We start from the raw sequence: 56,767 nt of genomic DNA on the forward strand, positions 1-56,767 counted from the left end.
GACCTGACGTTCCGCGGCGTCACCCAACCTGTGGAGTTCGATCTCTACCCGCTGGGTTCCGGCACCGACCACTTCGGGTCGTTCCGACTCGCATTCCACGCCACCACAAGGGTTTCCCGCAAGGCGTTCGGCGTGAACGGGAACGCTTCCCTGCCCGGTGGCCCCCTGCTGATCGGCGACGCGACCGACGTGACGCTGGAGATCCAGGCCGTTCCCGCCGCCTGATCACCGCGAGAACCAAGCCGGGCGCCCGGAAGGGCGCCCGGCTTTCTCGTTCGGTACTTCAGTCCAACCGGACGCGCACGACGGGCGCGACCTCTTCGCCGAACCGGTGCGCCTGGTCGGCGGCATCGGCTTCCGGCCACAGCACGAACCCGGTGAACGACTGCATCGCGAGCTTGGTCAGCACGTCCGCCCAGCCCTGCGCATCCGTGCGGATCGGCGCGGACCCTTGCAGGTCAACGGATCCGGGTGTGTCCGTGATCGTGCCGACGAGCTGAGCGATCCGGCGCACCTCCCCCGGTTCACGACCGGCCTCAAGAGCAGCCTGGTCGATCAGGGCGTTGCTCTCGGCCCACTTCTCGTAGGGCAGGTAGGACGGAATCGGTGCGGCCCAACCGTCTGCGGCCCGCCCGGTGAGCGCGAGGCTGCGCGGACCCTGCGCACCGACCCAGATCTCGACCCCGCCGGGACCGGGCGGCTGCGACGTCAGCCGCTCCACCGAGTACCAGTCGCCCTGTGTCGTCACGTGCTGGCGCGGCTGCCAGAGCGCACGCATGAGTTCGATCGCTTCCGCTTGCGCCGCAAGGGCTTCCTTGGGGCTGCGGCGCGGCACGCCGAGCTTGGTGATCGCGTCCCAGTAGCCACCCGCGCCGAGGCCGAGGTGGAACCGGCCACCCGACAGGCGGCTCAGCGCGCTCGCCTGGCGGGCGAGCATCGGCGCGGGCCGCAGCGGGAGGTTCGCGACGTCGGGGAAGAACGAGATCTTCCTGGTGTGGGCGATGAAGTCGCCGATGAGCGCGAACGCGTCGAGGTAGTCCGCCACGTACGGGTGGTCCTGGACGCCGACGAGGTCGAGCCCCGACCGTTCGGCCGCCGCGACGACCGCTCTGTTCTCGTCGATGTCGACGGACGGCGCGACCGAGATGCCGAAGCTGAGTGCCTGCAACACAGCTGTCTCCTTCTGAAATCGCACTCCCCTATTCGGAGAGCACGCCTTCTTCCGCACTGACGAGTGAGTCGATCGCGGCGAAGAACGCCTTGATGCCCGGCCGGTTCGGGCCCTTCCGGCTCGACGCGGCGTAGTCCTCGGACGAGCGCCATTCGACGATGTCGAGCCATTCGTCGTTCGGCAGCCGCACGAGCCGGGCGCCGAGGAAGCCCTCGCGGTCGGCCTCGAAGTCGGCGATCATGCCCGGACGGGCGGCGAGCAGCGCCTCGACGTTCTCCGGCGCCACCCGGAAGCGGGTCAGCTCCACTGAAGTAGTCATAGATTTATGATAGTCATGATTTGTGACTAAATCCAGGGATCGACCGCCACCCGATGGTGCCGATGAACACCGTGATGGCGGCCAGCAACACGCCCGTCATCCAGCGCCACCCCTCCGGCTGGGCGATGACGAGCCACTGCTCGGTGAGCGAGACCGCGGCGGCCAGCGGGAAGGTGAACGACCAGAAGCCCATCGAGAACTTCAGCCTGCGGTAGCGGGGCAGCATGCCGATCTGCATCAGCAGCAGCACCACGCCGACCCCGGCGATCGAGTCCGCGACCGGGTCGATCACGCGGCCGTTCAACGTGAACCAGGCGAGCCCACCGACGGCGGGCGGGGCGAGCAGGATCATCGCGGTGGGGGCCAGCGCGTCCGGCAGCGGGGCGCGGAACGAGTGCCGCTGCACCGCGAGGCCCGTCATCACGATGCCGAAGAACGTGCCGGTGGCGAACAGGCCCCAGGCGAGGCCGGTGTTGCCCATCTTCGCGGCCACGTCGGCGCCGATGAGGCCGGGCGCGACGGTCGGCAGCAGGTAGCCGGAGTGCAGTGCCTCGTGCTCCAGCCCGCCCTCGAACCAGCGGCCGAACACGACGACCACCAGCGCGGCCGATCCGGTCAGCGCCAGCAGGTAGAGCGCCCACCCGGCGGTGTGCGAGTACGTGTAGAGCTGTGCGGCCAGCAGCATCGCGGTGACCGGGGCGAGCGACGCGACCGGTCCCTGGGCGGGGTGCCTGATCTGGTCGATCAGCCGTTCCTCACCTCTGGCACCGCGCACGAGGTGGGCGACGATCAGCCACACCCACGCGATCGCCGCCACCGCGTAGAACACCTGCGACACGGCGGTCGGCAGGCCCAGCGCCGGGGTCGCCGACTTCCACGCGCCGGCGAGGCCCGCGAGACCGAAGCCGATGGCGAACGTGGTGAGCGGGATTCTCGTCACCGGCTGCGCAGGGGCGCCGGGCTGGACGAGCGTGCTGGTCATGATGTCCTCCGTGGACAGTCCGTTCCGATGACCTGAACACTGCTCCCCCAGGCGGTGTGCGTGCGTCTGTCAAATGACCGTCGTCAAAACGACCGTCGCGCCCACCGTCGGACGACAGTCATGTGACGGGCACTGTCCGCGTCCGGCGCGATCAGGATGGAAGGCATGAAACCCACCATCGTTCTGGTACACGGAGCTTTCGCGGAGTCCGGCGGCTGGGGTCCGGTCGCGGATCGCCTGCAGGCCGAGGGGCACCGCGTCGTCGCGGCGGCGAACCCGTTGCGCTCAGTCGCCTACGACGCCGCTGCCGTGCGCGCGCTCGTCGACTCGATCGAGGGACCTGTCGTCCTGGTCGGACACTCGTACGGCGGCATGGTCATCAGCAAGGCGGGTGCCGGTGCCGAGAACGTGACGGCACTGGTGTTCGTGGCGGCGTTCGCGCCCGAGGCCGGGGAGAGCGGCGCGAGCCTGTCCGGGAAGTTCCCCGGCAGCACGCTCGGGGAGACGCTGCGCACGGTCGACCTGCCCGACGGCGGGCAGGACGCCTACGTGGCGCAGGAGCTGTACCACCAGCAGTTCGTGGCGGACGTGCCCGCGGAACAGGCCGCGCTGATGGCGATCACGCAGCGGCCGATCACGATCGCCGCGCTGAACGAGGAGGCGGAGGGGCCGCAGGCGTGGCGCGGACTGCCCAGCTGGTTCGTCATCGCCGAGGCGGACCGGAACATCCCGGCGGCGTCCGTGCACTTCATGGCGGAACGGGCGGGCGCGGAGATCGTCAGCGTCGAGGGCGCCTCGCACGCGGTGTTCGCCTCACAGCCGGACCTCGTGGCCGACGTGATCCTGAAGGCCGCGAACGCCTAGGCGCTGTCCTGTAAGTCTCGTCGGGCGTCAGTGGCGGCCGAGGGACCCGGAGACGGCACCGCCGCAAAGCCCGAATACGCCCGGTATGAGGGCATTGCGGCGGCACCGTCTCCGGGTCGCTCGCCCGCACCTGCCACCTGACGAACTTGCAGGACAGCGCCTAGACGCACAAGGCGGAACGGCCGGTCAGTCCTGTGTGGACCGACCGGCCAGGCGCTGGTGCTCGGTGATGTCGACGAGCATCCGCTTGAAGCGGGTGTACTCGCCCTTGCCGACGCGTTCAGCGTGCCGTTCCTGCATCGTGGCCATGATGTGGTCCGCGGCCTTCATCTGCGCGAGGCCGCGACCGGTGGGGCAGATCAGCTTCGCCCGGCGGTCGCTCGGGTCCGGCCTGCGTTCGACGTAGCCGAGCGTCTCGAGCTCGTCGATCAGCGTGCCGACGATCTGCTTGTGCTGACCCGACAGGTGCGCGAGGTCGGTCGCGCGCACCCCGTCCGGGTCCAGGTAGGCGAGCACCGCGCCGTGGCGGTGCTTCAGGTCGCCGAACCCCAGCTCGGCGAGGGTCTTGAACAGTTCGCGCTGCACGGCGAACAGCAGGCGGCCCGACAGGACCCCCAGGTCGGGGTTCGAGGCGTTGCGTTCCGCGCGGGTGACCATCCGGCCACCCTAGCGGCGGACGAGTTCGCGCCCGAGGACCTCCCGCAGATGGACCTCGACGAACACCCGCAGGTAGGGGTCCTTCGCCATCTCGCCGAACGCCGCCGCGAGCTCGGGGTCGACCTCGTCGGTGAGGTTCACGATCTTCCACAGGTTGAGCGGGTCGGCCTCCGTGCCGCCGACCGAGTGCTCGACGTGGAAGATCGGCTGGCCGGTGCCCGCGGTGAACACGCGGCCGTCCGGCGCCTCGAACCGTTCGTCGCCCACGAAGAACGCGCGGCGGTGGTCGTGGTCGAGCCGCACGTGCTCGATGATCCGCGCGGTCTTCGCGCCGTCCGCCCACAGGCGCTGCTCGGACACCCGCGTGAACTCCTCGACCTGGCCGTGCCAGACGCTCGGGAACTTCTCGGCGCCCGGCATCACGACGGTCGGGATGAACACGTCGGGGGCCTTCGCCTTGCGGACCTCCATGTCCCAGAGCTGGGTGCCCGTGTACTCGAACGGCGGGGTGACCCGGTAGCGCTCGCGCAGCACGTCGTTGACCCGCACGGCGGGCAGGTCGACGGTCGTGGTGCCGGGCTTCGCCCAGGCCTGCTCGAAAACGGCCTCGTGGTCGAGCGTGGTGATCATGACGAACTCCCAACTAGTCATCCTTCGTGATAGTCACGATACCTGACTATATCGAGGGATGCCAGCCACTCCTTCGTCTGCTCGAGTCGTTCGGCGGCGCGCAGGGTCGCGGACGGGCCCTTGGAGGCCTCCTGGAACACCACGCGGGTGCCGCCAGTGGGATCGGGAAGCAGCAGCCACGACTGGTAGAAGCTCAGGCCGTCGCTCACGGCGATCCAGCCGAACCGTTCGGGACGATCGAGCTCGCCGACGATGCCGTCGAGCGCGTGCAGGGCCGTCACCACGAGGAACCCGCTGCCGACCGCCAGTTCGCCGTCGGCCTGGACCTCGGTGGTCCCGCGCTGCCACTTCGGCCACTCCCCCGCCGCCGTGAGGTGGTCGAAGAGGGCCTCCGGCGCCGCCGCGACGAGCCGTTCGTGGCTCACGAAGCTGTCGCACTGCTCCGGGCCCCAGCCGGGCGGCCAATGGACTTCAGTCATGCCCCTCAGCGTGTCGCGGGACCCGAGGGCACAACATCAGTCACATGACGGTCCGCTCGTCGTACGAGGTCAACGCGTCGCGCAACGCCGCCCGGGAGGTGATGCCGAGTTTGGGGAAGATCTTGTACAGGTGGTCGCCGACGGTCCGGTGCGACAGGAAGAGCTTCTCGCCGATCTGCTTGTTGGTCATGCCGCTGCCCGCGAGTTCGGCGATCTCGCGTTCCTGCGGGGTCAGCAGCGAGTCCGCCGCGGCCGACGCCTGCCGGGTGATGCCGGTCGCGCGCAGTTCGGCGGCCGCGCGGTCACGCCACGGCACGGCACCGAGGGCCGTCATCACGTCGTGCGCGAGCGTGAGTTGCTCACGGGCACCACTGGTGTCACGGGACCTGCGCAGCCGTTCGCCGTAAAGGAGCCGCACGCGTGCCGTGTCGAACGGCCACACGTCGAGGTCCGGACCGGACAGCGCGTCCTCGAACTCCTTGACGTCGGCCGAGACCAACGCGCCCGCGGCCGTCGCGAGCAGCCGCATCCGGGGCGAGACGTGCCGGACCGACGCCATCGCGGCGGCGTGCTGCTCGGCCTCGGCCCGCCGTCCGGTGTGCAGGGCGGCCTCGACCAGGTCCAGCCCGGACCACAGCGCGGTGGGCCGGAACCGCGCGAGCTGACCGGCCGGGCTCACCCGCGTCGCGTACTGGTAGGCGGCCTGGAAGTCACCGGCGCCGATCTCGGCGAGGGCGCGGGCCTGCTGGAGGAAGTACGTGACGCCGAGCGCCCGGTTCGCCTGCGCCCAGCGCACCGAGGTCTCGGTGATCTGCCGTGCGGCGGCGGCCTGGCCCCGGCCCGCCGCGATCAGCGCGTGCACCCAGTCGAAGTACCAGCGGAAGAACTTGAACCCGTGCTCGGCGCACATGGCGATGCCCTCGTCGCAGAGCTTCCACGCCTCGTCCCACCGTCCCGAGTGGAACTCGTCGATGGCGAGGTGGATGAGCGCGCCGATGTAGCGCCGCGCGGGACCGTTGCCCTCGCGGGCGTTCTGCACGAGGAGGCGTTCGGGGCCGCGCAGCAGGTGCAGGCGGTCGCCGAACAACGCGGCGGTGCCGATGCGCACGAGCCTGGTGGGGTCCTCGTCGTTGTCGACCGAGTCGATCAACTCGTCGAGCGCGGCGGTGTCGTCGTCCGTCGCCGTGGCGGGGTCCGCGAAGATCGCCGCGTTCACCTGCGTGACGGGCGACGGCGCGGGCACGAGCTTGTCCACCAGCGCGCGGTGATGGCGGCCCGCTTCTTCTGTGCCGACCCACCAGCTGATGAGCATCAGGCTGTGCATGGCCTCGGTCAGCACCGGGTCCTCGGCGTCGAAGCCGTGGTCACCGGCCTCGACGGCACCCGCGAGCAGCCGGTACGCGGTGGTGACGTCACCGTCGTTGTTGATCAGCAGGTGCGCGGCGGCCGCGGCGGCGTAGAGCGACTGGGTCTCGAGGACGCCGGTCTCCCGCGCGTCGCCGAGGAGTCTCGTCGCGGTGGCCATCTCGCCGCCGTTCTCGGCGCCGATGTACGCGGCCTCCGCGAGCCTTCTGCCGCGTGCCTGGGCGGCGGGGCTGAGTTCGGCGGCCCTGGTCAGCGCGCCGATCGCCCCGAGCGCGTCACCCCGCTTGGACAACGCGTGCGCGGCCTGTTCGAGCTGCGCGGCGATGTCCTCGTCGGGGTCCAGGGTGGACTCGGCGAGGTGGCGGACGCGGCGTTCCGGGGAGTCCACGGCGTTCGCGATCACGCCGTGCGCCCAGCGCCGTTCGGACTCCGACGACGCCTCGACGACGGCGGCCTTGATCAGCGGGTGCCGGAACGTGAGCCGGTTCGGGGCGGTGTGGACGAGCCGGGCCTCCTCGGCGGGGGCCAGGTCGTCGAGCACGCAGCCGTAGTTGTTGGCCGACCGCAACCGGGCGAAGTCGACGTTGCCGGCGAGCGCGCCCAGCAACAGCATCTGACGCGCCTTCTCCGGCAAGCTCCGGACGCGGTCGCCGAACATGCCCTGGAGGCGTTCCGGCAGCGGCAGCGCCTCGCTCAGGGTGGTGAAGTCGGACCGCTGCTCGCCGTCCAGCGCGGACGGGAGTTCGAGCAACGCCAGGGGGTTGCCGGCGGCGGTCTCCAGCAGGCGCCGGCGCACGGCCGGGGCCAGGTCGGGGAAGTTCGTGTTGACGAGTTCGCGGGCCGCCGGAACGGCCAGCGGTGACAACGTCGTCTCGTTCAGGCCGCTCTGCCCGAAGAACCCGCGTTCGCCCGTCCGGCACGCGCCGAGGAAGACGATCGGGCTGCCGACCAGGCGCCGCGCGACGAAGCTGAGGACCTCGGCGCTCGCCCGGTCCACCCAGTGCAGGTCGTCGACCATGATCAGCAACGGCTGTTCCTTGGCGACCGCGCGCAGCCAGATGAGGGCCGCGTTCGACACGACGAGCCGGTCCGGGACGGGGCCGACGTCGTACCCGAGCGCGCACCTCAGCGCCGTGCGGTGCGCCTCGCCGAGCGGGGGCATCTCGTCGCCGAGGGGGAAGAGCAACTGGTTGAGCGTCGAGTAGTTGATCTCGGACTCGAACTGCGCGCCTGCCGCCCGCAGCACGAGGGCGCCGTTCTCCTGCGCGGCCAGCTGGTCCAGGACTGCGGTCTTGCCGACACCGGCGTCCCCGCTCACGAGCAGGGCTCCACCCCGCACTCCGGCGGTGTCGAAGTACGCCCTGATGGCACTGATGTCCTGCTCGCGGCCGATCAGCGGCACAGGCCGGTCCTCCCGAGGTGGTGATGCTCCCGCGGGAGCATCACCCGGGCCAATCGAGATCTCCACACTCTGAAGGCTCAATTTTCGTCGGCATCGGATCAAGTCATGTTTTATGATTATATGTCGGCGTGACCAGCTTGAGCGGGCTCGTCCGGTTGGCGAGGCCCGAGGGCGAGATCGACGTGCGCTGCCTGCTGGCCGGGAGCGTGACGCTGGACAACCCGGCGTCCGGCCCCGGCGTGGTGCCGTTCCACCTGCTGCTCGACGGCGCCTGCACGCTCACCTCCGGCACGTACTCGATCGACCTCTCGCCCGGCGACATGGTGCTCCTGCCCCACGGCGACGCGCACGTCGTGACGTCCACCGGCGGCGAGATCGACCTGTTCTGCGGCCACTACCGCTTCGAGCAGGGCACCGGCGCGTTGCTGTTCCGGCTGATGCCCGCGGTCGTGCACGTGACCCTGGACCCACCCGCGCTCTCACTCGCCGAGGTGCTGCGCGCGGAGGCCGTGTTCGCGGGCGCCGGGTCGCAGGCGGTGATCTCCGCGCTGCTGGACGCGTTGCTGGTGATGACCCTCCGCAGCCGCCCCGACCAGCGGCTCGACACCCCGGGCCTGTGGACGGCGATGGGGGACGACGTGCTCGGCCGGGTGATCGCCGGGGTGCTGGAACAGCCCGGTGAGGCGTGGACGATCGAACGGCTGGCGGCCGAGGCCGCCATGTCGCGCGCAACCTTCCTGCGCCGCTTCAGCGCACGCACCGGCACGACCGTGGCGACGTTGCTGACGGCGATCCGCATGATGGCCGCCGCCGACCTGCTGACCCGCACCAACCACTCCGTGACGCGGGTGGCGCGCGAAGTGGGCTACCGCTCGGAATCGGCGTTCAGCCAGGCGTTCCGCGCGGCGCTCGGCACGTCGCCCGCCCGTTTCCGGCGCGCGTCCTCGTCGCGCTGACGCCCCTGCGATCACCGGCGGTCTGCACGAGACTGGCCCCGTCACCGTCACATGACGGTCGGCTCGCCGGTCCAGTCATGTGACAGACCCTGTGGCCGTGACGGTCGCAGCAGAGTTGCTCCCAACAGAAACGACCAGACAGGAGCACGGCGATGCCGACGATCACCACCAAGGACGGCGTGGACATCTTCTTCAAGGACTGGGGCACCGGTCAGCCGATCGTCTTCAGCCACGGCTGGCCGCTCTCGTCGGACGACTGGGACACCCAGATGCTGTTCTTCGTGCAGCAGGGCTACCGCGTCATCGCCCACGACCGCCGCGGCCACGGCCGTTCGGCGCAGGTCGGCACCGGCCACGACATGGACCACTACGCGTCCGACCTGGCCGCCGTCACCGAGCACCTCGACCTGCGCGACGCGATCCACATCGGACACTCGACCGGTGGCGGCGAGGTCATCCGCTACATCGCGAACCACGGCGAGTCCCGCGTCGCCAAGGCGGCGATCCTCGCGGCCATCCCGCCGCTGATGCTCAAGACCGAGGCCAACCCGGGCGGCCTGCCGGTCGAGGTCTTCGACGACCTGCGCGCCCAGCTCGCGGCCAACCGCTCCGAGTTCTACCGCGCACTGCCCACCGGCCCGTTCTACGGCTTCAACCGCGACGGCGTCGAGGTGCGCGAGGCCCTGGTCGCGAACTGGTGGCGGCAGGGCATGATGGGCTCGGCCCTGGCCCACTACGAGGGCATCAAGGTGTTCTCGGAGTCGGACTTCACCGAGGACCTCAAGAAGATCACCGTGCCGGTCCTGGTGATGCACGGCGACGACGACCAGATCGTGCCGATCGCCGACGCCGCGCTGCTTTCCGCGCCGTTGCTGAAGAACGGCACGCTGAAGGTCTACGAAGGCTTCCCGCACGGCATGCCGACCACGCACGCCGACGTGATCAACGCCGACCTGCTGGACTTCATCAAGTCCTGAGTGGACGGTTCGAGGGAACCGGTCGGGTCAGGCGCCGCGGCAGGGGCGGCGAGCTGACGACGGGACCGAGGGCCGGCGCTGCAGGGTCGCGCCGGACCCACGCACCGCCTGCCCCCGGAAGCAGGGTCGGCCGCACCGCGATCGGGGTCGCGGTGCGGCCGCGTGCCCACCTGCTTCCGGAGGCAGCACCAGGGCCGGACGCGACGGGGGTCGCGTCCGGCCCCACTTCTCTCACTCGTAGAAGTCCTGCACCCACTGCGCACGACGGGCCTTGTCCCTGGCGATCCAGTCGCTGCCCTCGGCCGCGACCGTCTCCAGGACCCGCAGTCCGGAGTCGATGCCCGAGGTCTGCAAGGCAACGAGGAACAGCTCCGTGTCGTCCTCGATCACCGCGTCGTCGGCGCTGCGGAAGTTCTCCGCGATGACGGTGATCTCCTGGCTGGTCACCAGGGTGAGGCAGAACTTGTGGCCGCGCAGCCGTTCCACCTCCCTGACGCCGTCACCTTCACCACGCGTCGCGCGGAACCCCGACTCCACCATCCGCGCGTGGGCGAGGGACTGGTACGGGAACACGGTGCGGCGTTCGTTGCGGGCGTCGCCCGTGAGGAAGTCCAGGTCCAGCCGGATCTCCCGCACACCGCTCTGCGTCAGCAGGAAGATCTGCACCTCGTACTTCGAGTACCTCGGCGGGCCGTGCAGCACGCGGGCGCGCTTGGCACCGTCGGCGCCCTCGTTCATGACCACGTCGGTCACGAGGTCGTGTGCGGTCAGGTGGTTGCGGCGCACGAGGTCGTTCTTGAGGTAGATCTTGTCCATCGCGAGCCAGCGCGCCATCTCGCTGTCGGACGGCCGATCGGCGAGCAGCCGGACCCACTCCTCGTAGCCCTGGTTCTCCTCGGCGAAGAGCTGGTCGTCGAAGGCACGGGCGTGCGTGCTCATCGCCTTCAGGCCGAGGATCCGCTTCGACCCCTTGGCGGCGAAGTAGCCGGCGATGGCGATCACGACCGCGGCCCCGCCCGCGCCCGCGGCGATCAGCACGACCAGGCCCGCGATCGCGAGTCCCACGCCCACGCGGAAGAGCAGCACGTCGCGCGCGGCAGGCCGGATGTCGATCCGGGTCAGGTCGGAGGTGTTCCAGCCCTTGGCCACCTGGCGGGCGTGCCACCAGGCGAGCCAGCTCACCTCGCTCGCCTGGACCCGTGCGTTGCCGTAGAGCTCGACGAGACGCCGCTTGAGGTACGCCCTGACACCCGACGTGTAGGTCGGCCAGTCGCCCGCGACGTGCGGGCGCGCGTCGCTGAACCGGCTGTCGACGATCCGGTGGACCTCCTTGACGAAGTCGCTCTGGACCCAGTGACCCGGCGACCGCGCCTCCGGCTGGTTCTGGCCCGGACTGATCTGGCTCGACCGCAACTGCGCCCACAGCGTTGCGCCGTCGCGCCGCCCGCCGTGGTGGATCAGCAGGATGCCACCGCCGAGCACCAGCGGCAGGGCGAGGAGGACGCCCGCCGGCGCACCCGAGAAGCTCCCGAACACGCCGAGCAGGACGACGAGCCAGCCGGCGACGGCGTGGTTCCAGGCCTTCTTCTCGGCCGGCGTGTCGGCCGCCTCGAACCTGCGCGGGCGGGCGGGTTCGGCCTCGAAGAACTTCCAGGCGCGGGCCACGCGGTTGCCCGACATCCGCTGACTGACGACGCGGTGCGCGTAGGCGGTGTTGAGCTTCGCCTGCATCACGCCGCGCTGGATCGAGCTCAGGTGCTGGTTGATCTCGTCCTGCCGTTCGGGGCGCAGCGCCCCGAACTCGGCGAGCACGTCCTCCAGGTCGTCGCGTGGAACAGGACGCGTGTCGTCACGGTGGTGTTCGCCCTCGACCTCGGTGCGCACGACCCGCATGAGACGCCACACCAGGGCGAGCGCCCGCTGCCATTCGTCGTGAGGCAGCGACTGCGCGATCTTGCGCGCCTCGTGAACCTTGCGGAAGAGATCGCTGTCCACGTCGCCGAACGAACGTCCGCTCAGGACGGAAAGCACGTAGTAGTAAGCACATTCCGTGGTGCGGTAGTCCTCGCGCAGCAGCGCCTCGAACAGCGGCTCCGCCATCCGCGAGACGCCCGCCTCGAGGAAGTTCCGCGCGACCTCGTAACGCCGTTGCGGCGGGTCTCCCTTGTTGACGTGGTAGGTCGACGTGTGGTGAATGGTGGTCTCGCCGTAGTTGACGGCGTTCTGCTGACCGACGGTCGAGCCGTCCTGCGCCACGTTGCCGGGGTTGGGTGACCAGCCGCCCTGCGGATTGTTCATCGGTTCTCCCGCGTCAGGTTCAGGGTGAAGGCGCCGTTGTTCACGGCGTTCTGCTGGCCGACGGTGGCGCCCGCCGACGCGATGTTCCGGTTGCGGATCGGCGGGGCGGGCCTCGGCGCCTTCCCCGCCGGGACCCAGGTCGTCTCGTCGGGGACCGCTGCGGCCAGCGCCACGGCGAACGCGGCCGCGTTGCGCGCGGCCAGTCGCTGACTGCCCCCGGCGTCCGTGGTGGCCTTGGTGCCGTCCGCGTGGTCGCTGATACCGCGCACGGTCGCTGTGCCGATCCGGCCCGCGAGGTGGGCGGCCGAGGCGAACCCCGCGCTCTCCATCTCTATCGCGACGGCGTCGTTGTAGTTGTGGTGCAACAGGTTCGCGATCGGCGAGATCCGGGAGTTCAGCACCACGTCGCCCGCCGCGATCGCCTCGAAGTGGACTTCGGGCGCCTCGGCCTCGCCGGGCGGGGCGAGCGGTTCGCACCACGTGCGGGTGCGGCGGACCCTGCGCGCGAGCTGCTCCAGTTCGTGCGAGATCTCCCAGGAACGCGGTCTCGCCAGGAAGTTCTCGTCCTCGCTCTTGCCGCCGTGGTAGGCGTGAACCTTGGTCGCCACCACCACGTCACCGATGCGCAGCTTGTCCCGCAGCGCCCCGGCGATCCCGGCGAACAGCACCGCGGCCGGCGAGAACTCGGCGATGGCCCGTTCGGTGAGCGTGGCGGCGGCGAGCGTCCCCTGCCCGGTCACCCCCAGCGCGACCTGCCGGTCCGGCCTTCCGACGAGCGTGCCGACGTCGAACAGCGTGCCCTGGACGTGCCGGTGCTCCCGCACGTCCACCAGGTGTTCCAGCACCGCTTCCTGCTCGACCGCGAGCGCGGTCAGAATCACGATCATCGTTTCACCCCAACGCGATCCCGCCAGCACGGGCCGCTTCTACGCACGACGAATAGGCGGTGGCGAGCCCGCGAACGGCCGGTTCGTTCTGGTGAAAACTGGTGCAGACAGCACCCACCGCAAGTGGGTGTGGTTCCAGGGATCGCGGGGCAACGGCCCGCGGCGCGGAGGAGACTAACGGTGCCGCGCGGCAGCCGTCAAACGTCCCCCTCATCTCAGCCGGTAGCTCCGAAGTGGACAGTCACTGACCGGAAAAGTGGACATCCTGCCCGGATTCCACGCGGTGACGAAAGCCGAATCGCTTGAAGACGGCGTCCGAGACGATGTCGCGGTGGTCGAACGCGACGGCGGTCTCCGCGTGGAAGAACTCCTCGAGTCCCACCCAGCGGGCGGCAGCGGCGTCGCCCCCACCGACCGGTTCCGGCGCACCCGCGAGGTAGGCGTGAAAGGCCACGCTCTCGATGGCGCCGCGCGGATCTCGGCCCGGCCTGTTGTAGCGCCCGAAGCGCTTCAGCCGGTCGAGCCCCACCACGAGCCCTGTCTCCTCCCTGACCTCGCGCACCGCCGCGTCGGCCACCCGCTCCCCCGCCTCGACGAACCCACCGGGCAACGCGAGCGCGTCGCGGAAGGGTTCTTTTCCACGCCGCACCAGGAGAATCGCCAGCACACCTCCCTGCTTCGTGAACAACACGACGTCCGCGGTGAGCCGACCGCGACCGGGTTCCGTGTCCTCAGCCATACCGCGAGACTAGGTTATTGTCAGATCGACATCAAGTGGATTGACGGCATGACTCCGTTATTACAAGCCAATTGTCAAACTGACATGAACAGGTGGGCTCAGGAGCCGGCCGGCCGCGGCCTCATCATCGGCGGCGACAGCGTCACCGCGCCACCGGCCCGGTACAGCGCGGCCGGCCTGCCGTTCGGGCTGGACCGCTTGCCTCCGCTAGCCTCGACGAACCCGGCGGACTCGGTGACCTTGCGGTGGAAGTTCGGCTTGTCGAGGTCCACACCCCAGACCGCCTCGTACACCTCGCGCAGCTCACCGATGGTGAACTCCTCGGCGCAGAACGCCGTCGCGATCGTGCTGAACTGCAACTCGGCCCGCGCGAGCTCGACGGCGTCACGCAGGATCTCGTCGTGGTCGAACGCCAGCCCAAGCCTCCGCACGTCGGCCACGGGCATCCAGTGGGCGGCACGCGCGTCGGTCCCGGCAGCGGGCAGCGGCAAGTTCGGCGCGATGGCCAGGTAGGCACAGGTGACGACACGGGGACGCCGGGGGTCGCGGCCCAGCGCCGAGTACACCCCGACCTGCTGGAGATGAAGATCTTTCGCATCCAGGCCGGTTTCCTCGGCCAGTTCACGCGCCGCGGTCTCGTCGAGACTCTCCTCGCCCCGGAGAAAGCCGCCGGGCAGCGCCAGCTGCCCGGCGAACGGATCGTTGCCGCGCTCCACGGTCAGCACGCACAGGACACCACCGCGGATCGTCAGGATGACGAGGTCGGCGGTGAGTGCGACTGTCTGCCGAGGACGGCGGGTCATGGCGCGAAGCGTACAAGGCGAGCGAGGGCGAATGCCGATCACTCGCCGACCTCCGGAGCAGGTCAGGTGTGCTGCAACGCCTTCGGGTACAGCCAGCTGCCGGGCGTGTCCTCCGCCGGGTTCGTGTAGTAGTCGCGCACCGCCGCGATGTACTCCTGCACGCTGATCGCGCCGTCACCGTCCGTGTCGAGGTGCGCGAACGCCAGGCCGCACTCCTCCTCGGACAGCCCGCGCGCCCGCAGCAGCACCCGGAACTCGTCCGCGTCCACCCGGCCGTCGCCGTTGGTGTCGACCAGGACGAGGAGCGAGGACACGATCTCCAGGAGGTCCGCGTCGAACGGGCCGTGGTCGACGAACGCCTCGATCATGGCGTCGCGGTACTCGTCCGGGCCGATCCGGCCGTCCCGGTCGGCGTCGCAGTGGTCCACCAGCAGTTCCCAGAACCTGTCGTAGGCTTCGATCAGGTCCCGGCCGCGCTCGGAGGAGGCCGGTTCGCCGAACGCCCGGAGCAGGCGGTTGGCCAGTGCGTAGAAGTCCGCCAGTTCGATGACGCCGTTGCGGTTGACGTCGTAGTGGGCGAAGGTCGAGTCGATCCTGTGCTGCAACACCTGCTTCATGTCCTGGCACTGTCGGTGACGAGCCGGGGTCCGGGCAAGGCGCGTCCCACTGTCGGGTGGTGTTGTTCAGCCGGTTTCGCGAAGCCGGTATAGTTATACCGGTAACCGCTGATGGAGGACCACGTTGATCGAGCTCAAGTCACCGGCCGAGATCGACCGCATGCACGTCACCGGCCAGTTCATCGGGGAGGTGCTGGACGCGCTCGCCGCACGGGCCGTGGCCGGGGTGAACCTGCTCGACCTCGAACACCACGCCCGCAAGATGCTCCAGGAGCGGGGCGCCGTCTCGTGCTACTGGGACTACTCGCCGTCGTTCGGGCGCGGGCCGTTCCGCAACGTGACGTGCCTGGCGGTCAACGACGCGGTCCTGCACGGGCTGCCGAAGGACTACGTGCTGCAGGACTCGGACGTGCTGACGATGGACATCGCCGTCCTGATCGACGGATGGGCCGCCGACTCGGCGATGACGGTCGTCGTCGGCAACGCGCGCGAGGAGGACCTGCGCCTCGTGAAGACCACCGAGATCGCCCTGGCCGCCGCGATCGAGCAGGCCCAGGTCGGCAACCGGATCGGCGACATCTCCGCCGCCATCGGCGAGGTGTGCGCGCAGTACGGCTACCAGCCCAACCTGGAGTTCGGCGGGCACGGCATCGGCCGCACGATGCACGAGGCCCCGCACATCTCCAACGACGGGCGGCGCCGGCACGGCATGAAGCTCAAGCCGGGGTTGACCATTGCCATCGAACCCTGGCTCGCGGCCACCACCGACAAGATCATCTATGACGACGACGGCTGGACGTTGCGGTCGGCGGACGGGTCGCGAACTGCGCATTCCGAGCACACGGTCGCGATCACCGAGGACGGGCCGTTGGTGTTGACGCGGAGGAAGAGCGAACTGAAGGACGCCGCGAATCCCGACACGAGCGAGGCGCGCACGCCGTAGTCGTAAAAGCTCAGTGGCGAAGACTCGTTCGCTCGGGTAACCATGCAGTGGGCTGCAGGAGAGGGAACGGAGCACCCACTACAGGGGAGTCTGGATGGCCACAGGGGGCAAGACGGAGCTCGGCATCGACCTGGACGAGCTGCGTCTGCTGGTCGGGATGTCCTACCGCGAACTGGCGCGCCGCACCGGGTGCGCCCGCAGCACGTTGCACGACGCGTTGACCGGACGCCGGTTTCCGCGGCTGGACACGGTTCTCGCGATCGCCCAGGCGTGCGGCGGGGACACGGCGCGGTGGCGGTTGCGGTGGGTGGCGGCGTGCAAACGCTCTCACGCGCCGCGCAGTGAGGCCACGATGTCCTTGCAGGCCACCAAACCCAGCTGACGGGAGTCCTGTGACCGCGGGTTGTCTCCCACCACCACGACGAATCCGTCCGGCACCTGCTCGACGCCGGGCAGCGGCAGCCACTCCGGAACCGGGTCGCCCGCGACCGCGGCCACCCTCTTGACCCGGTGCGGCAGGTCCGGGTCGGGCACCCGGAACACGATCACCTCACGGCGGCGCGGACGCCGGAAGAGCTTGCGCGCCAGGAGCTGCTGGCCGTCGAGCAACGTCGGCGCCATGCTGTTGCCGCACACCGTGACCCTGATCCACATCAGCTGACCCTCACGTCCTGGTAGCCGTCCGCCTGCAACCGGAACAGGCGCGCGTACTCGCCGCCCGCGTCCATCAACGCGTCGTGGTCACCCCGTTCGGCGATCCGGCCGCCGACCAGGGTGACGATGACGTCGGCACCGCGCAGCGCCGAAAGCCGGTGCGAGATCAGCAGTCTCGTGCGGCCTTCGGCGTGCCGGCGCACGGTCTCGTGCACCCGGTGCTCGCCCTCGGCGTCCAGCCCGGACGTCGGTTCGTCGAGGATCATCAACGCCGCGTCCGCGCGCATCAGGCAGCGGGCGAGCGCCACCCGTTGCCACTGGCCGCCGGACAACGTCACGCCCGTGCGTTCCTCGTCGGCGTGCGTGCGCGACAGCACCGTGTCGTACCCGTCCGGCAACGCCTCCAGCACGTCCGCCACCCCCGCACGTGCGGCCGCGTCGACGATCCGTGCCCGGTCACCCAGCGCGGACACCTGGCCCATGCCGACGTTCTCGGCCGCGCTCAGGTCGTAGGTCATGAACTCCTGGAACACCACGCCGATCCGCGCCCGCAACGCCGTGACGTCCAGGTCGCGGAGGTCCACGCCGTCCCAGGTGATCGAACCCCGCTGCGGGTCGTAGAACCGGCACAGCAGCTTCACCAGCGTGCTCTTGCCCGCCCCGTTGACGCCGACCAGCCCGACCGCCGCGCCCGCCGGGATCGTCAGGTCCACGCCCCGCAGCACCCACGGCCCGTCGTCGGCGTACCGGAACCACACGTCGCGCAGTTCGATCGCGCCCTCACCCGGCGGCGCGGTCCCGCACGACAGGTCGTCAGGCGTCGCGAGCACGTCCAGGTAGTGCCCGAAGAGCCGCACCGCCCGGCCGGCCTCGCCCAGTTGCAGCACCACCCCGGACAGCCCGGTCTGCACCGCCGCCACCGCACCGAGGAACAGCACCAGGTCGCCGACCGACGACCGCCCGGCCACGACGCTCAACGCCACCACGACCGTGCCCGCCCCGGCCACGACCGCCCCGAGCAACGCCAGGCCGCTCTGCACGAACGTCCCCCGCCGTTGCGCCGCCAGCCGCGCACCGCTGACCGAGACCAGCGACTCGACCATCCTGGTGTGCAACAACTCCCCGAGCCCGAACAGCCGGATCTCCTTGGCGGCCCGCACATCCGTGAGCAACGCGCGGTAGAACAACCGGCGCCGGTCCGTCGCCACCCAGGCCTCCTCGGTGGACGCCTCGCGCCGCGCCGTCGCCAGCCGTGCGAGGACCGCCGTCACCACGGAAGCCAGCAGCAGCACCGTCATCGGCGGCCACACCACCAGCAACGCGCCCGTGAAACTCGCCAGCAGCACGACCGACCGCACGGCCTCCTGGGTGAACTGCGAGATCGTCCCGGGAGCCTCCTGCGCGGCCTGCTCGGCGAGCCGCACCCGGTCGTGGAACACGGGATCCTCGATCCGGCGCAGCCCCGGCAACGTCGCGATCCGCTGGAACAGCGCGCTTTCCACCGTCACCGCGACCCGGTGCCGCACGACCTCCCCGAGGTAGCCGGTCAGGTACAGCAACGCGATCGCGGCCCCGCCGACCAACGCCGACGCGATCGCCAGGACCGCGGCCCGGTCCGTGCCGATCCCGGACGTCAGCCCGTCCACCAGCAGCATCGTCAGCCACGCCCCTGCGGCCGGCGCTGCCCCGGCCACGACGGTGAGCACGAGGGTTCCGGACGCGAGCACCGGCGCGGCCCGGAACGGCACCGCCAGCGCGGCCCCGGCGGCGCGGATCACGCCACCGGCGCCGGCGCACCGGCGAAGTCGTCGAGCTTGATCCCGGACGCCGTCACCACTCCCCCGTGCGTGTGCAGCAACGTCGGGTAGGCCTGCACCCCGAACGCGGACAGCACCGGGTCGTCCGTGCCGACCACCGCGACCCGGCCCAGCACGCTGACCTTCTCCGCCAACCTTGCCGTGCCTTCGGGATCGCTCACGTCACCGTCCACAACGGACACGAACCGCGCGGCGGGCGGCGCGGCGATCAGCGCGTCGGTGAGCGTCCGGCACGGCCCGCACCCGACGGAGAAGAACCCGACCTGCACCGGCCCGTCGAGGTCGGCCTCGGTGAACGGCAGCCCGTCGCTGTCGAGCACCGTGAACGGCCTGATCACCGCGCCCGGCTGCGGCAGGTTCGACGCGCGCTTAGGCACAGCGTTCTCCTGCAACTCGCGCACCCGCGCCACCAGACCGAACGTGAACAGGACGTGCAGCGCCACCACCACGGCGAGCAGCACGACGGCGATCGTGAGCAGGGTCAACGGTTCCTCCCAGGAAGCGGGCGACGGCACGAACGCGCCCAGAGCGGCGACAGCGAGCAGCATCCCGTTGCGCACCAGGTGTTTCGGCCCCAGCACGTCCCCACTCGCACCGAAACACCGGCACCGCACGGACTTCCGCCCGATCGTGGCCAGCAAGATCGCGCCGCAGAACGCCACCAGCAGCACCGCCGCGACGCAATACCCGAGCAGCGTGCCGGGAACGGCGAGCAGCACCACCGCCAGCGCCTCCCCTGCGAGCACCAGAACGGCGATCACGGTGGCGGGCAACGGAACGAGCGCGGCGATCGAGTCGCGGAACTCCGCGAACCCTTGCCTGGTGCGGACCTTGCCGGCGACCGCGGCCAGGAAGACGACGACGAGCAGCACGCGAGCGAACAAATCGAACACGCGAAACCCCCTGAAGCGAGGCGGGGGTGCCGGCGATCGAACGCCGGCACCCCGTTGGGTCACTTGCAGGTGCTGCTCACGGACGAGCAGATGCCGTTGCAGTTGAAGCGGTAGCCCTTCTTGCAACACTGCCCGTGCTCCGGCACGCAGGCACCGGCATCGATCTTCGGCAGCACGAGTCCGACGAGCCTCTCACCGGCCAGCTTCGCGAAACGCTTCACAGCACCGCTCCTCCCAGTCAGACCAACATCAACACGCCCACGCTCGCCCAGCACCCCCTGCCCGCCCAAGCGACTCGGACGGTGTCGGACGCTCTCGGACTCCCACTACCCCGCCCGCCGGAAAACCTTTCCGCCAAAAGGCTTCCAATTCCTGTCCAATTCCAGGCCACCCGCGCCTGGCACACACCAGTTGGTCGTTTCGGCGCAAGGAAACGCAAGGCATCGGGCTACCTGAACCCCGCATTGTTGCGTCATCATGGATTCGCCTGCACCGAACCTGCACTCGGCGTGAGGGGATTCGACACATGAGCTCATCGGGTTTGGAGCCGGACCTGGAGTCCGCGCTGATCGACCTCGAAGGCGTTCCCTTCACCAAGCTCCGCCACCTGAACAGCGAAGCCCTGCGCCGCTCCCTCACCCACGTCGTCGAACGAGCCTCGCTCGTGAGCGCGGGCTACAGAAGCTCTGACGAGTCGGGCGGTGAACGGATCGACTGATCATGCCGCAGCCCACCGCGTTCCACCGCATGTCCTGGAGCGACTTCGACTCCTTCGCGCGCCTGCACGGTGACGCGGCCATGGTCGACCGGTTGCGTGGAGCGGAACTCAGCAGACGGAAGCTGCTGGTGCACGCGCTGCTCGAAGCCGCGGCCAAAGCACCGGGGGCGTGCGGCCCGCTGCCACCGGTCGACGCGGTGTGGGACCTGCTCGCCCGAGTCGAGACCGTGTCACCCGCTGCCCTCGACCGGACGTTCGCGCATCCGTACACCGGGAGTTGGGCGGGGTATACGACCCGGCTGCTCAACGGTGCCGCGGACAGCATCAGTCCACTGTGGATGCACGTCGGTCACGTGCACGCGATCGCGGCGGCCGCGGCGATCACCGCGGACCTGGACTTCGCGATCTCCGTGCCGTTGTGGGACGGCAACGCGATCCTGCCCTCGCTCGGCACCGCTCGGCTGCCCGCGCCCGACCAGTTCTCCACCGCCGAGGTGCGCGGCGGTCGTGGCCACTACGTGGTCTCCACCGAGCACGGCGAGGTGCGGTTGCCGGCCAGACCCGATTCCGACGCACCTGGCTGGTGGGGCCTGCGCACGTGCCGCAGCGGCTCAGGGCCCGCGCGGCTCTCGGTGACCCTGGACGACCTGGATCCCTACCGCGGCCTGCACGAGCCGTTGTTGCCGGAACGCCTGGAGGTCACCGAAGCCGGCGCGTGGAGCCGCCTGCTCCGGGGCGCGCACGAACTGCTGCTGGACGTCACACCGGAACTCGCGGGCGTGGTCGCCGCGGGGCTGGACACGGTGGTGCCCAAACCCAACGTGCCGTTCCAGAACCCGAGCGCATCGACCGGTGAGGCCTTCGGCAGCGCCGTGATCGGGCTCCCCGTGGACCCCGCCGACCTCGCGGCCACGGTGGTGCACGAGTTCCAGCACATCGTGCTGGGCGGCATCCTCCACCTCGCGCGGCTCTACGAACCCGACCACGCGGAACGGATCTACGTGCCCTGGCGGGACGATCCACGCCCGCTCAGTGGCGCCCTCCAGGGCGTCTACGCGTTCTTCGGGGTCACCGCGTTCTGGCGGGGAATGGCCCGTTCCCGCGGATCGCGGCGGGCGAGTTTCGAGTTCGCGCACTGGCGCGGCCAGACCTGGCGCACGCTGGTCGCACTGCGCCAGGACGCGACGCTGACCGAAGCAGGCCAACGGTTTCTCGCCGGTGTCGCGGAGGTCCTCGGTCCCTGGCAACAGGAACCGGTGCCCCAGGACGTCCTGGTCCTCGCCGACCTGCTCGCCGCCGACCACCGCGCCGGCTGGCGGCTGCGCCACCTCCGTCCGGATCCCGCGATCGTCGCCGTGACCACCGACGCCTGGCTGGCCGGAAGAGCACGGCCACCCGTCGTCCTCGAACCGGCCGATCTGCCGCCGACCCCGGTGCCGGACGGGCCGTGGCCTCGCTGCCGGGCGACGCTGACGCGCCTGGGCACGAGCGAGGTGGGCCAGGAACTCCGGCACGCCGTCCCCGGAGCGACGGACGCCGACTTCGCCCTGACCGCCGGCCGCTGGACCGACGCCGCGCGCGGCTATCGCGCGGAACTGCGCGCTGATCCCGACAGGCCCGCCTCCCTGGTCGGGCTGGGGCTCGCGTTGAACGGCTCCGGTTCCAACCCGGCCGCGCGGGCGCTGCTGCACCGCCCCGAACTGGTGCGGGCGGTGCACCGCGAACTCCGGCGCACCGCCCGTGACGTACCCACTCCGGAGAAGCTCGCCTGGTGGCTCGGCCAACTCGTCTCCGGCTGAGACCGCGCTACATCAGCAGCGGGTCGATGTCGCAGTTCGCCCGCTCGCCCCTGGTCGCCGCGATGGTCCCGGGGTGCGCTTCGCCGAGCACCTTGCGATACCTGTCCAGCACCGGCTCGTGGTGCGGCGCGGCTTCCTCCTGGCGGCCCGCTGCCCGCAGGTCGTAGCCGAGATTCAGCGACACCGCGAGGACGGTGGGGTGGTCCACGCCCAGCACGCGGCGGCCCCGCTCCAGGGCGTCCTCGCCGAGCGCGATCGCCCGCTCGGTCTCTCCCAGGGCGGAGAGGTCACTCGCCAGGTTGATCGTGGTGATGATCGCGTGCGGGTGGTTCGGGCCGAGAACGCCGCGGAAGAGTTCCAGTGCCCGCTCGTCGAGTTCCCGTGCTTCGGCCACCTCTCCCCTCAGCCGCATCGTCACCGCGAGGTCCACGGTCGCCGAGATGGTGTGCGGGTGGTTTTCCCCGAGGCCGCTCCGGTACTGCTCGAACGTCTCCTCGCCCAGCTTCTTCGCGGCGTCGAGGTCTCCGGAGTGGCGGAGGTCGATCGAGTGCGCCAGGGCACACGCCATCCGGGTGGGGTTGCTCGGCTTGTACAGCAGCGAGTACTGGGCGAGTGCCGGAGCGGACAGTTCCAGCGCTCGCGCGTGGTCGCCGTCCTTGCGCCGCACGATGGAGAGCAGGAACGAGTAGGTCGCCTGGCCCGGGTGGTCCGCAGCGAACCGCGTCCGGAACACCTCGGCGAACTTCTCCATCTCGATCCGGGACCGCATGTAGTCACCGGCCTCGCGCCGGTCGACGATCTCCGAGGCGTAGGTGCTGAGCGTCCTGCGGTGGTCGGGTCCCAGCAACTCGCTGCGACGGCGGGCGGTGTCGTGGTCGAGTTCGGCTGCCGCCAGGTACTCACCGGCCAGCCGGAGGCTGATGCCGTGTTGGTAGGCGGCCTGCAGAGTTTCCGGTTCCTCGTCGCCGAACAACCGCTTGTACTTCTGGTAGATCTCCTCGCTCAGCTTCGCGGCCGCGGCGAAGTCACCCTTCCAGCGGAGGTCGACCACGATGTTGAGCTGGAGCTTCAACACCTCCTCGCTGTCCTCGCCCGTCACCGTCAGCTGGCGCTGCAGAGCGCGCTGGTTGACGAGTGAGCCCTCTTCGTGGCGATCGGCGGCCAGCAGGTAGAAACCGAGGCGCTGGGCCACTTCCAGCGTCTGCGGATGCGTCGGCCCGAGCCTGCGCTCGAAGCTCTCGTACGCGCGCTCCGCCAGGCGCGCGGCCTCCTCGTGGTCGCCCCAGGCGGAGAGGAAGCGCATCAGGTTGACGATGAGCTGACGAGGCCAGTCGTCGTCGCAGTCGAGGATCTCGGAGGCGTAGGCGTGCGGCAGCAGCTCGCGGTACCGCGGCCAGTGCCTGTTCGACTCGGGGTCGTTGGGGTCGAGACTCGCCAGGAGTTGGTGCGCGCCGTGCATCATCTGGGCGTGCAGCTGGGGTGCCATGGTCCTGTTGCGCAGCACCAACTGAACCAGTCGGTGCAGCTGCAGGGTGTTGTTGGCGTGATCGATCTTCGCGAGGCCGTAGCGGTTGATGTCGCGGATCGCGCGGGCGAGCTTGATCGGGTCCTTCAGCGCGGCGTCGAGTTCCGGGGAGATCGACACCCTGCTGACGCCGGTGAAGAGGTCCCGGGAGATCGGCTCCGGCGAGAAGAAGGCGCAGATGTGCAGGATCTGGTGCGCTGCCGGGTTTCGCTTCTTCAACTCGTCGAACGAGACGTTCCAGGTGGCGGCGACCGAGCGCTCGTAGTCCGTCTGGGCGGGCGTGTCGAGGATTTCGGAGACGGACTCGTCGAACAACCTCAGGTACTCGCTCACGGGCATGCCGGTGACCGCGCGCCAGGCCGCGGCCTGCTCCACCGCGAGGGGGAGGTCGCCGAGCTTCTCCGCGAGCACGTTCGCGTCCGAGTGGTTCATCTCCGGGCCGCGCCTGCCGAGCAGTTCGATGCTCTCGGCGCGGTCGAACACCGCGAGTTCCAGCGGCCTGGCCACGCCGGCCCAGTCCGGGTTGCGGGAGGTGATCAGCACCTCGCCCGGGCCGTTGGTGGGGAAGAACGGACGCACTTCCTCCGGGCTCTCGGCGGCGTCGAAGACGAGCAGCCAGCGGCGGAACGGGCGGCCGACGCGCAGGGCCTCGCGGACGGCGGGGACGGCGGTGGTCGCCTCGGAGGCGCCGGGAAGACCGAGTTGGCGGGCCAGTTCGGTGAGACCGGCGCGGATCTGGGTCGGGCGGGCCGCCTCGATCCACCAGATGAGGTCGTAGTCCTGCAGGTGGCGGTAGATGTACTCGGTCGCCATCTGCGTCTTGCCGATACCGCCCATGCCGTGCAGGGCGGAGGGCAGCACGGCGGTGGCGCCGCCCGCGGTCAGGCGTTTGCCGAGCTGCTCCAGCAGTTCGACGCGGCCCGTGAAGTTCGGATTTCGCGGTGGCACATTTCCCCAGATGATCGGGGGATCATCCGACCTCCGCTCGTGAAACGTCCGCGAGCTCGAAGCGGGCAGAACTGTCATACCGCTCACCTCGGGAAGGTCGTTGTCGCGCGGCGGGGCGAATTGCACCACGTCCGATGCGGAATGCGCGTGGAGTTCGGTTGCTGTCGACTTGCTGGTGCGCTCGGCCGCATCGGGCATTTCCTGGCTCGCCATCCTAGTCGTGCTGGACTTAATTGATTCAGAAGGCGACGCGCCATCGCGTGCCACCGCATTGTTCAGGCGATCCGCGCGCGACAGGTACGGACCCGACAGCGCCCCCATCACCGCACGCTGCAGCCCGACTTCAGCAGCGTTCGAAACGGAGGGCACCGGGTCCGGTGCGTTGTCCGGATCCACGATGGCGTCCCTGAGCCTGCCCAGTACCGGAATTCGATCCCCGAATACCGCCGCAGCAGTTTGCACGACACCCGCGGTTTCGGACCGACGAGCGCCGTTGAGCAGCAGTGCGCGCACTTTCTCGGGAAAGACGAAGGTAGAGGAGTCCCAAGTGGACTTGCCATCGCTAGATGCCGGAGAATAGTGCATGACTCCGCTGAGGAGCAATTCACTCAGGTGCTCGGTTTGCGCCTCCGGGACGAATCGACGACGAATGAGCTTGACGACTTCCGGGTGAGCCGGGACCGCCGCCAGCAATGTCGCGAGGCGCAGGGCCGGGGGTGAGGCGAGACTGCGGAACCTGCCCACGTGCTCCTTCGCCGAGATGTCGCCGTCCGGCGCGGTGGCGGTCTCCCTGGTGGCGAGCAGCACGGTCCCGGCCGCCGGTCGGCGGTGCGCCGCGGTCACGAGCTTCGCCCACCACTTCAGGTAGCGGGGTTGGAGTTCGATCACCGGCACCGGCACCGCGCCGTTGCGCAGATGAGCGGACGGGTCCTCCTCCAGCCACGCGTCCGGCAGGTCGAACTTCCAGCGGCTGTTGGGGCGCATCTCGGCCGGCACGGTGAGGTTGGCGCGGTGCAGCGGCACGGAACCCCGGCCCCACAACCACTGCGGCAGCAGGTGCAGCACGCTCACCGGCATGGACCGCGCCCAGCGGGCGAGCATCGGGTTCAACAGGTCCGGCCGCCACACTCCGCCGACGCCGTCCGTCACGAGCAGCATGACCCGCCGGCCCGAGACGTCGAGCACCTCGGCGGGGTCGCGCGCGGGGGCACCGGGAGTACCACCGCGCAACACCGGAACCTCCGTGCCGTCCTCGGTGCGGACGACGTCGACCAAGCGGAACTGGATCGTGCGGAAGGCGCCCAGGCGCGCGAGCATCTCGAGGAACGCGACGACCTTCGGCCGCCACAGCGACATGGACGGACTGTCGTCCAAAACCACGGTGAGATCGAGCCAACGCTCCGGACTCGAACGGGTGATGGGCCACCAGGTGCCGGTGTGCGCCACCTGCTCCGCGGTCGCCACCTCGTCCAGGACGGTTGTCCCGTAACGGAAAGAGGCCACCTCGCGCTTCAGCGGCCGCAACGCGCGGAAGCACTCCAGCATCTCGGTGAGCGCGGGCGTGACCACGGCGGCGGGAGGAAGTTCCCCGCGTGCTTCGTCGTCACGGCCCTGCGGGGTCTCGGCCGGCTCCGCCTCCGCCGACCGCGGCGCCGGCTCCTCGGCGGACGTGGCCCGCGGCTCGGGTCCGGGCGATTCCGGTTCGGCCGGCTCGGGCGGTTCCTCGTGCACGGCTTCGGAAGGAGGCGGCCTCACCGAGTCGGGCAGATCAGGATCGCCGAGCTCGCTCTCCCCGTTTTCCGTTGTGCCGCCCCGCATCGCGGCGGCGAGCCACACGGCGTCCCCGACCTCGGTCCAGCCCAGACCGTCCAGGCCGTCCACGTCACAGCTCCGTCAATCGGCGCCACAACGAGTCGAGCAACCGCTGCCACGCCGCGTCGTCCGGCTGGTACGCCCCGGACGACGCCAGGTACACCGCGTCCAGCAGGCGATCCGCCGGCAAGCCGCCCTCCGCGCGGCTCTTCGCGATGAACTCGCGCACCAGCCGGTCGCGGTGCTCCCCCTGGGCGTCGAGCAGGTGGTTGGCCACCATGGCGGCCAGCTGCTCGACCGTCGGGTCCTTGATCTCCAGTTGGAGCACGCGCCGCAGGAACGCGGGCGGGAACTCGCGCTCGCCGTTGCTCGTCATGACGACGATCGGGAACGCCCGGCAGCCGACCCTGCCGTCCACGACGGTCGCCGTGCCGTTGGGATCGTTCGTGTGCACGGTGACCTCGCGCGTCTGGTTGCGCACGCGAGCGAGTTCCGGAATGACGAACTCGCCGTCCTCGAAAATGCTCAGCAGGTCGTTGGGGAGATCGGACTCGGATTTGTCGAGTTCGTCGATCAGCACGACGCGCGGAAGTCGGCGCGGCAGAAACGCGGTACCCAGCGGGCCGAGGCGGACGAATTCACCGATGGGCGTTTCTTCGCGATTCCCGGACTGCGCCTGGCTCGCGGCCGCCTGAACGCGTCCGATGGCGTCGTAATCGAACAACCCGGAATTCAGCGTGGTGCGGCTGGTGATCGACCACCTCAACACTCGGCCGAGGCGCAGTTCCCTGGCGACGCGCCACGCGAGCGAGGACTTCCCGACGCCGGGCTTTCCGGTCAGCAACAACGGGCGGCGCAGGTACAGAGCGGCGTTGACGACGTCGAGTTCGTGCGCGTCGACGGCGGACTCGGCCAGGGTGACCTCCGGACCGAGCCGGCGATCCGCTTCGCCGTCGTCACCCGGTGGCACGTCGTGCGCCGGCAGCGGTCCGCCCTGGAAGTCCCGCCACGGCGGCGGTGGCGGGAGCATCTCGGCGAGGTCGATGTCGTGGATCTCCCGGCCGGTGCCGCGGTAGATCCACCAGTCCGGCGCGTCGAGTCCTGCCCTGCGGCCGTCCTGGCCGTGTTCGCGGACGCTCATCTGCGACCCCCACTCGACGTCGGCGAAGCGGGCCCACCGGGCTCGATCTTGCGGTAGGGGTCGTCGAGGAGCACGACCAGGTTCCGGATCAGGTCGTCGTCGGTCGCCGCCAGGTGCGCGTCGCGATGACGGCCCGGCACCCCGGCGATGCCGCCGTCGCCCGTGACGAGCCGGCTGACGAGCTCGCGGAGGTCCTCGGCGCTCGCACGGGGATGCCAGACGACCAGGGGCACACCGGCCCGCAACGCGGCGGTCAGCGCATCGGGACCAGCGCTCGGGTCCGGGTGCGCGGCAGGTGGCTCGTCCATGACCATTCCAACCCACGTGGATTCGCTCAGCACGGCGTCGATCGGATTCTCCTTGCTTTCCGCTGATCCGTACGGGTGAATTCGACGCAACGACGGGTTGTCGTCGACAGCCGAGTCCCACCTCATGCGCCAGAGACGATGCCAGTGAGCGGACCGCATTCGTTCCAGAGATCTAAGCGCCAAAGGGTAGTCGTACACGAGTGGACGGGGGAAACCCGATCCGTACTCCTTCCGCCAGGCCATGATCGGCGTTTGCAGCAGGGGCCTGGGCATGACGAATTCCAGGGCGACGGAAATAGCTTGGTCGGACCACTCGCTCTCGGCGTTGATGATCACGTCGTCGATTCGGCGTTCCAGCTCCGCCACGGCCAGTTCGTACGGCCCTCCGCGCGACGGAGGCCACTCGAACGGGTCCTCCTGACGCCAGAAGGAGAGCACGCACCTGGTCTCGTCGATGGCGTCCAGCTCGACCACGATCATCAGGTGCAACCGCAGCTGCTCGGGCAGCGCGACCCTGGTCTCCCGGCGCTCCTGCTGCTCCCCCGCCCGCCGCAGGTTGTAGACCTTCTGCTCGACCCACTCCGTCAACTCGGCGGCGGTGTCGCCACCGAGGTCGCCGGCCAGCAGCTCGAGGAACTCGATGGCGGGAGGAATGCCGTCCGGGTCCGCGTTGACGTCGGCCAGGAGGGTGAAGGCCTCCCAGACCGAGTGGAAGCGCGGCAACGGAATCCTGGCGCGCGTGGCCCTGCGGGCGATCATCGGCAGGCGGTCGGTCTCCACCCCCGACAGCAGACCTTCCAGCCTCTTCATCTCGTGGGCGGGGAACAGCGCGCGCACCACGACGTCGTCGTGCGCCGGCGCGGCGACGAGGGCGGGCGGCGTCGCGCCGAGCTCCCAAGGTCCCCCGTGCAGCCGCAGCCAGGCGTGTCCCTCGAAGGACTTCACCGAGACGCCGATGCGGCGGTACGACCCCGGCGCGCTGGCGGGATCCTGTGCGATGACCTCGTCGTAGAAGTACGAACTCGCGATGAAGGCGACGAGTTGACCCGATCTGCTCAACTCCTCCTTCGCCTCCTTCGCGTCGAGGATCCGGAACGCCAGCACCACGGCGTTGCCCACCCAGCCGTTGTCGTTCCTGCGGACCTCGCCCGCGTGCAGGCTCACGCGGAGGGTGAACTGGGCCGGTCGGGCATGGGTCGCGTTGTGACGGCGGAGCTCCGCGGCCAGCCGGTCGGGCAGCTTGTCGGCGAGTTCGCTCTTGGACACCGACGACGGCAGCAGGGCCAGCGCGCCGTCGCCTCGGTCGTCGATCGCGCAGTCGGCGGGGTCGGCACCCGCGGCCGCGAGCGCGGCCCGCAGCACCCCGTGCAGACCTTCCTGCACCGCGAGCTGATCCGCGGGCGTGCGGTCCGGGCGGGTGAACTCGGCGACGTCCACCACGACGATCGTCCGGTGTTCGGTCGGTGGCTGGGGCACGACCGTCCTTCCCACGACCTGACGCCGGCGGCTGCCGGCGAGTCGATTCGTCGTGTACCAGACCGACCGGCCGGGCTGCGCGCCGTTTGACGCACAAGGCCCAGTTCCACCCCGTGGGATCTCGCACAGCAGACACTCGTGCGTAACTACAGCAGGATTCCCTTCACACCAAGGAGCGCTCGGGCTGCCCGGCCGGAGATTTCAACCGATAGGACGAGTGGGCCGCGGGCGCGACCCGCCGTGAACTTCGGCGCGCCGTGGCAGGCCGTTACGCCCAGTTGTCCGAAGGGCGGGTGGATTAGATCGATCGGGGCAGTGACCGCCGTGCCGTTGCGTGAATCATGGAAGCATGGGGATCGGCCAGTCGTTCTGGGGGATGCTCGACGAACCGGAACGCGCGGCCGTGCTGGCGGCAGGCTCCCGCAGGACCTTCGCGGCCGGCTCGGTGATCTGCCACCAGGGGGACGAGACCCGCAACGTGCTCGTCGTGTCGCGCGGACGGGTGCGGGTGAGCCGGTACTCCCTCGGCGGGGACGAGTCGTTGCTCGCCGTACGGGGCAGAGGCGAGATCATCGGTGAAATCGCCGCCATCGACGGGCTCGGCCGCTCGGCCACGCTCACGGCGGTGGAGGCCGTCGAGGGCGTGCTGATCACCGCCACCGCGTTCATCCGGCTCTGCGAAAGGCATCCGCGCATCGTGTGGGCCCTGCTGCGGGTCCAGTTGGCGCGGGCCCGGGCGGCGGCCGACCAGCAGGACCTGCGCACCGGGCCCTCGTTGCAACGCGTGGCGGGACTGCTGCTCGGCCTCGCGCACCGGGAGGCGGGCGACGTGATCGCCACCGTGCCGCTGAGCCAGCGCGAGCTCGCCGGGATCGCCGGTATCTCGCGGGAGACGTTGGTGCGGGCCTTGAAGACGTTGCGGGAGGAGGGGATCATCACCACTCACCGGACGCGCGTCGAGATCCTCCACGAAGACGAACTGCGCGCGTTGTGCGGCATATGACGCAAACCTTTCCGGCCGGCAGCGCTTTCCTTGGTGCACAGAACTTCTGAGACACCACACAGGGGAGCCCGCCATGAAGCGCCACACTCTGCCGGAAGCACCGTCCCGCAAGCAGATGGCGCAGGCACGCCGCAGGCACACGGAACGAGTGGTGCTCGCGGTGCTCTTCACCGCCGTCGAACTGTGGGCCGTCGTCGCCGCGGTGGTGCTGCTCAACGACGACGGTGTGCTCGCCATCGCCGCCTCGGTCGTGTTGTCCGCCGCGCTCATCACGGTGTGGGACACCTGGCAGGCGGTGTTCGCCGGTAGCCGGGACCTGCGGGCCCGTCAGTCCCAGGAGGCGTCGGCCGACGAGGCCGTGCTGCCGGACCCGACGATGAAGCTGGTCCGGCTGTGAGACCAGGTGTGGCCGCGGCGTAGGGGGGCGCGGCCACACCGCCCCGACAGTGGTGTGGCCCGGCGGGAATCCGGGCCACACCACTAGCCCAGCATCAGCCGAACGGCCTCGGCGATGAGCGCCGACGGCGACCCCGTTCCGTACGGGGACGGGATGTCGCGCAACGCCGCGCGGTGGCCCTCCACGTCGTCCAGCCACGCCAGCACCGAGGTGCCGACCAGCGGGCCGGGCGGGACGAGGGTCCCGAACGTGCCTTCGATCTCCGGGCGTTCGGTGCTGCGCCGCACGACCACGACGGGCCGCTTCAGGACGCTGACCTCCTCCTGGATGCCACCCGAGTCGGACACGATGACGGCGGAGGCGTGCGCGAGCGCCAGGAAAGCCCGGTACGGCTGGGGTTCGATGACCTGGAGGCCGTGCAGCAGCCCGTCCAGGCCGAACGCGGCGACGCGCTGGGCGGTGCGCGGGTGCAGCGGCAGCACGACCGGCAGCGGCAGCCGGCCCAGTTCGCGCAGGATGATCTCGAGGTTGGTGGCGTCGTCCACGTTCTCAGGGCGGTGGATCGTGGCGAGCACGTACCCGTCGTGCTTCAGGCCCAGGTCGCCGAGGACGGCGTCCTGCTCGTCCTGGCCGGGCAACGCGTGGGCGAGCGCCTCGACGACGGTGTTGCCGGTGACGGCGATGCGGCTGTCGGCGACGCCTTCGGAGCGGAGATTGGTGCGGTTCAACGACGTCGGCGCGCAGCAGAGGTCGGAGAGGTGGTCGATGAGGACGCGGTTGTGCTCCTCGGGCATCGCGCGGTCGTAGCTGCGCAGGCCCGCCTCGACGTGTACGAGCGGCACGTCGCAGGCGTTGGCGGCCAACGCACCCGCGAGCGCGGACGTCGTGTCGCCCTGCACGATGACGGCCGAGGGCCGTTCGGCGGCGAGCACCTCGTCCACGGCGGAGACCGCACGGCCGAGCTGGTCGCCCCGGCGCAGGCCGCCGAGCCGCAGTTCGTGGAAGCCGCCCGGTTCCGGCACATCACGGCGGATGAGCGAGTACATCGAGCGGTCGTAGTGCTGGCCGGTGTAGATCATGGTGCACGCGCTGCCGAAGTGTTCGACGAGCGGCGCGAGTTTGATCAGTTCCGGTCTTGTGCCGCAGACGATCGTCACGGTGTTCGTTTCCCGCACGGCGGCAAAGTACTTCATCGATCTTGGCGAAACCGGGCAAATCCCGCTCACGTTCACTCGAAAGAGTTGCGTGGGATATCGCTCGAAAGTGTTGCGCCCCAAGCGTGTCGTACTGTCCGGCCCCATGTCCGGTCATCTGGCCCTCGCCGTGTCCACCGTCCTGTACGGCCTGGGGATAGTCGCGCAGACCGTCGCCGCGCGCAGGGCCGACGAACGTCCCGGCGCCGGGGTGGGCCTGCTCGCCCGCCTCGCCTCGGATCGCCTGTACCTGCTGGGTTTCACCGGCCAGGTCGGCGGTTTCCTGTTCGCGTTCCTGGCCCGCGAGGACCTGCCGCTGTACCTGGTGCAGGCGGGGTCGTCGAGCGCGGTGGGGCTCGCGACCGTGATCGGCGTGCTGCTGCTCGGCTGGCGCATCCAGCGGGTCGAGATCGCGGTGCTGGTGGTGATGGCGTGCGGTCTGCTGTTGCTCACGGGGGCGGCGGCCCCGTCAACCGCCCGCGAACTCCCGCTGGTGCCCGCTCTGGTCGTGCTGGGAGTGCTGACGCTGGCGGTGCTGCCGCTCGCGCGCACGTTCAAGACTTTGACGCCGGTGCTCGCCGGCGTCGCGTTCGCCGTGGTGGCGGTGGCCGCGCGCAACGTCGCCGGCAAGCCGTTGCTCGACCTGCTGCTGCACCCGCTGACGTGGGTGATGGTGCTCGGCGCGTTCGTCGGGCAGGCGTGCCTCGCGACGGCGTTGCAGCGCGGTTCGGCGACATCGGCGGTGGCGTCGATGGACGCGACGACCGTGGTGATCAGCTCCGCCGCCGGGCTCGCGTTGATGGGCGACCAGATCACCCCCGGCCGCGAGTGGTGGGTGGTGCTCGGCGTGCTGCTGGTGGTGTCCGGCGTGCTGGTGCTGGGCTCGGTGTCGGCGCGCTCGTCCTCGCTGGTGTCGGTGGGTGAGCGGTGAAGCCGGTCGCGAGCGTCTCGCTGGATCTCGACAACCTCTGGGCGTACCTGCGCACGCACGGCGATCCTTCGTGGGAGAGCAGGCCGAGCTTTCTCGGTTCGGCGGTGCCGCGGTTGCTCGACGTGCTGGGCGAACAGCGGTTGACCACAACGGTTTTCGTCGTCGGCGCGGATGCCGAACGGGACGACGGCGCCGCCGCGGTGTCGTCGCTCGTCGCCGCCGGGCACGAGATCGCGAACCACTCGTTCTGGCACCAGCCGTGGCTGCACCGGTTCTCCTCGGAAGAGGTGGAGAAGGAGGTCCTGCGCGCCGAGGAGGCGATCATGGCCGCCGGCGCGCCGAAGCCCGTCGGGTTCCGCGGTCCCGGCTACAGCGTGACGCCGGCGTTGCTGGACGTGTTGCGGCAGCGTGGTTACTCCTACGACGCGAGCGTGCTGCCGACGTGGATCGGCCCACTCGCGCGGGCGTACCACAACCGCACCGCCGGCACGACGGACGGCGGCGAGGACCTGTTCGGCGGCTTCGGCAAGGTGCGCTCGCCGAACGTCGCCTTCCGCTGGCGGGACGGCGTGGTCGAGCTGCCGGTGACGACGATGCCGTTGCTGCGCGTGCCGATCCACGGCGCCTACCTGCTCCAGCTGCACCAGATCTCGCCCCGCCTGGCCCGTGCGTACTTCTCGTCGGCCTTGCGCTTGTGCCTGCTGCGCAAGGTTTCTCCTTCCTTGCTGCTGCACCCGACCGACGTGCTGTCCGGCGCCGAGGCCCCCGGGATGGAGTTCTTCCCCGGCATGGCGGTGCCCGGAGCGTCGAAGGTGGCCCTGCTCGGCTGGGTGTTGTCGTTGCTGCGCAAGCACTTCGACGTCGTCGGCACCGGCACGCACGTCGCCCGGCTCGTGGGGTTGCGCGAACGGGACCCGGTCGCATGCTGACGGTTCTGCTGCGCGTCCTCGCCTGCGGGACCGTGGCGCTGGCCCCGCTGGAGGGCTACCTGCTGCAGGTGCACGGCCAGTCGGCCAAGGTCGTGCCCGCGCTGTTGATCGGCGTGTGGCTTTGTGGCTTGGTGCGGGAACGCCGGTTGCCCGCGCCGCACCCGTTGCACCTGCTGGTCGCGTTGTTGGCGGTGGTGCTGCTCGCGACTTCCGCCGTGCACGTGGCCGAACCGTTCACACTTGAGTACCTGGTGCGGTGGGTGCCGTTCCTGGTGATCACGGTGGTGCTGGCCGACGTCGCCGCGCGCGAGGTGCCGGTGCGGTGGCTGCTGGCGGCGACCGTGGCGGGTGCCGTCGTGGCTGCTGCCGGCGGGTTGTACAGCGTTGTCGGTGGGTCTTTGCGTGCCACCGGGCCGTTGGAGGATCCGAACGACCTGGCGTTCTTCTTGGTGGCGGCGTTGCCTTTGCTGGTGGCGTTGCCTTCTCGGTGGCGTGTGGTGTGGCTGCTGCTGGGTGCCGTGCTGGTGGCCGGGGCTGCCGCGACGTTCTCGCGCGGCGGCGGCATCGCGTTGGCGTGCGCGCTGGTGTGGCTGATCGCGCGGCGCGGGTTGCCGGTGCGTGCGGTGGTGGTGACGGCGGCCGTCACGGGGGTGGCGGCTTTGGTGTTCGCCTCCGCCGCCCAGGCCGAGCTTTCGCGGGCGTTGCAGGAGAAGAGCCACATCGCGGGCACCAACGCCGACACCAGGATGCTGCGCTGGCAGGCCGCCTCGCGGATGCTCGCCGACAACCCGGTGCTCGGGGTGGGGCCGGGCGGGTTCCGGCAGGAGTACGCCGCCGCCGGGCACAACGCGGAGATCGACGAGCAGACGCCGGTGGCGCACAACCTGTTCCTGGAGGTGGCGGCGGAGCTGGGGGTGCCGGGCTTCCTGCTGCTGGTGGGGTTGGTCGGGGTGGGGTTCGTGGCGTCGGAACGGGCTTGGCGGCGGGTGAGGGCTGCTGGACCGGTGGCGCTGGGTGGGGGCGGCGGGGGCTTGGGCAGGCGGCGACAAGCCATCGGCCTGGAGACCACAGGCAGTGCGGGCTGGGGTGCGCGGCGCGAGGCCGTTGCCGTGCGGGCTGCCCTTCAGCGTGAAGCCGTTGCCGTGCAGGCCGCTCTCATCGCCGTCCTGGTCGCCTCCATCTTCCTGTCCGAGCAGTACTACCTGCCGCTGTGGTCCCTCATCGCGATCGCGGTGGCCCTCGAGCAGCGTTCCTCGAAGGAGAGCCGATGCGCGTCCTCCACGTGATCAGCGAGATGGGCGCGGGCGGTGCGGAGGCGCTCGTCGCGGGCATGGCGGTCGCCGGCGGTGACGTCGGGTGGGAGTCCGCGGTGGCCTGCGGTGGCGGGTTCCGCGTGGCAGCGTTGCAGGCCGCGGACATCCCCGTGTTCGACGTGCCGCTCGCGCGCCGATCGCCGCAAGGGGTGGTGAAAGCCGCGGCGGCGGTGAGGAAGGCGGTGCGGGAGTTTCGGCCCGACATCGTGTTGGCCCACAACGTGTCCGCTTCCCTCGTGGCGCGGCTGGCCTCGCCGCGGCGGAAGGTCGTGACCGTGTTCCACGGCGTGGCCGAGAGCGACACGAGGTCGGCGGCCAGGGTGCTCAACCGGGTGTCGTCCACCGTGGTGACGGTGGCGGACGCCGCCGCGCGGAAGCTCACCGATGCCGGGTTGAAGAGCGTTGTGGTGATTCCCAACGCGGTGTTCCCCAGCCTGCCGTCCGCTGATCGGGCGACGGTGCGGGCTCGGCTCGGCACCGGGATGGCCGTGCCGGTCGCGTTGTGCCCGGCTCGGTTGGAGCCGCAGAAGCGGCACGACGTGTTGTTGAAGGCGTGGGCTCAGGTTCCTGGCGATGCCGAGTTGTGGCTGGCCGGGGACGGGAGTCTGCGGGCCGAGTTGGAGGCGAAGGCGCCCAGCCGGGTGCGGTTCCTGGGGACGCGCACCGACGTGCGGGACCTGTTGGAGGCGGCCGACGTCACCGTGCTCACCAGTGACTGGGAGGGCATGCCGATCGCGCTGCTCGAGTCGCTGGCGGCGGACCGTCCCGTGGTCGCGTCCGATGTGGACGGAGTGCGGGAGGTGCTGGCCGGGGGCGGCGGCGTGCTGGTGCCCCGCCGGAGTCCGGCACAAACCGCGAAAGCCCTGCGCGGCCTGTTGTTCTCGTCCGCCGCCCGTTCGGTGGCGGCGTCGCACGACGGTTCGGCCGACGCGCACACCTTGATGAAGTCCTACGACGAACTGCTTCGTACCGTCCTGGAGGGACGATGAAGGCTCCCAGAGCTCTGGTGGAAGGCCTGGTCGCCGCTGTGCTCGTCGGCGCGGCCGTGTTGGCGGCCGTGGCGATGCGCGACGGTGTGACCGAGGGGCGGTTGACGCTGCTGGCCACCCCGGCGGCGCCCGACAGCGCCCAGTTCGGCGAGGTGACGTCGCTGGCCGCACCCGCCGTGGTGCAGTTGGTGCGCAGTCCCTCGGTGCTGGACGCGGCGGCGAAAGCGGCCGAGACCACGCCCGAACGGCTGGTGGACGCCATCGCCGTCGAACTGGTGCCGGCCTCGGGCGTGGCCCGCATCTCGGTGCGCGCCGACTCGGCCGAGCACGCGAGCCGCGCCGTCACGGCGGTGGCGCAGGCCGTGATCGACGCCGATCTGCTGGCACCGGCGGCGAAGTTCCGCCTGCTGGACCCGCGCCCCGAGACGAGCCAGGTGTCCCCGGACCTGCGCCTGGCCACGGGCTTGGCACTCGTCGCGGCGGTGATCGCGGGCGTGGCCGTCTTCGCGTTGCGGCGCCTGCGGGCCAACCCGGTGCGCGCGGCCCTCGCCGGTGCGGGCATCGCTCACCCGGTGGTCATCGCGAACGACGACGACCCCGGCCTCACCGACCGGCTGACCGCGTTGTGCGTGGCGGCGGCACGGCCGGTGAAGGTGCTCGCGGCGAGCCCGGAGTTGCGGGAACGTGCGGAGAGCATCGCGATGTCGTTGCCCGACAAGGCTTCCGAACCCGCCGAGGGAACGGCCGTGATCGCCGTGACCTCGCGGCAGAAGCGCGACGACCTGGCCCCCGCGCTCGCGGTGCTGCCGGCGTCGTCGGTGCTGGTCGCGGTGGTGCTGGCATGACGCCCGCGACCGAGGCCGCGCAGACCGCCATCCCGGAGCAGGCCCGCCCGGCAGCCAAGCCGGCTGCCGCGGCGCCCAAGCCCGTCCCCGCCACCAAGCCGGCGGCCGCACCAGACCCGGCAGACGACGACCTCAGCCCGGTCACCGGCGTCATCAGCAGGGACGACTACCTCGCCCTGACCACCACCCCGGTCCGCTGGCCCGTCGCCGCCGTCGCCCTGGCCGCCCTGACGGCCCTGGCAGCGCTGGCCGCCGTAGTAGCCCTGGCCGCCACCTCCATCATCGTGGCGGTGGTACCGGAATGATCACCACGACCAACCGCGCCGGACTCGCCAAGACGATCGGTGTCGTCCTCGTCGCGTTCGCCGGAGCCCTGAGCGCCTTCCGAGCGCTCAAGCCGAGCTGGGAAGTACCGCTCCCGACCGAGCAGAACCTCCCAGAAGAACGCATGCAGGACTTCCGCGACGCCCTGTACTTCCCCATCCGGGAGTTCCTCAGCGGCGGCAACCCGTACGACCCGGCGGTGATGTTCGATCACTGGCCGGTGCGGCAGAACTTCAACCTCTACCAGCCGTACCACCTGGTGCTGCACCTGCCGTTCGCGCTGCCGGAGTACCGGGTCGGCGCGGTGGCGTTCGCCCTCGCCTGTCTCGTGCTGCTCGTCGGACTCGCGGTCATGGCGACGACCAGGGCGAAGCTGCCGCTGGTCGCGGGCACGGTGGTGATCGGCACGCTGCTGGTGACGAGCCAGGTCGGCAAGGCCCAGATGTACGTCGGGCAGGTCAACCCGCTGATCGCGGTCGGCGCGGCCGGGGCGTTGCTGCTGCGCACGAAGAGCCCGGCGTGGGCGTCGGTAGCGCTGGCGCTGGCATGGCTCAAACCGCAGTTCGGCCTGCCGCTCGCGCTCCTGCTGTTCATCAGGGGTGACCGCAAGGTCGCGTTGATGGGCACGGGCATCGCGGCACTCGCCAGCCTTCCGGTGGCAGCACTGCTCGTCGTCAGGGGTGGCGGAATCGGCGAGTTCCTCGACGTCGTCGACCGCAACCTCGCCTGGGCCAGCCACACCGGCTACGGCGCGGTCGACTCCATGACGGCGCAACGGATCGACCTCCCCGCGGTCTTCTTCCGGACGACCGGGTGGCTGCCGCCCGCCGCCGAACTGGTGGCACTGCTGGGAGTTCTCGCCGCGACCGCCCTGCTGGCGAAACGCCTCGACCGGACGGAGAACGGGTCGGCTGTCGCGGACCTGCTCATCTGCCTGGGCATCGTCGTGGCGCTGGTGCACCAGCCGGGCGACGTGCTGATCGCGGTACCGGCGATGACCGCGCTGGCCGTGCTCGCGTGGAAGAACCGGCAGGACGCGCACTGGCGCTGGGCCGGGGTCGCGACGCTGCTGCTCGCGGTTCCGTTCGCGCACCTGTACTTCGTGAACGAGGCCATCCGGGCCACGCTCGGGGCACGCGCCGACGTGACGGTGGACGGGATCGCGGTGGTGGCGGCCTGGGTCGTGCTGGCGGTGTTCGCGCTGCGGCACGTGCGGCGCACGGCATGACGGACGTGGCGGTGCGGGGGTCGTTGTGGCTCTTCGCGGTCAACCTGGTCAGCAAGAGCAGTCAGATCGTGGTGACCCTCGCGCTCGCCCTGTTCCTCACCGAGGCCGACCTCGGCGCGGTGGCGCTGGTGGTGTCGGTCGTCAACATCGGTCAGGTCGTCCAGGCGATGGGCGTCTACGACATCGTCAGCCGCACCACCCGTGACCCCCTCCGCACGGCCGGGACGGTGCTCACGATGAGCGTCGCTGCGGGCACCGCCCTCACGGCGATCATCCTCGTCACCGCGGGCCCGATCGCCACCGCGCTGGGGGCACCGGACGCCGCCGGGATGCTCCGGCTCGCCGCGCTCACCCTGCCGTTCACGGCGGCAGGTGGCGTGCAGATGGCGTTGATGCACCGCGACCTCGACTTCCGGCGCCGCATGCTCCCGGACGCGGGCGGCATGCTCATCGGAGCCGCCGTCACGGTCACCCTGGCGACGCACGGCACCGGGCCCACGGCGTTGGTGATCGGCCTGCTCTGCACCGCGATCGCCCAGCCCGTCCTGGCCGCCGTCGCCGGCACCCGCATCCGCCCCACCTGGGACCAGGAAGCCGCGCAGGAAGCGACGAAGTGGCTCGCCGTGGTCGGGCCGGGCGCGCTCATCGCCGTCCTGCTGATCAACGTCGACTACCTCGCCCTGGGTCACGTCCTCGGCCCGGAGGCGGTCGGCGGCTACTCGCTCGCGTTCCGGATCGCCTGGGTGCCCTACATCATGATCGCGGTCGTGCTGGGCGGTGTGCTGTTCCCGCTCTGCGCCGAGCTGGTCCGAAATGGACAGAAGAACGCACTCCCGGGCACCCTGCGCCGCTTCACCATCGCGACGCTCGTGATCACCGGCGGCCTGTACGTGACGGTCGCCCTGTCGGCGCACGGGATCGTGGTCCTCGGCGAGCAGTGGGCGGACGCGGCCCGGGTCCTCGCGCTGCTCTGCGGGTACGGCCTCGGCCTCGGCCTGCTGCACGTCTGGTACCAGACGATCAGGGCCGCCGGGCACGCCCGCCAGTACCTCGCCCTCGAAGCCACCCACCTCGTCGCCCTGCTGACCGCCCTGGTCTTCACGACCGAACGCGGCCCCGCGGCCGTGGCGACGACCCAACTCGCCGTGGTGTGGCTGCTCGTACCGCTGACCTGGCTGGTCCTGCGCCGCAACGGCCTGGCGTTCCCCCTCCCGGGCAAGGCCCTCGCCAGCGTCGCGGCAGCCGCAATCGCTTGCGCGGCACTCGACACCGTCCTCCCGGACAGCACCTCGGTCCCGGGACTGATCGCCACCGGCCTGCTGCTGCTCGGCACCTACTGCGCGATCACCCTCCCCCTCAACCGCACCGTCCTCATCGGACTGAAGGAGCGCGCGTGAAGGTCGTCCACGTGACGCAGCCGGTCGAGGCCGGAGTCGCCGCCGTCGTTCTCGACCTCGCCCGAGCGCAGAAACAACGCGGCTGGGACGTCAGCATCGCCTGCCCGCCCACCGGGTGGCTGCCGAGGCAGGCCGAGAAGGCCGGCATCCCGCTGCACCCCTGGCACGCCACCCGCACGCCGGGACCGAACACCGCCCGCGAACTCCTCGCCCTCCGCAAGATCCTCCGCGACCAGGACGTCGTCCACCTGCACAGCTCGAAGGCAGGCCTGGCCAGGCTGGTCCTGCGCGGCCGCACGCCGACGATCTTCCAGCCCCACCTGTGGTCGTTCCGCGTCGCCACCGGACTGCTCAGCAGGGCCAGCAGGTTCTGGGAGGCCAGGGCGTCGCGCTGGACGACCGTGCTGCTCTGCGTCAGCGACGACGAACTCGAAGCAGGCCGCCAAGCGCGCATCACCGCCCCGGCCGAGGTCATCTGCAACGGCGTCGACACGAAACGCCTCCAGCCCCGGCCCAAACCCCACGACACCCCCACCGCCGTGTGCGTCGGCAGGCTCGCCCACCAGAAGGGCCAGGACCTCCTGCTCGAAGCCTGGCCCTCGGTGCTCGCCGAGGTCCCGGACGCCGAACTGGTCATCGTCGGCGACGGCCCGCTGGCAGCCCAGCTCAAAGCCACGAAACCCCGGCACACCCACTGGCACGGCCACAGCAGCGAAGTCGACCGGCACTACGCGAACGCCGACGTGGTCGTCCTGCCTTCGCGCGCCGAAGGCATGGCGCTGGTCCCGCTGGAAGCCATGGCCTGCGGACGTTCCGTCGTCGCGTTCGACGTCGAAGGCGTCCGGCAGAGCCTCGGCGACGCGGGCGAAGTCGTGCCGCCAACGGACACCGCAGCCCTGGCGCAAGCGATTGCGCACCGGCTGAAGGACCCGGAACTCGCCGCCACCGAAGGAAAACGCGGCCGCGTCCGCGCCGAGACCCTGTTCGACAAAGACCACATGACCAGCCGAATCGTGACGCTCACCGAGAAGCTGGTCGCCGAGAGAGGACCACGATGACACGGATCGCCTACCTGCTGACACAGGACAGCGGTGGCCCGGTGGACGTGACGGTGCGCCTGGCCGCCGCGCTGGCCAAGTCGGGCGACGCCGAGGTGCGCGTGTTCGGCCCGCGACCCAGGCGGGGCGCCGAACTGATCGACCCGTTCTTCGAAGAGACCCTGGTGCTCCGCAAGGGTGACATGGCCGCCGCACGGCAGGCGCGCGCGTCGATCAAGGCGTGGCGGCCGGACGTCGTGCACGCGCAGGACCGCCGGTCAGGACTCGTCAGCGCGGCGCTCGCCACCAGCACCAAGATCGTGCACACCTACCACGGCGTCCCGGACGAGGTGGCCGAACCGTGGTTCCGCAACGTCCGCGGCGCCACCCCTCCCCCGCCCTACACCAGGGCCGTGCTGGCCGCCGACGCCGCCGTCGCCCGCGTCGTGCACCGGACCGTCGTGCCCGCCAGGGAGATGGGCCGGTTCCTGCGCGAACGCCTCTACGTGCCGCCGCACCGGATGACCCACATCGACAACTGCGTCGAGGTCGGTGCCGCGAACCCTCCCGCGAAACCCGTCCGCAAGCTGGTGTTCGTCGGTCTCCTGGTGGAACGCAAGGGACTCCTGGACCTGCTGGACGCCCTGGAGACGACCATGCCCGACGACGCCACGCTCACGATCGTCGGCGACGGTCCACAAAGGATGCAGGCCGAGGGTCGGGTCACCCGGCGCGGCCTCGCGGACCGGGTGACGTTCCTCGGCTTCCGCAGCGACGTCCCCGACCTGTTGCTGGAGCACGACGCGCTCGTGCTGCCGTCCACGATGGAACAGCAGCCGCTGGTCGTCGCGGAGGCGATGGCGGCGGGCAAGCCGGTGATCGCCACGGACACCGGTGGTGTCGCGGACATGCTGGGCATCCCCGGCGACGACTGCCCCCGGCCAGGTGACGTCGGCGCGCTGGCGGCCAAGCTCCGCACGCTCTTCGCCGACCCCGATCCCGCGAGCACCGGACAGCGCCTCGCCACCAGGGCGCGGGAGCGGTTCACGCCCGAGGTCTGCGCGCGCCGGCACCTCGACCTCTACCGCAAGCTCACCGCCGCTTCGGACCGTTGACCAGCACCACGGCGTCGGCCGACGGCAGATCCAACTGCGCGGGCACCGCCTCGCCGCGCAACGTCACGAGGCCCGGCGGAGGCGTCAGCTGCACGGAGGTCTTCGTCGGGTTCACGGCCACCCACCCGTTGGTGTAGCGGCGGTTCCACACCCCGCTCGGCAGGCGGTTGGCCGTCTCGACCGCCTCGCCGAGCCGGGCGTCTTGGTAGACCGACCAGTACGGGTTCTTGTAGTCGGGCTGCGCGCGCGTCCAGCACGTGTGGGGGCTCGCGAGGAGCGCGGCCGAGGCGTACCCGACGCGTTCCTCCTTGTCCGACTTCGTGTGCGTGATGAGCAGCAGCCACGACTCGCCGAGCGCGGCCTGGGCGCGTTGTTCCTTGAACTGGTTGCCCTGGAACGTGATCAGCTCACCGGTGCCGTCGTCGCCCTGCAGGCCGAAGTTCTCCTCCATCGCGCCCGCGTACCGCGAGTGCGCCGACCAGCGGCCGGGCGTGAGCTGCGACTCCGACACGTTGGGGATCAGCATCTTCCCGGACTTCTCCAGGGCGTCCCCGGTGAGCTGGAGCATGCCGTCGAGCCCGTCGCGCAGCAGCCGGTCCGTGCCCGCGGGGTCGGCGGTCCCCGCGATCACCCCGGACGAGTAGTACCGCAACGAGCTGAAGTCGTTGTCCGCCAGCACGCCGTCCCAGCCCTCGCGCAGCACCTCGCCGACGACCGCGTCCGCCCAGGCCTTCTGGTACGCCGGATCCCACACCGTCATCTGCCAGTGCTTCGGGTAGCCGTCCCACTCGATGCGCTGGCCGAGCGTGTTGTTCGCGAACCACGACGGCTGGGTCTCCTCGGCCGCGTAGTACCCGACGCCGGTGGGCAGGTACTTCGCGTCCCGGTCGCCCTCGATCGCCCCGAAGTAGTTGCGGGTGCTGGAGAAGTCCTTGTACACCAGGACTTTGACCTTGGGGTTCAGCTCGTGGAGCTTGCGCATGGCCGCCGTCTCCCACGCGTTGAGCACGACGACGTCGTAGTGCTTCGCGGCGGCCCTGATCTCCCACGAGTTGGGCGAGTCGCCGATCGCGTACCACCACGCGCAGGGCGCCAGCGCCCTCGGCACCGGACCCGTGATGATCGGGTCCGACTCGGCGGCGCTGACCGCACATGCACTCGAAAGAAGTACGAGAGCGACAGCGGCGAATCGACGAATCAGCGATTTCTCCGGCAACACAACTCACCCGCCGTCATGAGTAGAATCCGCAGGTCCAACCACAACGACCAATTCGCGATGTAGTAGTTGTCGTATCGAGACCTGTCTGCGATGGAAGTGTCGCCTCGCAGACCGTGCACCTGGGCAAGTCCAGTCAAGCCGGTCGGAACGCGATGGCGCGCCCAATATAGCTCGTGAATAGCGGAAAACTCGCGAACGAAACCGGGACGCTCCGGGCGTGGCCCGACGACGCACATGTCGCCGCGCAGGACGTTCCACAGCTGGGGCAGCTCGTCCAGGGACGTGCGGCGCAGGAACCGGCCGACGGGGCCGACCCGCGCGTCGCCGACGACGGACCACTTGACCTGCGAGTCGTCCTCGCCGGTCTGCCGCACGCTGCGGATCTTGTAGAGCGTGAACGTGCGGTCGTCCATGCCGACGCGGACCTGCCGGAAGAACAGCGGGCGGCCGCTCTCGACCAGCACCGCGAGCGCGCACAGCCCGATCACCGGAGCCAGCACGACCAGCGCGACCGCCGCCAGCAGCAGGTCGGCGGCGCGCTTGATCCACCAGGTGGGCCTGCTGGTCGGGGCCGTGCCGAGGCGCATCAGCGGGTAGCTGCGCAGCCGTTCGATGCCGGGGCCGTCCGGGTGGAGCTCGTACATCCGGGGCACGACCAGGGTGGAGCAGCCGAGCCGGTGCGCGGTGATCGCGGCCTCGACCAGCGGCGAGTCCTTGGTGTGCGAGAACGCGAGCACGACGGTGCCCGCCTTGAGCCGCACGATCGCGTCGGCGAGGTCGCCGTCGACGACCTCCAGCAGCGGCGGGCGGCGGTCGGGATCGGGGCCGGAGTCGGCGAACGCGACGGGCCGCAGCCCGAACTGGGGGTGCTCCAGCATGGTCTTCGCGAGGTTCACGCCGACCTCGCCCGCGCCGACGATGATCGTCCGGTCGCAGCGGTCGAACTTGCGCCGGCACCACCGGCCGAACGCGAACACGCCCCACCGGACGGGCTCGATGACCAGCGCGAACTCGATCATCGCCCACTGCACCTCGGCGAGCCGCGCGGGGTCTGCGCCGCTGATCAGACCCAGTCCGGACAGCAGCGCGAACGCCAGCGCGGTGCTCGCCGCGGACCGGGGCAGGTCCTGCAGCCAGGACAGCCACAGCCGCCGCCGGTAGAGCCGCCAGGCTCCCCTGATCGTGAACACCGTGGCCACGATCGCGCCGCTCCAGGCCCAGCCGAGGTCGTGCCGCACGCACAGCACGGCGAGCGCCACGCCGTCGGCGAGGGCGAGCAGGACCGCGACCGCGTTCACCCGGCTGAGCAGGTCCCGGCCCACCGAGGACGGCTTGAGGGGCCGCTGCGCGGGGCGCCGGAGATCAGCCTCGTGCGCGTCGAGCGGGTCTGCGGGAACGGCAACCGCCGAGAATCGCCTCATGGAAGATCATCCGATCGAAGGAGTTGTGGTCGCAGGTGCGCACGAAAGAGTGAATGAACAGCGATGAATCATCTCTTCGGGTATCAAATTTCCCTCTTCAGTGGCACTTGTGTACGCGGTCGGTGAGGTTTCGACGTTGTTCCTGCCCTGAACTCACCCAGGGCCCGCCTCAAAGCTTTAGCACGCCGTGTCAATAATTCACGCCACCAACCTAGTGGTGTGACTCGGAACGTCGGCGAGGTAATCGGCATTCAGCAGGGCGCCTCGCGGCACCGCCCCCACGCCCCCGTACCACCAGTACGAGGACGTGGGGGCGGCACCGCGACGCACCCGTCTGACCGCGAATTCCCCCGGCACCCTTCCGAGCCACACCACTAGCCACCGAAGAGGGGGCATTGAGTGAGAGTCGACGAACACGGGATCCGGCATTCGGCCGGTGATCCGGTCGCGATCGTGCAGAAGCCGATCCGCACGTGCGGCGACGTCCACGTCGTCCTCCCGGCCTACAACGAGGCGGTCGCGCTGCCGTCGCTGCTGGCGCGCATCGCCGGCTCGGACCTCGCGGACCGGATCACGGTGTGGGTGGTCGACGACGGCTCGTCCGACGGCACCGGCGACTGCGTCGGGCAGGCCCGCGGCATCGACGCCCGGCTGGTGAGCCACCCGGTGAACCTCGGCCTGGGCCAGGCCGTCCAATCAGGACTGAGGGCGGTGCTCGCCGAGGCGGAGCCCGACGACGTGCTGATCGTCATGGACGCCGACGACACGCACGACCCCGGCGTGTTCCCGAAGATGCTGGCCGAGATCAAGGCCGGCGCGGACGTCGTGATCTGCTCCCGGTTCGTCTCCGGCGGCGACGACTCGACGGCACCGCAGTGGCGCCGGCTGCTCAGCCGCGGCGCCCGCGTCGTGTTCGGCAAGATCCTGCACTTCGACGGCGTGCGCGACTTCACCAGCGGCTTCCGCGCGTACCGGGTGAGCCTGCTCAGCCGCGCCACCGCGCACTACGGCGAGCGGCTGGTCGAGGAACGCGGGTTCGCCTGCATGGTCGAGCTGCTGCTGAAGCTGCGGCACTGCGGCCCGATCGTCAGCGAGATCCCGCTGCACCTGCGCTACGACCGCAAGCCCGGCGCCAGCAAGCTCCGGCTCGGCCGCACGCTCAAGCAGTACCTGCTCCTGCTCACGCGTGACCGCCTCGCGCCCGTTCCGTTCCGGAAGCTCTGATGCCCCAGCGCGTTGTCGTCATCGGCGGGGGCATCTGCGGCCTCGCCACCGCGCACCGCCTCGCCCGCGAGGGCCTGGCCGTGACGCTGCTCGAGGCCAGCGACCAGCTCGGCGGGCTCGGCACGTTCTTCGAGTCGCAGGGCCGGTCGGTAGAACGCTTCTACCACTGCGTGATGCCGACGGACGACGCGTTGCTCGCGTTGCTGGACGAGGTGGGCCTGCGCGAGAGCGTCGGCTGGAAACCCACCTCGATGGGCATGATCGTCGGCGGCGAGCACCGGTCGTTCAACTCCGCGCTCGACCTGCTGCGGTTCCGGCCGCTGAGCCTCGTGAACCGGATCCGCTTCGGCGTGATCTCGTTGCTGCTGCGGCGGTTGGGCAAGGGCAAGGACCTCGACCGGCTGCGCACCGAGGACTGGTTGCGCGGCCTGTACGGCGACAAGATCTGGGACCTGCTGCTGGCCCCGATGTTCGGCGCCAAGTTCGGCTCGGCGTTCGGCGACGTGCCCGCGCTGTACCTGTGGCAGCGCCTGGGCCGCGAGAGCAACGAGTCGGTGCGCGGCTACCCCGCCGGTGGCTACCAGAGCGTCATCGACGCGCTGAGGGCGTCCATCGAGGCGCACGGCGGCGAGGTGCGCGTCGAAGCCCCCGTCGGCCGGTTGGAAGCCGACGAGCACCGCGTGGTCGTGACGCTCGCGGACGGCGAGACGATCGAGGCGGACCACGCGGTGTCGACCGTGCCGCTGCCGGCGTTGCGGGCCATCGCGGACGGCGACCTCGCGCCGTTGCTGCCCGAGGTGCGGCTGCCGTACCAGGGTGTCGTCAACACGCTCTTCTTCCTGCGCAAGCCGTTGTCCGGGCACTACTGGGCGCCGGTGATCCGGTCCGGCACCGACTTCGACGGCGTGATCGAGATGACGCCGCTGACGGGGTCGGAGCGTTACGGCGACCGGCACCTCGTGTACGTCATGCACTACACGGACCGCGAGTCGGCGTTGTACCGCGAGGACTCCGACAGCATCGCCCGCCGGTGGACCGAGCAGCTGCTGAGCGTCCACAAGGGACTGACTGCGGCCGACGTCGACGAGGTGCGGGTGTTCAAGGCGCCGTTCGTCGAGCCGGTGTACCCGTTGGGGTACCTGGAGAAGCGGCCCGCCGTCGAGGTCGCCGGCACGCGTCTGCTGCTCGCCACCACGGCCCACGTCTACCCGAACGTCACGAGCTGGAACTCGAGCGTCGAGCTGTCCAACTCGGTGACCGCCACGCTCCTGCACACCGCCAGGAGCACCCCGACCCAGGAGAACACCGCATGGTCAGCAGAATCGGCGCGGTGATCGCAGCACTGACGATCACCGCGGCCACCCTCGTCTCGTCACAACAGGTGCAGGCCGACCCCGCGCCGTTGCTGCCGGACCTCCGCCAGGCGCCGATCGGCTGCCCCGGCGGGTGGGACGGCTCCCCGCTCGCCTGCTGGGCGTGGGACGTCTGCCTCGTCGAGGACGCCTCGTCACCCCGGAGCCAGTGCACGCACCGCGGCGGCACGGCGCAGGCCGTCCGGCTGCGGTTCACCACCTCGATCGACAACGTCGGCGACGGCCCGTTGCTGCTGCACGCACACCGCGACAGCACCACCACGCCGACGATGACCGTCCGCCAGGCGATCCAGTCCGGCGTGGACCGGTCCATCGCGGGAACGTTCAACGAGGCCCGGCGCGAGACGAGGTCCAGCGCCTACTACGAGCCGGCCGAATCGCACGAGCACTGGCACCTGCTCAACTTCGAGTACTTCCAGCTGCGCACCCCGGACGGCGGCGTGGTCGTGACCGACCGCAAGAACGGGTTCTGCATCGGCGACCGCTACGGCGTGTCCGACGACCTCGCGCACCGTCCGGTCGATCCGGACACTCCCGAGGGGAGGCTCGCGCAGCGGCTGGACGGCCACATGTGCGGCCACCACGACACGTCCGCGCTGGACGTCATGTTCGGGATCTCCGTCGGTTCCGGTGACGACTACAAGCACGACGTCGATTTCCAGTGGCTCGATCTGACCCGTGTGGAGTCCGGGATCTACGACGTCGTCAACGTCGTGAACTCCGACCGCGCGTTGCTGGAGAAGAACTACGACAACAACGCGTCGTCGATCGCGATCTCCGTGCAGTGGCCGGACGGCGCGGCGTCCCCTCCGGACACGATCACCGCGGCACCGTCCGTGCGGATGATCCGGAGCTGTCCCGGCAAAGCGCACTGCGCCAAGTCGCACAACTGAGAAGTTTCGAAACAACCCCGAATGGGGGTGCCTGCACTCGCGGGCACCCCTGTTATCTTTTTGTACCGGGACAAACGGACGCGATTCGGTCGCATTACCACGACGAAGCGTTTAGCACAAACCTTACTCTGTGATGCCCATGCGTCGAACGCATAGCACACCCGTGCAGGCTTGCGCAATTGCACGCAACGCCACTCGCAAACGGTCAAGTCAATAGTCCGAGTGGTGCAATCTTCATCACAGCGCAGAGTGTCGCACGCAACCCCCTTGGCCCTTGACCAGGGCATGTGGCGGGTTGAGAGAATTCACTTCGCGATTCCACCCCGTCAGGGATCGCAATAGACTGATTCCCGGCCGATCAGGAGTGCCCCATCTTGAGCGCGCCAGTCGTATCGCTGCACGATTTCGCCATTGGACAACTTCACAACCTCCTGCGCGCGGTCGGTTTAGCGGACTCCACCAAAACCGCGACAAAACTGCTGGGTGAGGCATTAGGACCTGGCAGCCGACTCCCGCTCTCCGCAGTTCCCCATTGGCCCTCATTAGTGGCGGACGACCACTCCCCGGTCGAATTCTCGGTCGCTTTGGCTCGAAACGAACGCCCGACGGTGCGGATGATCGTGGAATCGATCGCCAAGAAGCCGGGCAAGCAGGCCAACGTCGGCGCCGCGCTCAAGGTGCTCGACAAGTTCTCGCGGAAGCACGGGCTGCGCCGGGACAAGCTCGACGCCGTCCGCGACCTGTTCCTGCCGGACGACCCGCAGGGCGCGTTCGCGCTCTGGTACGCACTCATCGTCGGCCCGGCCGGGCCACCGTCGATCAAGGTCTACCTCAACCCCGACGCGCAGGGCCGCGACCGCGCCACCGGCCTGGTGGCGGAAGCGCTTTCCCGCCTGGGCCTCGCCTCGGCACTACCGGCGATCACCGAGCACGGCCTGCGGCGCCCAGGGCTCGACCGGTTCTCCTTCTTCGCGCTCGACCTCATGGACGAGGACCGCGCGCGCGTGAAGACCTACGTCTCGCACGACGAAGCGATGGTCACGGACGTGGTGGGCGCGGCGGCGGCCGTCCCCGACGCCGATCCAACCCTGCTGGCGGACGTCTGCGCGCTCGCCTGCGGCGGCCCCGGCCCGTTCCCGCGCCGCCCGCTGATGTCGAGCTACACCTTCCTGTCCGGCGACACGGACTCCCCGAGCGGCTACTCCCTCTACATCCCGGTGCGGGACTACGTCCAGGACGACCTGGAGGCCTGCGAACGCGTGCTGGCGATCATGGCCCGCTGCGGTCTCGACACCACGCCGTTCGTGATGGCGCTGGCAAGCCTGGTGCGCCGACCACTGGGCGAGGGCGTCGGCCTGATCGCCCACGTCTCCCTGCGCCTCGGCAAACCCAAGCCCGGGGTCTCCGTCTACCTGTCCTCGGAGGCGTACGACGTCACGCCACCCCGCAGTCGAGCACTGCTCGTCTAACCGCACCACCGAAGAAAGGCCGCCGCCGTGGAGCCGTACCGCATCAAGGTAGTCGAACCGATTCCGATCACCACTCGCGAATACCGGGAACGACGCTACGCCGAGGCCGGGTACAACCAGTTCAACCTGACGGCGGAAGACGTCACGATCGACCTGCTGAGCGATTCGGGAACCGGCGCCCTGTCCGCGGAACAGATGGCGGCGGGCATGCGCGGCGACGAGACCTACGCGGGTTCCCGGTCCTGGTTCCGGTTCCGCGAGGTGGCCGAGGACCTGACCGCGTACCAGCACATCTTCCCCGTGCACCAGGGCCGTGCGGCTGAACGAATCCTGTTCGGCGCTCTCCTGAAACCGGGACAGATTTCGGTCTCCAACACCCACTTCGACATGACCCGAGCAAACGTCGAACTCTCCGGCGGCATAGCCCGAGACCTCCCGTGCCCGGAGGCAGCCGACCTCGACAGCGAGGCCCCCTTCAAGGGCAACATCGACCTCGAAGCCCTCACCGCGTTGCTCGAAGGCCCCGAAGACGTCGGCGTGGTCGTCATGACCATCACCAACAACGGCGGCGGCGGCCAACCGGTCTCCATGGCCAACCTGGAGTCCGTAAGCGCCTTGTGCCGCAAGCACAACGTCCCGTTCTTCCTGGACGCGGCCCGCTTCGCCGAGAACGCCTGGCTGGTCACCCAACGAGAAGAGCGCTTCCACGGCTTCACCCCGCGCGAGGTCGCGAAGCTGGCCTTCCGCCTCGCCGACGGCTGCGTGCTGAGCCTCAAGAAGGACGGCATCGTCCACATCGGAGGGTTGCTGGCCCTCCAGAACACCGAACTGGCCAAGCAGTGCGAACTACTGCTCATCGCCACCGAAGGCTTCCTGACCTACGGCGGCCTCTCCGGCCGAGACCTGGACATGTGCGCCCAGGGCCTCATGGAGGTGACCGACCCCCTCTACCTACGCGAACGAGCCGAAGCCACCAAGTACTTGGCCGACTGCGCCCGCGAGGCCGGAGTGGACAGCGTCACCCCCACCGGCGTGCACGGCGTCTACCTCAACGCGGCCCGCCTGCTCCCGCACATCCCACCGTCCCGCTTCACGGGCCACGCCCTGGCCTCAGAGCTGTACCTGGCAGGCGGAATCCGTTGCGCGGAGGTGGGTTCGCTCTACCTGGGCGAGATCGACGCGGCAGGCGACCTGATCACCCCCGCACCGTTCGAGCTGGTGCGCCTGGCGATCCCGCGCCGCGTGTACACCCGCAGCCACCTCGAGTACGTGGCGGAAACGCTGGCGGGCATCGCGAAGAACCCGGAGAAGGTGCCGGGCTACCGCCTGACGGAGATCCCGGCAATCCTGCGCCCGTTCCGCTGTCGCCTGGAGCAAGTCAGCCCCTGACCGCACGCGAAGCCGAAGGCAAGCCGACCCAACGGCGAAGCCGAGGTGCTCTTGGCTTTTGCTCTTGCCTTTAGCCAAGAGGCTTCGGCGGTGGGGTCCCATCACGAGTCGCGCCATAGCTCTTGCTGCACCTGCCTGGGTATGTCAAACCGCCACGCTTTTCGGCGGTTTGACATACCCAGGCAGGTGTGGCCCGCTCTTGGCTCGACTTGTGATGGGACCCCACCGCCAACGCAACCACCAACGCAACAGGCAGCCGCCCAACACAAACAGGCGTGCCATCAACCCGCTCACAGCGCTGGCCCCCTGATCAGACTTGGGTTCTAGTGGTCGTTGCAACACCTGAGTTCAGGGGTTGTGATGTTCGAGATCCGGGCCGATCGGTCGGGGCGGGTGAAGCTGGTCCGGGAACGGGCCACTTATCTTGATCTTGTGGCGAGTGGTGTGAGCAGCCGGGAGGCGTGCCGGATCGTCGGCGTCAATTACCGGACCGGAAAGCGATGGCGTAACGGCAAGAAGCAGTCGAAGTGGAACAAGGCGGCGCCACCGATCACCGCGGTGGCGCCGCCTTGTGAGGCCTCCCGGTTCCTGCGCGAGGACGAGCGGATCCTGATCGCCGACCGCGGGCGGGAGAAGGCCACGATCCGGCAGATCGCGGCGGAGTTGGGGCGCAGCCCGTCCACGATCAGCCGAGAACTGCGCCGCAACGCGCATCCGGTCAGCGGGCAGTATCGTCCGCACGCCGCTCAGGCCCGTGCCGACGCCCGCCGGCCACGCCCGAAAACCGGCAAGATCGCCGCGACCCCCCTGCTGCGCCAGGTCATCCAGGACGGCCTGGACCTGCGCTGGAGCCCGAAGCAGATCGTGCAACGCTTGCGCCGGGATTTCCCCGACCGCCCGGAGTTGCACGTGGTTCACGAGACGATCTACCAGGCCCTCTACGTCCAGGGACGCGGTGAACTGCGCCGTGAGCTCACCGCGGCGTTGCGCACCGGCAGAGCGCTGCGCCGCCCGCGCCGCCAGGCACAGCAGCGCACACCGCGGATGGCCACCCCGATGGTCATGATCAGCGAACGCCCGGCCGAAGCCGAGGACCGCGCGATCCCGGGACACTGGGAAGGCGATCTGATCATCGGCAAGGACAAGAAGTCCGCCATCGGCACTCTGGTCGAACGCGCCACCCGCTACGTCATGCTCGTGCACCTGCCCCACGGCCGCACCGCCGACCAGGTCCGCGACGCCCTCGTTGACACCGTCCAGACCTTGCCCGCCCACCTCTGGCGGTCACTGACCTGGGACCAAGGCGCCGAAATGTCAGGCCACGCACGATTCACCGCCGCCACCGACATCCCGGTCTACTTCTGCGACCCGCACTCACCCTGGCAGCGCGGCAGCAACGAGAACACCAACGGCCTGCTACGCCAATACTTCCCCAAAGGCACCGACCTGTCCGTCCACAACCGCGCACACCTCGACGCCGTCGCGGTCCAGCTCAACGGCCGCCCACGCGAAACCCTCGGCTGGGACACCCCAGCCGAACGCATGGCTAAACTCCTCGCCCAAGCCAGTTGATCATCCGTGTTGCGACGACCCCTGGAATCCACCAGATTGCCGGGGGTCTGGGGGCAGAGCCCCCAGGGAAAGCACGCAACAGCTAGCCGCCAACGCAACAGGGGAACGCACGCTAACGCAGGCGTCCCCCCGAACGAAGGACCCCCACAACCCAACCTACTCAGGGGGTCCGACAAGATCAGACCAAAAACTCAAGCCATAACGTCAAGCCGGTTCATAGCGTGCTCGATCACCCGAACCAGCACCGACTTGCAAGACTCCCGATCCCGAGCATCGCACAACACCAACGGCACGGTGTCGGCAACATCCAACGCCACCCGCATCTCCTCAGCGGTGTAAGAGTGACTGCCCTCAAAGCAGTTCACCGCCACCACGAACGGAATCCCGCGCCGCTCAAAGAAGTCGATGGCCCCAAACCCGGCATCCAACCGCCGAGTGTCAACCAGCACCACAGCCCCGATGGACCCGATGGCAAGCTCATCCCACAGGAACCAGAACCGATCCTGCCCAGGCGTCCCGAACAGGTACAGCACCAGCTCAGGGTTGATCGTGATGCGACCGAAGTCCAAAGCAACCGTGGTCGTCGTCTTGCCCTCGACACCGTAGAGGTCGTCGATCTCCTCCCCGGCCTCGGTCAGCAGCTCCTCGGTCCGCAGCGGCGTGATCTCGCTGACGGCGCCCACCATCGTGGTCTTGCCGACGCCGAACCCACCGGCCACGACGATCTTCACGGAGGTGGGGACGGTGAGTTCTTCCCTGCCCTGCCCGGAATCAGATTGCACGGACACCATCGAGCACCTTCTGGAGTAGGTTCATGTCGACCGGGGTCACCCTGGTGGCCGGGCCGCTGGTGATGACGTCACCGCGCTGGATCAGGTCGCTCAGCAGCACCTTCACCACGACGAGTGGCGCGTGCAGGTAGGCGGCCACCTCGGCTACGGAAAGCGGTTTCCGGCAGAGCTTGATGATCTCCAGGTGCTCTACCGACAGGGTGCCCTGGTCGGTGGTCGTGCGCAGTGCGCGCACCTGGGTCGTGAGCGTGAGGTCCTCGCCGGCGGGCTTGGGTCTGGTCCGTCCGCTCACCATCGCGTACGGGCGGACCATGGGGCCCGCCGCCTCGTCGTACCACCAGTCCGAGGAGTTGCTCATGACAACCCGAGGGGGTTGGGCATCCGGGGTGACGCCAGTGTGCGCGGCGCCGACGAGAGGTAGGCGCCGACGCGCTTGACGAGCATGTTCATCTCGTACGCGATCATTCCCATGTCGGCGTCCTCGTCGCCCACCACCGCCAGGCAGGCGCCCTGGCCTGCCGCTGTGACGAAGAGGTGCGCGCGCTCCATCTCCACGATGGTCTGGCGGACCTGTCCACCTCCGAAGTGCCTTCCGGTGCCGCGAGCGAGGCTCTGGAAGGCGGACGCCATCGCCGACAGGTGGTCGGAGTCGTCCTTGGAGAGCTCGGGAGAGTGGGCGAGCAGCAGGCCGTCCGCGGAGAGCACCACCGCGTGCCGGGCACCGACCACTCTCGCGACGAGGTCCTCCAGCAGCCAGTTGAGCTCGGGGTGCCCGCTGGTCAGGTCGTCCACGGAAATAGCCCTTTCAGTTCTGTGATTCACGGTTCCACGACGTCGTCGGCCTGGCGGGCGTTACGGGTACCCCGCTGGAAGGCGGACATGCCGTCGCGGGTTCGTTCCGCCCGTTCCTCGGGGTTGAACTCCGCGAGTTCCGGCATCGGCCGGACTTCGTCGTTGGCGAGCTGTGGCACGAGATGTTGCTGCCGCTTGCGGCGCGGCAGTTCGGGCCGGTCATCTGTGCGGTTCGCGGTGTCAGCCTCCGCCGGGTCGGCGGTCGGCCACGCGCCGCCCAGGCGGTCTTCCCGGGGCAGTTCGAGCTGCCCGCTGTTGCTGTCCAGGTCCCTTTCGAGGTCGAGAACCGGACTCCGGTCGTTTCCCACTGCCCTGCCGGCCCAGAACTCATCCAGGCGGAAGGTCTCGGTGGGGCGCTCGCCGGGACGCGAGTCGTGGTTCAGGTCGCCCTGGATCGGCACGGCGGCCTCGAGGGCCTCCGGCGACCGCGCGGCCTGCTGCATGGTCTGCTGGCGGAACGTCGGCTTCGGCATCGGCACGGCGTCCGCGGGGTCGACCGCGCCCGCCTCGCCGACGATCAGCTCGGACGGGATGAGCACCAGCGCGATGGTGCCGCCGGACGGGCAGTCGCGCAGTTCGACGTGGACGTGGCGGCGCGCGGCCAGCCGGGCGACGACGAACAGGCCGAGACGGGACTCGCCGCGCAGGCGCATCGCCTCGAAGTCCGGCGGTGCCTCCAGCATCTTGTTGTGCTGCTCGCGGTCCTCGGACTTGATGCCGAGGCCGTGGTCCTCGATCTCGATGACGAGACCCTGCGGCACCTCGCTGCTGTGGATCTCGACCTGCGACCGCGGCGACGAGAACGACGTGGCGTTGTCGACGAGTTCGGCGATCAGGTGGATGGTGTCGGCGACGGCGGCGCCGACCAGCGCGACCTCGGGCACCGGGTTCACCTTGACGCGGGCGTACTGCTCGGTCTCGGCGACGGCGGCGCGCACGACGTCGAGCATGCGCACGGGCTTGCGCCACTGCCGGCCCGGCTGCTCACCGGTGAGGATGATCAGGTTCTCGGCGTTGCGGCGGGCGCGCGTCGCGAGGTGGTCGAGCTGGAAGAACGCGTCGAGGTGGTCGGGGTTCTCCTCCTCGCGCTCCAGCTTGTCGAGGATCTTGAGCTGGCGGTGCACCAGACCCTGGTTGCGGCGCGCGATGTCGAGGAACACCCGGTTCACGCCTTCACGGGTCTGCGACTCCTTCACGGCCGCGGCGACGGCGGTGTACTGCGCGGCGTTGAACGCGTCGGCCACCTGCCCGATCTCGTCGTTGCCGTAGTCGAGCGCGGGGACCTCGGCGGCGACGTCGACGTGCTTGCCGTCGCGCAGCCGCTCGACGATGCTCGGCAGCCGCTCGTGGGCGAGCTTCAGCGAGTCGCTCTTCAGGCTGGTGAGGCGGACGATCAACGCCTTGTTGACGAGGCGGTTGGAGACGCGGACCGCGACGAAGATGCCGACGATGACCGCGATCAGGGCGATGAGCGAACCGATGAGAACGGTGGTGAACTTGTCCTTGCCGTTCGCCATGGCGATGTTCACGGCGCCGGTCGACTGCTCCTGCACCATCGTGGTCAGCTCGGTCGACACCGCGCGGCTGGCGTTCTCCCAGTCGGACAACGCGACCTGCTGGCCGATCGGCCGTTCCGCGTTCTGCAGCAAGCGGTTCTCGAGCGTCACGAGCTCCTGGTACGGCGCGCTGCCGGTGACGGTCTTGTAGTGCTCGCGGACGTTCGGCAGCGAGGTGGGCTCGATGACGTTGAGCGTGAAGTGGTACGCGCCGACGAGCTGGACGAACTCGCGGTGCTCCTCCGCCGTGAACTTGCCCGCGGCGAGCGCGCCGGCGGCGACGGAACTGGAGCGCGACATGGCGTCGGAAGCCTGGAAGTACTGCAGCGCACCGAGTGCGCCCTGCACGGTCTCGGCGTCGGGCACGATGCGGGCCTGCGTGCCGAACAGCGAACCACCGGCGTCGAGAACGCTGTTGTAGTAGCGGTACGTCTCGTCCTTGGACGTGGCACCGGACTCGAGGCGCTCGCGCTGCTCCGGCAGCTGGTCGAGCAACCCGTTGAGCTTGTTGATGCCGTCGACGATCTCCTGCGGCGCCTGCGAGGCGAGCTCCGCGAAGGCCGTCTTCATCTTCTCGACGTCCTTGTCGGTGTCCTGCTGCTGCTTGAGCAACGCCGACGCGTTGGCACCGGGGCGGCTCAGGCTCGTCATGCTGAGCTCGCGTTCCTTCTGCAGCGACGCGAACGACTGGACCGCCGGGATCGACGCGTCTCGCGCACCGGAGGCCACCAGCTGGAGGTAGAGCCCCTCGAACACCGTGTAGGACGAGAACAGCGCCCACATGGCCAGAAGGACGACGCTGGGAACCACCACGACACCAGTGAGCCGGGAACGAATTGTCTTGTAATTCGTCTCAGGCACGTTCTTCAGCTTCACAACGCTCCACGACCACCCGAATTGGCGACGGAAAGATAGCATCGCATGATCAACATGATCAACAGCGATGATCTTGAGGGGGCGAGAGCAGAGTACTCACTCCGTTGACCTTCGCAACACCCCCCATCGCCCTGGTTCACCACTAGGGGGTCCCCATGACCGCGTGGGCTAAAGGGATGAGGGGCAAGGGCCTTTGGGCCGACTGAACTGTGGAAACGCGGTTCTATTGACGGCAACTTGACACTGGCGTG

General features: G+C 69.8%; 52 protein-coding genes (1 of these 52 cut by a window edge). 26 read left to right on the forward strand and 26 right to left on the reverse strand.

The annotated features are described in order from the left end of the window. Positions 1 to 225, forward strand: partial view of a YceI family protein gene (locus JNUCC0626_RS20540; protein ID WP_394621396.1) — the 3' end only. The gene continues 315 nt to the left of window position 1, outside the view; 225 of the gene's 540 nt are visible here — the last part of the coding sequence; its start codon lies beyond the left edge, outside the window; it ends in the stop codon at positions 223 to 225. Positions 226 to 283: 58 nt separating this feature from the next. Here JNUCC0626_RS20540 and JNUCC0626_RS20545 read toward each other — a convergent pair whose 3' ends face one another. The 3 genes from JNUCC0626_RS20545 to JNUCC0626_RS20555 are packed head-to-tail and all read right to left on the reverse strand — an operon-like array spanning position 284 to position 2,472. After that, complete coding sequence (locus JNUCC0626_RS20545; protein WP_394621397.1) at positions 284 to 1,171, reverse strand: LLM class flavin-dependent oxidoreductase; 888 nt, start codon at positions 1,169 to 1,171, stop codon at positions 284 to 286. 28 nt (positions 1,172 to 1,199) lie between these two features. After that, positions 1,200 to 1,490 (reverse strand): antibiotic biosynthesis monooxygenase family protein, encoded by a 291-nt coding sequence (locus JNUCC0626_RS20550; protein ID WP_394621398.1) that lies wholly within the window; start codon positions 1,488 to 1,490, stop codon positions 1,200 to 1,202. A gap of 13 nt (positions 1,491 to 1,503) precedes the next feature. Continuing rightward, entirely contained in the window at positions 1,504 to 2,472 is a 969-nt protein-coding gene (locus JNUCC0626_RS20555; protein ID WP_394621399.1) for a hypothetical protein, read from the reverse strand. 156 nt (positions 2,473 to 2,628) lie between these two features. On the opposite strand from JNUCC0626_RS20555, the gene JNUCC0626_RS20560 reads away from it, so the two are divergent. After that, positions 2,629 to 3,336, forward strand: a complete 708-nt coding sequence (locus tag JNUCC0626_RS20560; RefSeq protein ID WP_394621400.1) for an alpha/beta fold hydrolase — start codon at positions 2,629 to 2,631, stop codon at positions 3,334 to 3,336. A gap of 186 nt (positions 3,337 to 3,522) precedes the next feature. Here JNUCC0626_RS20560 and JNUCC0626_RS20565 read toward each other — a convergent pair whose 3' ends face one another. Genes JNUCC0626_RS20565 through JNUCC0626_RS20580 form a run of 4 tightly spaced genes read right to left on the reverse strand, consistent with a single transcriptional unit; the run spans position 3,523 to position 7,869 of the window. After that, positions 3,523 to 3,993: a MarR family winged helix-turn-helix transcriptional regulator gene (locus JNUCC0626_RS20565; RefSeq protein ID WP_394621401.1), complete on the reverse strand. Its 471-nt coding sequence runs from the start codon at positions 3,991 to 3,993 to the stop codon at positions 3,523 to 3,525. 9 nt (positions 3,994 to 4,002) lie between these two features. Beyond that, positions 4,003 to 4,644 (reverse strand): hypothetical protein, encoded by a 642-nt coding sequence (locus JNUCC0626_RS20570; RefSeq protein ID WP_394621402.1) that lies wholly within the window; start codon positions 4,642 to 4,644, stop codon positions 4,003 to 4,005. After that, positions 4,641 to 5,102: an SRPBCC family protein gene (locus JNUCC0626_RS20575; protein WP_394621403.1), complete on the reverse strand. Its 462-nt coding sequence runs from the start codon at positions 5,100 to 5,102 to the stop codon at positions 4,641 to 4,643. The genes JNUCC0626_RS20570 and JNUCC0626_RS20575 overlap by 4 nt, the downstream gene beginning before the upstream one ends. 40 nt (positions 5,103 to 5,142) lie before the next feature. Further along, a complete protein-coding gene (locus tag JNUCC0626_RS20580) occupies positions 5,143 to 7,869 on the reverse strand; it encodes a helix-turn-helix transcriptional regulator (protein WP_394621404.1) in 2,727 nt (908 codons plus the stop codon). A gap of 128 nt (positions 7,870 to 7,997) precedes the next feature. Here JNUCC0626_RS20580 and JNUCC0626_RS20585 point away from each other — a divergent pair, with 128 nt between their 5' ends. Then, positions 7,998 to 8,825 carry a cupin domain-containing protein gene (locus tag JNUCC0626_RS20585; protein WP_394621405.1) on the forward strand — a complete coding sequence of 276 codons (828 nt, stop codon included), beginning with the start codon at positions 7,998 to 8,000 and terminating at the stop codon, positions 8,823 to 8,825. A gap of 152 nt (positions 8,826 to 8,977) precedes the next feature. Then, complete coding sequence (locus JNUCC0626_RS20590) at positions 8,978 to 9,802, forward strand: alpha/beta fold hydrolase (RefSeq protein WP_394621406.1); 825 nt, start codon at positions 8,978 to 8,980, stop codon at positions 9,800 to 9,802. Positions 9,803 to 10,033: 231 nt separating this feature from the next. Here JNUCC0626_RS20590 and JNUCC0626_RS20595 read toward each other — a convergent pair whose 3' ends face one another. From JNUCC0626_RS20595 to JNUCC0626_RS20615, 5 genes are all read right to left on the reverse strand, one after another. After that, on the reverse strand, positions 10,034 to 12,100 hold the full coding sequence (locus tag JNUCC0626_RS20595; RefSeq protein WP_394621407.1) for a hypothetical protein: 2,067 nt from the start codon (positions 12,098 to 12,100) through the stop codon (positions 10,034 to 10,036). Then, the gene (locus JNUCC0626_RS20600; protein WP_394621408.1) at positions 12,097 to 12,987 is read right to left on the reverse strand and encodes a hypothetical protein; all 891 of its coding nucleotides are present in this window, start codon (positions 12,985 to 12,987) and stop codon (positions 12,097 to 12,099) included. Before JNUCC0626_RS20600 ends, JNUCC0626_RS20595 begins: the two co-directional genes overlap by 4 nt. Positions 12,988 to 13,228: 241 nt before the next feature. Beyond that, complete coding sequence (locus JNUCC0626_RS20605; protein WP_394621409.1) at positions 13,229 to 13,726, reverse strand: NUDIX domain-containing protein; 498 nt, start codon at positions 13,724 to 13,726, stop codon at positions 13,229 to 13,231. 98 nt (positions 13,727 to 13,824) lie between these two features. Next, positions 13,825 to 14,529, reverse strand: a complete 705-nt coding sequence (locus tag JNUCC0626_RS20610) for an NUDIX hydrolase (RefSeq protein WP_394621410.1) — start codon at positions 14,527 to 14,529, stop codon at positions 13,825 to 13,827. A 62-nt stretch (positions 14,530 to 14,591) separates the two neighbouring features. Then, positions 14,592 to 15,146, reverse strand: a complete 555-nt coding sequence (locus tag JNUCC0626_RS20615; RefSeq protein ID WP_394621411.1) for an EF-hand domain-containing protein — start codon at positions 15,144 to 15,146, stop codon at positions 14,592 to 14,594. Positions 15,147 to 15,270: 124 nt separating this feature from the next. On the opposite strand from JNUCC0626_RS20615, the gene map reads away from it, so the two are divergent. Beyond that, positions 15,271 to 16,089 carry a type I methionyl aminopeptidase gene (gene map / locus JNUCC0626_RS20620; protein ID WP_394621412.1) on the forward strand — a complete coding sequence of 273 codons (819 nt, stop codon included), beginning with the start codon at positions 15,271 to 15,273 and terminating at the stop codon, positions 16,087 to 16,089. 94 nt (positions 16,090 to 16,183) lie between these two features. Continuing rightward, complete coding sequence (locus tag JNUCC0626_RS20625; RefSeq protein WP_394621413.1) at positions 16,184 to 16,471, forward strand: helix-turn-helix domain-containing protein; 288 nt, start codon at positions 16,184 to 16,186, stop codon at positions 16,469 to 16,471. Here JNUCC0626_RS20625 and JNUCC0626_RS20630 read toward each other — a convergent pair. From JNUCC0626_RS20630 to JNUCC0626_RS20645, 4 genes are read right to left on the reverse strand one after another with little or no spacing between them, the layout of a single operon-like run. After that, a complete protein-coding gene (locus tag JNUCC0626_RS20630) occupies positions 16,417 to 16,743 on the reverse strand; it encodes a S26 family signal peptidase (RefSeq protein ID WP_394621414.1) in 327 nt (108 codons plus the stop codon). The genes JNUCC0626_RS20625 and JNUCC0626_RS20630 overlap by 55 nt on opposite strands. After that, complete coding sequence (locus tag JNUCC0626_RS20635) at positions 16,743 to 18,521, reverse strand: ABC transporter ATP-binding protein (protein WP_394621415.1); 1,779 nt, start codon at positions 18,519 to 18,521, stop codon at positions 16,743 to 16,745. Before JNUCC0626_RS20635 ends, JNUCC0626_RS20630 begins: the two co-directional genes overlap by 1 nt. Further along, a complete protein-coding gene (locus JNUCC0626_RS20640) occupies positions 18,518 to 19,453 on the reverse strand; it encodes a MauE/DoxX family redox-associated membrane protein (protein WP_394621416.1) in 936 nt (311 codons plus the stop codon). Before JNUCC0626_RS20640 ends, JNUCC0626_RS20635 begins: the two co-directional genes overlap by 4 nt. Before the next feature lie 59 nt (positions 19,454 to 19,512). Continuing rightward, complete coding sequence (locus JNUCC0626_RS20645) at positions 19,513 to 19,674, reverse strand: hypothetical protein (RefSeq protein WP_382444912.1); 162 nt, start codon at positions 19,672 to 19,674, stop codon at positions 19,513 to 19,515. 305 nt (positions 19,675 to 19,979) lie between these two features. Between JNUCC0626_RS20645 and JNUCC0626_RS20650 the strand changes: the two genes are divergently transcribed. Both JNUCC0626_RS20650 and JNUCC0626_RS20655 read left to right on the forward strand, forming a co-directional pair. Continuing rightward, a complete protein-coding gene (locus JNUCC0626_RS20650; protein WP_394621417.1) occupies positions 19,980 to 20,171 on the forward strand; it encodes a hypothetical protein in 192 nt (63 codons plus the stop codon). A 2-nt stretch (positions 20,172 to 20,173) separates the two neighbouring features. Continuing rightward, positions 20,174 to 21,970, forward strand: a complete 1,797-nt coding sequence (locus JNUCC0626_RS20655) for an HEXXH motif domain-containing protein (RefSeq protein ID WP_394621418.1) — start codon at positions 20,174 to 20,176, stop codon at positions 21,968 to 21,970. A 7-nt stretch (positions 21,971 to 21,977) separates the two neighbouring features. On the opposite strand, the gene fxsT is transcribed toward JNUCC0626_RS20655, so the two are convergent. From fxsT to JNUCC0626_RS20670, 3 genes are read right to left on the reverse strand one after another with little or no spacing between them, the layout of a single operon-like run. Then, positions 21,978 to 26,324, reverse strand: a complete 4,347-nt coding sequence (fxsT, locus tag JNUCC0626_RS20660; protein WP_394621419.1) for an FxSxx-COOH system tetratricopeptide repeat protein — start codon at positions 26,322 to 26,324, stop codon at positions 21,978 to 21,980. Position 26,325: 1 nt separating this feature from the next. Further along, positions 26,326 to 27,396 carry an AAA family ATPase gene (locus tag JNUCC0626_RS20665; protein ID WP_394621420.1) on the reverse strand — a complete coding sequence of 357 codons (1,071 nt, stop codon included), beginning with the start codon at positions 27,394 to 27,396 and terminating at the stop codon, positions 26,326 to 26,328. Next, complete coding sequence (locus tag JNUCC0626_RS20670; protein WP_394621421.1) at positions 27,393 to 29,141, reverse strand: hypothetical protein; 1,749 nt, start codon at positions 29,139 to 29,141, stop codon at positions 27,393 to 27,395. Before JNUCC0626_RS20670 ends, JNUCC0626_RS20665 begins: the two co-directional genes overlap by 4 nt. A 388-nt stretch (positions 29,142 to 29,529) precedes the next feature. On the opposite strand from JNUCC0626_RS20670, the gene JNUCC0626_RS20675 reads away from it, so the two are divergent. Further along, positions 29,530 to 30,183, forward strand: a complete 654-nt coding sequence (locus tag JNUCC0626_RS20675; RefSeq protein WP_394621422.1) for a Crp/Fnr family transcriptional regulator — start codon at positions 29,530 to 29,532, stop codon at positions 30,181 to 30,183. A gap of 73 nt (positions 30,184 to 30,256) precedes the next feature. Beyond that, entirely contained in the window at positions 30,257 to 30,580 is a 324-nt protein-coding gene (locus JNUCC0626_RS20680; protein WP_394621423.1) for a hypothetical protein, read from the forward strand. An 83-nt stretch (positions 30,581 to 30,663) separates the two neighbouring features. On the opposite strand, the gene wecB is transcribed toward JNUCC0626_RS20680, so the two are convergent. Then, positions 30,664 to 31,773, reverse strand: coding sequence for a non-hydrolyzing UDP-N-acetylglucosamine 2-epimerase (wecB, locus tag JNUCC0626_RS20685; protein WP_394621424.1), 1,110 nt, complete (start codon positions 31,771 to 31,773; stop codon positions 30,664 to 30,666). Between the two features lie 106 nt (positions 31,774 to 31,879). Here wecB and JNUCC0626_RS20690 point away from each other — a divergent pair, with 106 nt between their 5' ends. The 10 genes from JNUCC0626_RS20690 to JNUCC0626_RS20735 are packed head-to-tail and all read left to right on the forward strand — an operon-like array spanning position 31,880 to position 41,881. Further along, a complete protein-coding gene (locus tag JNUCC0626_RS20690) occupies positions 31,880 to 32,704 on the forward strand; it encodes a hypothetical protein (protein WP_394621425.1) in 825 nt (274 codons plus the stop codon). After that, positions 32,701 to 33,633 carry a polysaccharide deacetylase family protein gene (locus JNUCC0626_RS20695; RefSeq protein WP_394621426.1) on the forward strand — a complete coding sequence of 311 codons (933 nt, stop codon included), beginning with the start codon at positions 32,701 to 32,703 and terminating at the stop codon, positions 33,631 to 33,633. The genes JNUCC0626_RS20690 and JNUCC0626_RS20695 overlap by 4 nt, the downstream gene beginning before the upstream one ends. Beyond that, positions 33,627 to 34,919, forward strand: coding sequence for an O-antigen ligase family protein (locus JNUCC0626_RS20700; RefSeq protein ID WP_394621427.1), 1,293 nt, complete (start codon positions 33,627 to 33,629; stop codon positions 34,917 to 34,919). Before JNUCC0626_RS20695 ends, JNUCC0626_RS20700 begins: the two co-directional genes overlap by 7 nt. Beyond that, positions 34,901 to 35,935, forward strand: coding sequence for a glycosyltransferase (locus JNUCC0626_RS20705; RefSeq protein WP_394621428.1), 1,035 nt, complete (start codon positions 34,901 to 34,903; stop codon positions 35,933 to 35,935). The genes JNUCC0626_RS20700 and JNUCC0626_RS20705 overlap by 19 nt, the downstream gene beginning before the upstream one ends. Continuing rightward, on the forward strand, positions 35,932 to 36,780 hold the full coding sequence (locus tag JNUCC0626_RS20710; protein ID WP_394621429.1) for a hypothetical protein: 849 nt from the start codon (positions 35,932 to 35,934) through the stop codon (positions 36,778 to 36,780). The genes JNUCC0626_RS20705 and JNUCC0626_RS20710 overlap by 4 nt, the downstream gene beginning before the upstream one ends. Continuing rightward, a complete protein-coding gene (locus JNUCC0626_RS20715) occupies positions 36,777 to 37,085 on the forward strand; it encodes a hypothetical protein (RefSeq protein ID WP_394621430.1) in 309 nt (102 codons plus the stop codon). The genes JNUCC0626_RS20710 and JNUCC0626_RS20715 overlap by 4 nt, the downstream gene beginning before the upstream one ends. Next, positions 37,082 to 38,332, forward strand: a complete 1,251-nt coding sequence (locus tag JNUCC0626_RS20720) for a glycosyltransferase family 87 protein (RefSeq protein ID WP_394621431.1) — start codon at positions 37,082 to 37,084, stop codon at positions 38,330 to 38,332. Before JNUCC0626_RS20715 ends, JNUCC0626_RS20720 begins: the two co-directional genes overlap by 4 nt. Further along, positions 38,329 to 39,729, forward strand: coding sequence for an oligosaccharide flippase family protein (locus JNUCC0626_RS20725; RefSeq protein ID WP_394621432.1), 1,401 nt, complete (start codon positions 38,329 to 38,331; stop codon positions 39,727 to 39,729). The genes JNUCC0626_RS20720 and JNUCC0626_RS20725 overlap by 4 nt, the downstream gene beginning before the upstream one ends. Further along, a complete protein-coding gene (locus tag JNUCC0626_RS20730) occupies positions 39,726 to 40,787 on the forward strand; it encodes a glycosyltransferase (protein ID WP_394621433.1) in 1,062 nt (353 codons plus the stop codon). The genes JNUCC0626_RS20725 and JNUCC0626_RS20730 overlap by 4 nt, the downstream gene beginning before the upstream one ends. Further along, positions 40,784 to 41,881 (forward strand): glycosyltransferase family 4 protein, encoded by a 1,098-nt coding sequence (locus JNUCC0626_RS20735; protein WP_394621434.1) that lies wholly within the window; start codon positions 40,784 to 40,786, stop codon positions 41,879 to 41,881. The genes JNUCC0626_RS20730 and JNUCC0626_RS20735 overlap by 4 nt, the downstream gene beginning before the upstream one ends. Here JNUCC0626_RS20735 and JNUCC0626_RS20740 read toward each other — a convergent pair. Next, positions 41,859 to 42,989, reverse strand: coding sequence for a putative glycoside hydrolase family 15 protein (locus tag JNUCC0626_RS20740; protein WP_394621435.1), 1,131 nt, complete (start codon positions 42,987 to 42,989; stop codon positions 41,859 to 41,861). The genes JNUCC0626_RS20735 and JNUCC0626_RS20740 overlap by 23 nt on opposite strands. Before the next feature lie 89 nt (positions 42,990 to 43,078). Next, entirely contained in the window at positions 43,079 to 44,521 is a 1,443-nt protein-coding gene (locus tag JNUCC0626_RS20745; protein WP_394621436.1) for a sugar transferase, read from the reverse strand. 399 nt (positions 44,522 to 44,920) lie between these two features. On the opposite strand from JNUCC0626_RS20745, the gene JNUCC0626_RS20750 reads away from it, so the two are divergent. The 6 genes from JNUCC0626_RS20750 (at position 44,921) to JNUCC0626_RS20775 (ending at position 52,441) form a co-directional block, all read left to right on the forward strand. Beyond that, the gene (locus tag JNUCC0626_RS20750) at positions 44,921 to 45,745 is read left to right on the forward strand and encodes a glycosyltransferase (protein ID WP_394621437.1); all 825 of its coding nucleotides are present in this window, start codon (positions 44,921 to 44,923) and stop codon (positions 45,743 to 45,745) included. Beyond that, the gene (locus tag JNUCC0626_RS20755; RefSeq protein WP_394621438.1) at positions 45,745 to 47,079 is read left to right on the forward strand and encodes an NAD(P)/FAD-dependent oxidoreductase; all 1,335 of its coding nucleotides are present in this window, start codon (positions 45,745 to 45,747) and stop codon (positions 47,077 to 47,079) included. Before JNUCC0626_RS20750 ends, JNUCC0626_RS20755 begins: the two co-directional genes overlap by 1 nt. After that, positions 47,055 to 48,011, forward strand: a complete 957-nt coding sequence (locus JNUCC0626_RS20760; protein WP_394621439.1) for a lysyl oxidase family protein — start codon at positions 47,055 to 47,057, stop codon at positions 48,009 to 48,011. Before JNUCC0626_RS20755 ends, JNUCC0626_RS20760 begins: the two co-directional genes overlap by 25 nt. A gap of 374 nt (positions 48,012 to 48,385) precedes the next feature. Next, positions 48,386 to 49,480: a tryptophan dimethylallyltransferase family protein gene (locus JNUCC0626_RS20765; RefSeq protein ID WP_394621440.1), complete on the forward strand. Its 1,095-nt coding sequence runs from the start codon at positions 48,386 to 48,388 to the stop codon at positions 49,478 to 49,480. A 27-nt stretch (positions 49,481 to 49,507) separates the two neighbouring features. Then, positions 49,508 to 50,869, forward strand: coding sequence for a tryptophanase (locus JNUCC0626_RS20770; RefSeq protein ID WP_394621441.1), 1,362 nt, complete (start codon positions 49,508 to 49,510; stop codon positions 50,867 to 50,869). 444 nt (positions 50,870 to 51,313) lie between these two features. Next, positions 51,314 to 52,441: an IS30 family transposase gene (locus JNUCC0626_RS20775; RefSeq protein WP_394622069.1), complete on the forward strand. Its 1,128-nt coding sequence runs from the start codon at positions 51,314 to 51,316 to the stop codon at positions 52,439 to 52,441. Positions 52,442 to 52,632: 191 nt separating this feature from the next. Here the strand turns inward: JNUCC0626_RS20775 and JNUCC0626_RS20780 are convergent, their stop codons facing one another. From JNUCC0626_RS20780 to JNUCC0626_RS20795, 4 genes are read right to left on the reverse strand one after another with little or no spacing between them, the layout of a single operon-like run. Beyond that, positions 52,633 to 53,232 (reverse strand): GTP-binding protein, encoded by a 600-nt coding sequence (locus JNUCC0626_RS20780; protein WP_394621442.1) that lies wholly within the window; start codon positions 53,230 to 53,232, stop codon positions 52,633 to 52,635. Further along, positions 53,213 to 53,590: a DUF742 domain-containing protein gene (locus tag JNUCC0626_RS20785; RefSeq protein ID WP_285644378.1), complete on the reverse strand. Its 378-nt coding sequence runs from the start codon at positions 53,588 to 53,590 to the stop codon at positions 53,213 to 53,215. Before JNUCC0626_RS20785 ends, JNUCC0626_RS20780 begins: the two co-directional genes overlap by 20 nt. Continuing rightward, a complete protein-coding gene (locus JNUCC0626_RS20790; RefSeq protein ID WP_266041506.1) occupies positions 53,587 to 54,024 on the reverse strand; it encodes a roadblock/LC7 domain-containing protein in 438 nt (145 codons plus the stop codon). Before JNUCC0626_RS20790 ends, JNUCC0626_RS20785 begins: the two co-directional genes overlap by 4 nt. Positions 54,025 to 54,050: 26 nt before the next feature. Further along, positions 54,051 to 56,453 (reverse strand): sensor histidine kinase, encoded by a 2,403-nt coding sequence (locus JNUCC0626_RS20795; protein ID WP_394621443.1) that lies wholly within the window; start codon positions 56,451 to 56,453, stop codon positions 54,051 to 54,053. Positions 56,454 to 56,767: the final 314 nt, after the last annotated feature.

Source organism: Lentzea sp. JNUCC 0626 (genome assembly GCF_043632865.1).
Classification (GTDB): domain Bacteria; phylum Actinomycetota; class Actinomycetes; order Mycobacteriales; family Pseudonocardiaceae; genus Lentzea.

Coding starts and splice junctions, on each gene's coding strand:
- JNUCC0626_RS20550 (WP_394621398.1), bottom strand. CDS start 1,490: ATGACTACTTCAGTGGAGCTGACCCGCTTCCGGGTGGCGCCGGAGAAC.
- JNUCC0626_RS20555 (WP_394621399.1), bottom strand. CDS start 2,472: ATGACCAGCACGCTCGTCCAGCCCGGCGCCCCTGCGCAGCCGGTGACG.
- JNUCC0626_RS20560 (WP_394621400.1), top strand. CDS start 2,629: ATGGAAGGCATGAAACCCACCATCGTTCTGGTACACGGAGCTTTCGCG.
- JNUCC0626_RS20565 (WP_394621401.1), bottom strand. CDS start 3,993: ATGGTCACCCGCGCGGAACGCAACGCCTCGAACCCCGACCTGGGGGTC.
- JNUCC0626_RS20570 (WP_394621402.1), bottom strand. CDS start 4,644: ATGACTAGTTGGGAGTTCGTCATGATCACCACGCTCGACCACGAGGCC.
- JNUCC0626_RS20575 (WP_394621403.1), bottom strand. CDS start 5,102: ATGACTGAAGTCCATTGGCCGCCCGGCTGGGGCCCGGAGCAGTGCGAC.
- JNUCC0626_RS20590 (WP_394621406.1), top strand. CDS start 8,978: ATGCCGACGATCACCACCAAGGACGGCGTGGACATCTTCTTCAAGGAC.
- JNUCC0626_RS20595 (WP_394621407.1), bottom strand. CDS start 12,100: ATGAACAATCCGCAGGGCGGCTGGTCACCCAACCCCGGCAACGTGGCG.
- JNUCC0626_RS20600 (WP_394621408.1), bottom strand. CDS start 12,987: ATGATCGTGATTCTGACCGCGCTCGCGGTCGAGCAGGAAGCGGTGCTG.
- JNUCC0626_RS20605 (WP_394621409.1), bottom strand. CDS start 13,726: ATGGCTGAGGACACGGAACCCGGTCGCGGTCGGCTCACCGCGGACGTC.
- JNUCC0626_RS20610 (WP_394621410.1), bottom strand. CDS start 14,529: ATGACCCGCCGTCCTCGGCAGACAGTCGCACTCACCGCCGACCTCGTC.
- JNUCC0626_RS20615 (WP_394621411.1), bottom strand. CDS start 15,146: ATGAAGCAGGTGTTGCAGCACAGGATCGACTCGACCTTCGCCCACTAC.
- JNUCC0626_RS20625 (WP_394621413.1), top strand. CDS start 16,184: ATGGCCACAGGGGGCAAGACGGAGCTCGGCATCGACCTGGACGAGCTG.
- JNUCC0626_RS20630 (WP_394621414.1), bottom strand. CDS start 16,743: ATGTGGATCAGGGTCACGGTGTGCGGCAACAGCATGGCGCCGACGTTG.
- JNUCC0626_RS20650 (WP_394621417.1), top strand. CDS start 19,980: ATGAGCTCATCGGGTTTGGAGCCGGACCTGGAGTCCGCGCTGATCGAC.
- JNUCC0626_RS20655 (WP_394621418.1), top strand. CDS start 20,174: ATGCCGCAGCCCACCGCGTTCCACCGCATGTCCTGGAGCGACTTCGAC.
- JNUCC0626_RS20665 (WP_394621420.1), bottom strand. CDS start 27,396: ATGAGCGTCCGCGAACACGGCCAGGACGGCCGCAGGGCAGGACTCGAC.
- JNUCC0626_RS20675 (WP_394621422.1), top strand. CDS start 29,530: ATGGGGATCGGCCAGTCGTTCTGGGGGATGCTCGACGAACCGGAACGC.
- JNUCC0626_RS20680 (WP_394621423.1), top strand. CDS start 30,257: ATGAAGCGCCACACTCTGCCGGAAGCACCGTCCCGCAAGCAGATGGCG.
- wecB (WP_394621424.1), bottom strand. CDS start 31,773: ATGAAGTACTTTGCCGCCGTGCGGGAAACGAACACCGTGACGATCGTC.
- JNUCC0626_RS20690 (WP_394621425.1), top strand. CDS start 31,880: ATGTCCGGTCATCTGGCCCTCGCCGTGTCCACCGTCCTGTACGGCCTG.
- JNUCC0626_RS20700 (WP_394621427.1), top strand. CDS start 33,627: ATGCTGACGGTTCTGCTGCGCGTCCTCGCCTGCGGGACCGTGGCGCTG.
- JNUCC0626_RS20705 (WP_394621428.1), top strand. CDS start 34,901: ATGCGCGTCCTCCACGTGATCAGCGAGATGGGCGCGGGCGGTGCGGAG.
- JNUCC0626_RS20710 (WP_394621429.1), top strand. CDS start 35,932: ATGAAGGCTCCCAGAGCTCTGGTGGAAGGCCTGGTCGCCGCTGTGCTC.
- JNUCC0626_RS20715 (WP_394621430.1), top strand. CDS start 36,777: ATGACGCCCGCGACCGAGGCCGCGCAGACCGCCATCCCGGAGCAGGCC.
- JNUCC0626_RS20720 (WP_394621431.1), top strand. CDS start 37,082: ATGATCACCACGACCAACCGCGCCGGACTCGCCAAGACGATCGGTGTC.
- JNUCC0626_RS20725 (WP_394621432.1), top strand. CDS start 38,329: ATGACGGACGTGGCGGTGCGGGGGTCGTTGTGGCTCTTCGCGGTCAAC.
- JNUCC0626_RS20735 (WP_394621434.1), top strand. CDS start 40,784: ATGACACGGATCGCCTACCTGCTGACACAGGACAGCGGTGGCCCGGTG.
- JNUCC0626_RS20745 (WP_394621436.1), bottom strand. CDS start 44,521: ATGAGGCGATTCTCGGCGGTTGCCGTTCCCGCAGACCCGCTCGACGCG.
- JNUCC0626_RS20755 (WP_394621438.1), top strand. CDS start 45,745: ATGCCCCAGCGCGTTGTCGTCATCGGCGGGGGCATCTGCGGCCTCGCC.
- JNUCC0626_RS20760 (WP_394621439.1), top strand. CDS start 47,055: ATGGTCAGCAGAATCGGCGCGGTGATCGCAGCACTGACGATCACCGCG.
- JNUCC0626_RS20780 (WP_394621442.1), bottom strand. CDS start 53,232: ATGGTGTCCGTGCAATCTGATTCCGGGCAGGGCAGGGAAGAACTCACC.
- JNUCC0626_RS20785 (WP_285644378.1), bottom strand. CDS start 53,590: ATGAGCAACTCCTCGGACTGGTGGTACGACGAGGCGGCGGGCCCCATG.